This is a genomic window from uncultured Flavobacterium sp., from assembly GCF_963975005.1.
Classification (GTDB): domain Bacteria; phylum Bacteroidota; class Bacteroidia; order Flavobacteriales; family Flavobacteriaceae; genus Flavobacterium.
Genome location: NZ_CAXBFR010000009.1, coordinates 1 through 44,009, shown reverse-complemented (window position 1 = coordinate 44,009; position 44,009 = coordinate 1). Strand labels below are relative to the sequence as shown.

Annotated in this window: 47 protein-coding genes; 23 read left to right on the top strand and 24 right to left on the bottom strand. The window is 29.1% G+C overall.

Annotated features, from left to right (window positions below):
- Together AACZ53_RS02290 and AACZ53_RS02285 are read right to left on the bottom strand one after the other, a co-directional pair.
- Positions 1 to 981: PspC domain-containing protein (locus tag AACZ53_RS02290; protein ID WP_339834302.1), on the bottom strand; the 981-nt coding region annotated here is incomplete at its 3' end.
- A 10-nt stretch (positions 982 to 991) separates the two neighbouring features.
- A complete protein-coding gene (locus AACZ53_RS02285; protein WP_026718092.1) occupies positions 992 to 1,315 on the bottom strand; it encodes a PadR family transcriptional regulator in 324 nt (107 codons plus the stop codon).
- Between the two features lie 304 nt (positions 1,316 to 1,619).
- On the opposite strand from AACZ53_RS02285, the gene AACZ53_RS02280 reads away from it, so the two are divergent.
- Positions 1,620 to 2,078, top strand: coding sequence for a DUF4442 domain-containing protein (locus AACZ53_RS02280; RefSeq protein ID WP_339834300.1), 459 nt, complete (start codon positions 1,620 to 1,622; stop codon positions 2,076 to 2,078).
- A 193-nt stretch (positions 2,079 to 2,271) separates the two neighbouring features.
- Positions 2,272 to 3,177, top strand: a complete 906-nt coding sequence (locus AACZ53_RS02275) for a TIGR01777 family oxidoreductase (RefSeq protein WP_339834299.1) — start codon at positions 2,272 to 2,274, stop codon at positions 3,175 to 3,177.
- Positions 3,178 to 3,218: 41 nt separating this feature from the next.
- On the opposite strand, the gene AACZ53_RS02270 is transcribed toward AACZ53_RS02275, so the two are convergent.
- Positions 3,219 to 3,854 (bottom strand): YceI family protein, encoded by a 636-nt coding sequence (locus AACZ53_RS02270; RefSeq protein ID WP_339834297.1) that lies wholly within the window; start codon positions 3,852 to 3,854, stop codon positions 3,219 to 3,221.
- A 157-nt stretch (positions 3,855 to 4,011) separates the two neighbouring features.
- Here AACZ53_RS02270 and AACZ53_RS02265 point away from each other — a divergent pair, with 157 nt between their 5' ends.
- From AACZ53_RS02265 to AACZ53_RS02230, 8 genes are all read left to right on the top strand, one after another.
- On the top strand, positions 4,012 to 4,569 hold the full coding sequence (locus AACZ53_RS02265) for a nucleotide exchange factor GrpE (RefSeq protein WP_026718096.1): 558 nt from the start codon (positions 4,012 to 4,014) through the stop codon (positions 4,567 to 4,569).
- Between the two features lie 73 nt (positions 4,570 to 4,642).
- Complete coding sequence (gene dnaJ, locus AACZ53_RS02260) at positions 4,643 to 5,764, top strand: molecular chaperone DnaJ (RefSeq protein WP_339834293.1); 1,122 nt, start codon at positions 4,643 to 4,645, stop codon at positions 5,762 to 5,764.
- Between the two features lie 160 nt (positions 5,765 to 5,924).
- Entirely contained in the window at positions 5,925 to 6,845 is a 921-nt protein-coding gene (locus tag AACZ53_RS02255; RefSeq protein WP_339834292.1) for an ATP-binding cassette domain-containing protein, read from the top strand.
- 95 nt (positions 6,846 to 6,940) lie between these two features.
- The gene (locus AACZ53_RS02250; RefSeq protein WP_339834291.1) at positions 6,941 to 8,239 is read left to right on the top strand and encodes an ABC transporter permease; all 1,299 of its coding nucleotides are present in this window, start codon (positions 6,941 to 6,943) and stop codon (positions 8,237 to 8,239) included.
- A 3-nt stretch (positions 8,240 to 8,242) separates the two neighbouring features.
- The gene (locus AACZ53_RS02245; protein ID WP_339834290.1) at positions 8,243 to 9,067 is read left to right on the top strand and encodes a mechanosensitive ion channel domain-containing protein; all 825 of its coding nucleotides are present in this window, start codon (positions 8,243 to 8,245) and stop codon (positions 9,065 to 9,067) included.
- A 188-nt stretch (positions 9,068 to 9,255) separates the two neighbouring features.
- Positions 9,256 to 10,419, top strand: coding sequence for a sigma-54 dependent transcriptional regulator (locus tag AACZ53_RS02240; protein WP_339834288.1), 1,164 nt, complete (start codon positions 9,256 to 9,258; stop codon positions 10,417 to 10,419).
- A 71-nt stretch (positions 10,420 to 10,490) separates the two neighbouring features.
- Positions 10,491 to 11,105 carry a DEAD/DEAH box helicase gene (locus tag AACZ53_RS02235; RefSeq protein WP_339834287.1) on the top strand — a complete coding sequence of 205 codons (615 nt, stop codon included), beginning with the start codon at positions 10,491 to 10,493 and terminating at the stop codon, positions 11,103 to 11,105.
- Between the two features lie 54 nt (positions 11,106 to 11,159).
- Entirely contained in the window at positions 11,160 to 11,378 is a 219-nt protein-coding gene (locus AACZ53_RS02230; RefSeq protein WP_026718103.1) for a DUF2007 domain-containing protein, read from the top strand.
- Positions 11,379 to 11,434: 56 nt separating this feature from the next.
- Here the strand turns inward: AACZ53_RS02230 and AACZ53_RS02225 are convergent, their stop codons facing one another.
- Positions 11,435 to 12,049, bottom strand: coding sequence for a YceI family protein (locus tag AACZ53_RS02225; protein WP_339834283.1), 615 nt, complete (start codon positions 12,047 to 12,049; stop codon positions 11,435 to 11,437).
- Between the two features lie 166 nt (positions 12,050 to 12,215).
- Between AACZ53_RS02225 and AACZ53_RS02220 the strand changes: the two genes are divergently transcribed.
- The gene (locus AACZ53_RS02220) at positions 12,216 to 12,653 is read left to right on the top strand and encodes a hypothetical protein (protein WP_339834282.1); all 438 of its coding nucleotides are present in this window, start codon (positions 12,216 to 12,218) and stop codon (positions 12,651 to 12,653) included.
- Between the two features lie 80 nt (positions 12,654 to 12,733).
- On the opposite strand, the gene AACZ53_RS02215 is transcribed toward AACZ53_RS02220, so the two are convergent.
- The gene (locus AACZ53_RS02215; RefSeq protein ID WP_339834281.1) at positions 12,734 to 13,474 is read right to left on the bottom strand and encodes a hypothetical protein; all 741 of its coding nucleotides are present in this window, start codon (positions 13,472 to 13,474) and stop codon (positions 12,734 to 12,736) included.
- Positions 13,475 to 13,548: 74 nt separating this feature from the next.
- Entirely contained in the window at positions 13,549 to 14,781 is a 1,233-nt protein-coding gene (locus tag AACZ53_RS02210) for an MFS transporter (protein WP_339834280.1), read from the bottom strand.
- Between the two features lie 248 nt (positions 14,782 to 15,029).
- Between AACZ53_RS02210 and AACZ53_RS02205 the strand changes: the two genes are divergently transcribed.
- Positions 15,030 to 16,664 (top strand): ABC-F family ATP-binding cassette domain-containing protein, encoded by a 1,635-nt coding sequence (locus tag AACZ53_RS02205; RefSeq protein ID WP_339834277.1) that lies wholly within the window; start codon positions 15,030 to 15,032, stop codon positions 16,662 to 16,664.
- Positions 16,665 to 16,738: 74 nt separating this feature from the next.
- On the opposite strand, the gene AACZ53_RS02200 is transcribed toward AACZ53_RS02205, so the two are convergent.
- From AACZ53_RS02200 to AACZ53_RS02160, 9 genes are all read right to left on the bottom strand, one after another.
- Positions 16,739 to 17,203 (bottom strand): hypothetical protein, encoded by a 465-nt coding sequence (locus AACZ53_RS02200; protein WP_339834275.1) that lies wholly within the window; start codon positions 17,201 to 17,203, stop codon positions 16,739 to 16,741.
- Between the two features lie 21 nt (positions 17,204 to 17,224).
- Positions 17,225 to 17,692: a heme-binding domain-containing protein gene (locus tag AACZ53_RS02195; protein ID WP_339834274.1), complete on the bottom strand. Its 468-nt coding sequence runs from the start codon at positions 17,690 to 17,692 to the stop codon at positions 17,225 to 17,227.
- Between the two features lie 79 nt (positions 17,693 to 17,771).
- Positions 17,772 to 18,104 (bottom strand): hypothetical protein, encoded by a 333-nt coding sequence (locus AACZ53_RS02190; protein WP_339834273.1) that lies wholly within the window; start codon positions 18,102 to 18,104, stop codon positions 17,772 to 17,774.
- Between the two features lie 42 nt (positions 18,105 to 18,146).
- Entirely contained in the window at positions 18,147 to 18,971 is an 825-nt protein-coding gene (locus tag AACZ53_RS02185) for an RnfABCDGE type electron transport complex subunit D (RefSeq protein WP_339834271.1), read from the bottom strand.
- Between the two features lie 4 nt (positions 18,972 to 18,975).
- Positions 18,976 to 20,472, bottom strand: coding sequence for a DUF2330 domain-containing protein (locus AACZ53_RS02180; protein WP_339834269.1), 1,497 nt, complete (start codon positions 20,470 to 20,472; stop codon positions 18,976 to 18,978).
- Between the two features lie 19 nt (positions 20,473 to 20,491).
- On the bottom strand, positions 20,492 to 22,696 hold the full coding sequence (locus AACZ53_RS02175; protein ID WP_339834268.1) for a von Willebrand factor type A domain-containing protein: 2,205 nt from the start codon (positions 22,694 to 22,696) through the stop codon (positions 20,492 to 20,494).
- A 44-nt stretch (positions 22,697 to 22,740) separates the two neighbouring features.
- The gene (locus tag AACZ53_RS02170; RefSeq protein ID WP_339834266.1) at positions 22,741 to 23,709 is read right to left on the bottom strand and encodes a hypothetical protein; all 969 of its coding nucleotides are present in this window, start codon (positions 23,707 to 23,709) and stop codon (positions 22,741 to 22,743) included.
- A 1-nt stretch (position 23,710) separates the two neighbouring features.
- Positions 23,711 to 24,244 (bottom strand): sigma-70 family RNA polymerase sigma factor, encoded by a 534-nt coding sequence (locus AACZ53_RS02165; protein WP_339834263.1) that lies wholly within the window; start codon positions 24,242 to 24,244, stop codon positions 23,711 to 23,713.
- A gap of 67 nt (positions 24,245 to 24,311) precedes the next feature.
- Positions 24,312 to 25,130, bottom strand: coding sequence for a hypothetical protein (locus tag AACZ53_RS02160; RefSeq protein WP_339834261.1), 819 nt, complete (start codon positions 25,128 to 25,130; stop codon positions 24,312 to 24,314).
- A 61-nt stretch (positions 25,131 to 25,191) separates the two neighbouring features.
- Here AACZ53_RS02160 and AACZ53_RS02155 point away from each other — a divergent pair, with 61 nt between their 5' ends.
- From AACZ53_RS02155 to AACZ53_RS02140, 4 genes are all read left to right on the top strand, one after another.
- Positions 25,192 to 26,070: a PPK2 family polyphosphate kinase gene (locus AACZ53_RS02155; RefSeq protein WP_339834259.1), complete on the top strand. Its 879-nt coding sequence runs from the start codon at positions 25,192 to 25,194 to the stop codon at positions 26,068 to 26,070.
- 105 nt (positions 26,071 to 26,175) lie between these two features.
- Positions 26,176 to 27,552 carry an MATE family efflux transporter gene (locus AACZ53_RS02150; RefSeq protein WP_339834257.1) on the top strand — a complete coding sequence of 459 codons (1,377 nt, stop codon included), beginning with the start codon at positions 26,176 to 26,178 and terminating at the stop codon, positions 27,550 to 27,552.
- The gene (locus tag AACZ53_RS02145) at positions 27,549 to 28,454 is read left to right on the top strand and encodes a prohibitin family protein (RefSeq protein WP_339834255.1); all 906 of its coding nucleotides are present in this window, start codon (positions 27,549 to 27,551) and stop codon (positions 28,452 to 28,454) included. Before AACZ53_RS02150 ends, AACZ53_RS02145 begins: the two co-directional genes overlap by 4 nt.
- A 7-nt stretch (positions 28,455 to 28,461) precedes the next feature.
- Positions 28,462 to 28,689 carry a hypothetical protein gene (locus AACZ53_RS02140; RefSeq protein WP_026718117.1) on the top strand — a complete coding sequence of 76 codons (228 nt, stop codon included), beginning with the start codon at positions 28,462 to 28,464 and terminating at the stop codon, positions 28,687 to 28,689.
- Positions 28,690 to 28,902: 213 nt separating this feature from the next.
- Here AACZ53_RS02140 and AACZ53_RS02135 read toward each other — a convergent pair whose 3' ends face one another.
- The 5 genes from AACZ53_RS02135 to meaB all read right to left on the bottom strand — a co-directional run bounded on the left by AACZ53_RS02135 (position 28,903) and on the right by meaB (position 32,671).
- A complete protein-coding gene (locus tag AACZ53_RS02135) occupies positions 28,903 to 29,256 on the bottom strand; it encodes a LuxR C-terminal-related transcriptional regulator (RefSeq protein ID WP_339834249.1) in 354 nt (117 codons plus the stop codon).
- 25 nt (positions 29,257 to 29,281) lie between these two features.
- Positions 29,282 to 30,049, bottom strand: coding sequence for an ATP-binding protein (locus AACZ53_RS02130; RefSeq protein WP_339834246.1), 768 nt, complete (start codon positions 30,047 to 30,049; stop codon positions 29,282 to 29,284).
- Positions 30,016 to 30,687 carry a hypothetical protein gene (locus tag AACZ53_RS02125; protein WP_339834244.1) on the bottom strand — a complete coding sequence of 224 codons (672 nt, stop codon included), beginning with the start codon at positions 30,685 to 30,687 and terminating at the stop codon, positions 30,016 to 30,018. The genes AACZ53_RS02130 and AACZ53_RS02125 overlap by 34 nt, the downstream gene beginning before the upstream one ends.
- A 12-nt stretch (positions 30,688 to 30,699) precedes the next feature.
- Positions 30,700 to 31,329 (bottom strand): hypothetical protein, encoded by a 630-nt coding sequence (locus tag AACZ53_RS02120; RefSeq protein WP_339834242.1) that lies wholly within the window; start codon positions 31,327 to 31,329, stop codon positions 30,700 to 30,702.
- A gap of 229 nt (positions 31,330 to 31,558) precedes the next feature.
- On the bottom strand, positions 31,559 to 32,671 hold the full coding sequence (gene meaB / locus AACZ53_RS02115; RefSeq protein ID WP_339834240.1) for a methylmalonyl Co-A mutase-associated GTPase MeaB: 1,113 nt from the start codon (positions 32,669 to 32,671) through the stop codon (positions 31,559 to 31,561).
- A gap of 73 nt (positions 32,672 to 32,744) precedes the next feature.
- Between meaB and AACZ53_RS02110 the strand changes: the two genes are divergently transcribed.
- Positions 32,745 to 33,656 carry an AEC family transporter gene (locus AACZ53_RS02110; protein WP_339834238.1) on the top strand — a complete coding sequence of 304 codons (912 nt, stop codon included), beginning with the start codon at positions 32,745 to 32,747 and terminating at the stop codon, positions 33,654 to 33,656.
- A 10-nt stretch (positions 33,657 to 33,666) separates the two neighbouring features.
- Positions 33,667 to 35,073 (top strand): FAD-linked oxidase C-terminal domain-containing protein, encoded by a 1,407-nt coding sequence (locus tag AACZ53_RS02105; RefSeq protein WP_339834236.1) that lies wholly within the window; start codon positions 33,667 to 33,669, stop codon positions 35,071 to 35,073.
- 211 nt (positions 35,074 to 35,284) lie between these two features.
- Here the strand turns inward: AACZ53_RS02105 and AACZ53_RS02100 are convergent, their stop codons facing one another.
- From AACZ53_RS02100 to AACZ53_RS02085, 4 genes are all read right to left on the bottom strand, one after another.
- Complete coding sequence (locus tag AACZ53_RS02100; RefSeq protein WP_339834234.1) at positions 35,285 to 35,911, bottom strand: hypothetical protein; 627 nt, start codon at positions 35,909 to 35,911, stop codon at positions 35,285 to 35,287.
- Positions 35,912 to 36,013: 102 nt separating this feature from the next.
- Positions 36,014 to 37,072 (bottom strand): nucleoid-associated protein, encoded by a 1,059-nt coding sequence (locus AACZ53_RS02095; RefSeq protein ID WP_339834231.1) that lies wholly within the window; start codon positions 37,070 to 37,072, stop codon positions 36,014 to 36,016.
- A 118-nt stretch (positions 37,073 to 37,190) separates the two neighbouring features.
- The gene (locus AACZ53_RS02090) at positions 37,191 to 37,718 is read right to left on the bottom strand and encodes a hypothetical protein (protein ID WP_339834229.1); all 528 of its coding nucleotides are present in this window, start codon (positions 37,716 to 37,718) and stop codon (positions 37,191 to 37,193) included.
- A gap of 84 nt (positions 37,719 to 37,802) precedes the next feature.
- Positions 37,803 to 38,717, bottom strand: coding sequence for a glutaminase (locus tag AACZ53_RS02085; protein ID WP_339834227.1), 915 nt, complete (start codon positions 38,715 to 38,717; stop codon positions 37,803 to 37,805).
- A gap of 209 nt (positions 38,718 to 38,926) precedes the next feature.
- Between AACZ53_RS02085 and AACZ53_RS02080 the strand changes: the two genes are divergently transcribed.
- The 5 genes from AACZ53_RS02080 (at position 38,927) to AACZ53_RS02060 (ending at position 43,898) form a co-directional block, all read left to right on the top strand.
- The gene (locus AACZ53_RS02080; RefSeq protein WP_339834224.1) at positions 38,927 to 41,080 is read left to right on the top strand and encodes a carboxypeptidase-like regulatory domain-containing protein; all 2,154 of its coding nucleotides are present in this window, start codon (positions 38,927 to 38,929) and stop codon (positions 41,078 to 41,080) included.
- A gap of 175 nt (positions 41,081 to 41,255) precedes the next feature.
- A complete protein-coding gene (locus AACZ53_RS02075) occupies positions 41,256 to 41,876 on the top strand; it encodes a hypothetical protein (RefSeq protein ID WP_339834222.1) in 621 nt (206 codons plus the stop codon).
- Positions 41,877 to 41,888: 12 nt separating this feature from the next.
- Entirely contained in the window at positions 41,889 to 43,226 is a 1,338-nt protein-coding gene (locus tag AACZ53_RS02070; RefSeq protein ID WP_339834219.1) for a 2TM domain-containing protein, read from the top strand.
- A gap of 2 nt (positions 43,227 to 43,228) precedes the next feature.
- On the top strand, positions 43,229 to 43,528 hold the full coding sequence (locus AACZ53_RS02065) for a 2TM domain-containing protein (protein WP_339834216.1): 300 nt from the start codon (positions 43,229 to 43,231) through the stop codon (positions 43,526 to 43,528).
- 1 nt (position 43,529) lies between these two features.
- Positions 43,530 to 43,898, top strand: coding sequence for a 2TM domain-containing protein (locus tag AACZ53_RS02060; protein ID WP_339834214.1), 369 nt, complete (start codon positions 43,530 to 43,532; stop codon positions 43,896 to 43,898).
- The last annotated feature ends 111 nt before the right edge of the window (positions 43,899 to 44,009 follow it).

The following is a 44,009-nucleotide window of genomic DNA, read 5'->3' as shown; positions in this document are numbered from 1 at the left end:
ACTATATTTAGCATAATTTCCAATTGATTTTACATTGGTTACCAATAATTTCATTCCTAAAATAAAGAAGAAAAAGGTTGGAATAGCAGCAGCAAAAAAGGAAAATATATACAATATACACATTGGAAAATCAGTATAATTACTTGCTCTCAAATATTCATTCCAAGGCATGCTTACATGGTCAAGAGTAGTTGAGAAGAACATAAAAATGGTACCGATAAGTAATCCAATTAAAGAAATTGAAGTTACTAAGACGATAAAACCTCCCAACAATTTACCAATAATTTTAAAGATAGTAGTAAAAACATCTTCTATAGTAGAACCTACTTTTTGAGAACCATTCCTTGCATTATGCATCATTTTTTCAGTATCAATGTCGCTTATTTTTGAAGTAATATCGTCAATGCCTTCCTTTACTTTTTTCTCGATATTAGTAATATTAATAGGCATTCCACGCATTTCTAGTTTTTGGGTTGTTGTTCTAGCCTCTGGAATAATTATCCATAAAATTATATAGATAAAAAAGCCTGTTCCAAAGAATACTAATAAAATTGCCATAACAATTCTTAACCAAATTGGATCTACACCTATATATTGGCTTATTCCAGATAAAACGCCACCAATTATTGAGTTGTCTTTGTCTCTATATAGTTTTTTTGTACCACCGTTATTGGTGTAATTATAAGTAGAACTATTATATGAGTTGTTTATTGGTTCGTCGTCAATTTTATAATCTTCCGGTTGTCCCATAATAACAATCATGTCATCAACTTCTTTAGAACTAATTACTTGTTTTTCATTTTTAATTTTTTCTTGAAAAAGTTCAGCAATTCTACTTTCGATGTCTTTAATAATTTCATCTCTACCTTCTGGAGAAAGCGAACGTTTCACGGCATCTAAATAGCGGGTTAGCTTGCTGTAAGCATCTTCGTCTATATGGAAAAAGAACCCTCCTAAATTTATACTTATTGTCTTGTTCATGATCTTAATTTTAGTTTGTTATGGTGTTCACAGCATCGGATAATTCTTTCCATGTACTGCCTAATTCGTTTAAAAATTCTTTTCCTTCATCTGTTAACCCATAATATTTTCTTGGTGGTCCAGATGTTGATTCTTCCCAACGATAAAGTAATAATCCATCGTTTTTTAGTCTTGTTAATAAAGGGTAAACTGTGCCTTCAACGACTAATAGCTTGGCTTCTTTTAATGTTTCTAAGATTTCAGAGGTATATGCATCTTTTACTTTTAATACTGAAAGAATGCAAAATTCTAAAACACCTTTTCTCATTTGAGCCTTTGTGTTTTCAATGTTCATAATTCACTTTTGTTTTTTTTAAGTTACTATTCATTTTTTGATTTATTCTGAACTCGTTTCAGAATCTGTTGAATTTTTAACTGATTTATTTCAGTATTTCAGAACTTTCTGATCGATTTTGAGTCCAATATTATTGATGATTGAAACTAATAAATTCCTTAACCTATTATTTTCTTATACAAATATATGTCTATTAGATGGTATTATGTTACGCATAGTACTAATAATTAACATTTATTTAACATTTAATCGTTAGTATGCGTGCATTGTATTTTTTTGTACATTAGCGAAAAATATACAACTCATGAGTATTTCTCCATTCAAATTGAACTTATATATGTTTTATAAATTGCCATCAGCTTTTTGGTGTGGCGTTAGAGCAAAATCAATTTCTGACGAAGTTTGTCAATCAACAGTTAAACACAGATGGTTTAATCAAAACCCTTTTAATTCTATGTATTTTGCTGTTCAAGCAATGGCTGCAGAATTTACAACAGGTGTTTTAGTTATGTATCAAGTTAAAGAAAGTGGTAAAAATATTTCGATGTTAGTTGCAAATAACAAATCAACTTTTACCAAAAAAGCAAAAGGAAGAATTACATTTGAGTGCAATCAAGGTGCTTCAATTAAAGATATAATTCAAAAAGCCATAGAAACAAATGAAGGGCAAACCATTTGGTTAACTTCAATTGGTAGAGATGAAAAAGGAGATCAAGTATCAGAAATGCAATTTGAATGGAGTGTAAAGGTTAAATCTCAATAGTTAAATTCCAAATAGGATTTTCAATTGCAGTTCGGCTTTAGCCAATGGTTAATAATAAATTTAACAAATGACTTTAGCCAAAATATTAAAATTCTGAAAATGTAACAATCCAAAAAAAGAAACATCTGTTAAGAGTAGTTAAATACCTATTGATTTGATTATTTCTTCCGTAACTTTGAATAAAAAGAAAAAGATGAAAGTATTAATAACAGGTGCAACCGGAATGATAGGGCAAGAATTGGTGAAAGTTTTGCACGAAAACAATGTTAAAGTAAATTACCTATCAACCTCAAATGATAAATTAGTTACAAAAGAAAATTATAAGGGTTTTTATTGGAACCCAACAACGAATGAAATAGACATCAATGCTTTTGATGGAGTTTCAGTGATTTATCATTTAGCTGGAGCAACAGTTGCCAAAAGATGGACGTCTTCTTACAAAAAGGAAATTCTTGACAGTAGAACGATTCCCACAAGGTTGCTATTTTCGACTTTAGAAAAGAATCCTAATAAAGTTACTCAAATTATTTCTGCATCTGCAATAGGAATTTATCCTAATAGTTTAGGAGCTATTTATAATGAGGAGAATACTGGAGTCGATGATTCCTTTTTAGGAGAAGTAGTACAAAAATGGGAAAATGAAGTTGATGCTTTTAAAAAACTAACTATTTTAGTGACAAAAATTAGAATTGGAATTGTGCTTTCTAACAAGGGCGGAGCATTACCGCAAATGGTTACACCAATTAAATATGGAGTAGGAGCAGCTTTTGGTTCAGGAAAACAATATCAATCTTGGATACACGTTGAAGATTTAGTGAATATTTTTTATTATACTCAAGTTAGTGAATTAGATGGCATTTATAATGCTGTTGCACCACATCCAGTTACAAATTCATCTATGACTAAAGAAATTGCAAAAGTTTTAAAAAGACCTTTATGGTTGCCTAATATTCCAAAATTTGTAATGAAAATGATGTTGGGAGAAATGTATATTTTAGTTTTTTCAAGTCAAAGCGTGAGTGCCTTAAAGATTTTAAATCAAGGCTATCAGTTTAAATACGCTACACTAGAGAAAGCCTTAACTAATTTATTGAAATAAAAAAAAACACTCAATTTGAGTGCTTTTAGTTGAATTAATATTTATTTTTTTTCTTTCAAATCAAGTTGAAGTGAAATATCATCATCAATAAATTTATCACCTAAATCATCAAAAATAGATTTTGAACCATAATTAACACCCCAAAGTGTTCGGTTAATTTTAAATTCTGGCGAAGTCATTGTAACAACATCATCAACTTTAGTTAATGAAACTGGGAATTTTACTTTGTTGATTTTGTTTTTGATTGTTAAATTTCCTTCAAGCATGTCAATCCCATTTTCATTTGTAAAGTTTAAAACTTCAAAAGATGCTTCAGGATATTTTGCTACATTAAAAAAATGATCTTCAACATCATCTCTGTTGCCTTTTAAATGGCCTTCTAATTTAGCTTTATCTTCTCCTTCTAAATCGTTTACAGAGATAGTGTTCATGTTAATTACAAATTTTCCTTCAATAATTTTTCCATCATCAACACTAAATTCACCGAATTTAATTTTGATTGTTCCCGAATGTTTTCCTGTTTGTTTTGATCCAACCCAAGCAATCGAAGAAGTTGAGTCAACTTCAAACTTCCCTTTAATACTTTGGTCAATGGTAGTTGATACAACCGTTTCTTTTTCTTCTTTACAACTAATAAAGAATAATAGTCCTAATCCTAATAGTGTTAATTTTTTCATATACTTAATTTAGGTTTAAAATGTTAATTACTTCAAATATAATAAATTATTAATAAATATTAAAAATTTCAGTTTAAGTCTTAATATTTTGTTTTGTGACAATTTGACATTAAATAAGAAATGGCAATACATTTGCTATATTACAACAAAAGCAAAAATGTTTAAAAAAATATTCAAAAATATGAATCAAGAAAGTGCTGAAAACATTGAGAAAGATGAAGTAAACGCAGAAACTCTTTCAGAAAATCAAGAAGAACAACAGCCTGAGTTATCGATTGAAGAACAATTACAGGAAGATTTGGCAAAGGAAAAAGATAAATTTTTACGTCTTTTTGCCGAATATGACAATTTTAAAAAGCGTACAGCTAAAGAACGTATCGATTTATTCAAATCAGCTAACCAAGAAGTTTTACAGTCTATGTTACCTGTATTAGACGATTTTGATAGAGCTATGATTGAAATTACAAAATCTGAAGATGAAACTTTAATAAAAGGAGTAGAATTAATACACGAAAAATTAAAATCTACATTGGTTTCTAAAGGATTAGAAATCGTTGAATTAAAAGCGGGTGATGTCTTTGATGCAGATTTTGCAGAAGCAATTACACAAATACCTTCTCCTAATATGAAAGGTAAAATTGTAGATGTAATCGAAAAAGGATATAAGTTAGGAGATAAAATTATTCGTTTTCCTAAAGTAGTAATTGGTCAATAATAGTAATCCAAATCTATTCCAGATGTCAATTTTTATTGGAGTATGGAGTTTTTTATTGGAATTTATATAAAATATGAAAAAAGATTTTTACGAAATATTAGGTGTTAGCAAATCTGCAACTCCAGAAGAAATAAAAAAAGCTTACCGAAAAAAAGCAATTCAATACCATCCCGATAAGAATCCAGGTGATGCTCAAGCGGAAGAGAATTTTAAAACAGCTGCGGAAGCTTATGAAGTTCTTGGTGATGCTGACAAAAGAGCACGTTATGACAGAATGGGTCACGCTGCTTTTGATGGCGCTGGTGGATTTGGAGGAGGAAGTCAACATATGAACATGGATGACATCTTTAGCCAATTTGGAGATATCTTTGGAAGTGCCTTTGGAGGTGGTTTCGGTGGCGGATTTAATGGAGGTGGTCAACGTAGAGTAAAAGGAAGTAACCTTAGAATAAAAGTAAAATTAACACTTGAAGAAATAGCTAATGGTGTTGAGAAAAAAGTAAAAGTAAAGCGTAAAGTACAAGCTCCTGGTGCTACTTTTAGAACTTGTTCTACTTGTAATGGTCAAGGACAAGTTATGCGTGTTTCTAATACTATTTTAGGAAGAATGCAAACAGCTTCAACTTGTCCAACTTGTCAAGGTTCAGGACAAATTTTAGACAAAAAACCAGAAGGTGCTGATGCGTTTGGTATGTTGGTTGACGAAGATACTGTTTCAATCAAAATTCCAGCTGGAGTAGTAGATGGAATGCAATTAAAAGTTTCAGGAAAAGGAAATGAAGCACCAGGAGGTAATAGTATTCCGGGTGATTTAATTGTAGCCATTGAAGAAATTGAGCATGAATTTTTAAAACGTGAAGGTGAAAATCTTCATTATGACTTATACATAAGTTTTCCAGAAGCTGCTTTAGGAATTTCAAAAGAAATCGATACAGTTTCAGGAAAAGTTAGAATTAAATTAGATGAAGGAATTCAATCGGGTAAAATATTAAGATTAAAAGGAAAGGGAATTCCGAGTATTAATTCATATGGAAATGGAGATTTACTTGTTCATGTTAATGTTTGGACACCAAAAACATTAAACAAAGAACAAAAGAATTTCTTTGAAAATATGATATCAGACGAAAACTTTATTCCCAAACCTGAAAAATCAGATAAATCTTTTTTTGAAAAAGTTAAAGATATGTTTTCGTAATTAAATTTATTTAATTACATTTGAAAATCACTTTTTTAGGAAAGTGAATTTTTCTTTTTCATAGCAATTTTTCCCATCTTAAAGTTTATTCATTAAGGTGGGTTTTTTTTTTGTAACAAAAACTAAGTATTACTACTAATACAATAAATCTCTTTTTTAAATGAATTCTATCTTAGAAGTTAAAAATGTAAATAAGCAATTTGGTGATTATAAAGCACTAAATAATGTTAGTTTTACTATTCCAGAAGGAAGTATTTATGGTTTACTTGGCCCAAATGGAGCAGGAAAAACGACTTTAATTCGAATCATCAATCAAATTACTATGCCAGATTCTGGAGAGGTTTATTTGGATGGAAAAAAATTAAGACCTTCAGATATACAACATATTGGCTATATGCCAGAAGAACGTGGTTTATACAAAACCATGAAAGTAGGAGAACAGTGTTTATATTTAGCTCAGTTAAAAGGACTTTCTAAAGAAGATGCAAATAAACAACTCAAATATTGGTTCGAAAAATTAGAAATAGAAGGTTGGTGGAACAAAAAAATACAAGAGCTTTCAAAAGGAATGGCTCAAAAAATTCAGTTTGTTGTTACCGTACTTCATAAACCAAAATTATTAATATTAGACGAACCTTTTTCTGGATTCGATCCAGTAAACGCTAATTTAATAAAGGACGAAATTATTGAATTAAACAAACAAGGTACTTCTATCATCTTTTCAACACACAGGATGGAAAGTGTTGAAGAAATGTGTGATTACATTGCTTTAATTCATAAATCAAATAAACTTATTGAAGGTAAGTTAGTTGATGTTAAAAAAGAATTCAGAACCAATACTTTTGAAGTTGGAATAATTTCTCCAAACGTAGAAGGTTTAATGTATGATTTAACACAGAAATTCAAAGTAGGTCAAACAAATTTCAAATCGTTGAATGATGATATTAAATTAGATATTCAATTAGGAGAACATCATTCCAATGAGTTGTTGAGTATTTTAACCAAAAACGGTCAAGTAACTCATTTTTTAGAGAAAATTCCAAGTGTAAACGATATATTCATTCAAACTGTAAGTAAATAAGAAAGTTTGCAGTTTTCTGAATGCAGATTTTATATATAACAATCATTGCCGTTTGACTTTAGCCAAAGGTAAATAAAAAAAGCAACTATAAAATAATGAGCACATTATCCCTAATTATAAAAAGAGAATTTATTGCCAAAGTTCGAAACAAATCCTTTATAGTAATGACATTTTTAAGTCCATTATTATTTGTAGGAATTGGTGTTTTTGTTGGTTTTTTAGCTTCAATGGATAAAGATGAAGCCACACAAATTGCTATTCATGATGAAACTGGATTGTTCAAAAATGAATTCAAAAATGATAAAAACACGCATTATATTGATATTTCGTTTATGTCCTTTCAAACGGCAAAAGACACAGCGAGTAACAATTATGACGGTTTGTTATATATTCCAAAAGTAGATTCTATTCAGCAATTGGCTAAAAATGTAGAATTCATTTCAGAAGACAGCCCAAGTATAGATTTTATTACAGATGTTGAGCATATTGTAGATTCTACATTAACATCAGATAAATTAAAAATATTAGGTTTTGATGCCAAAAAAATTGAAGAAGCAACAGTGAATTCTGATTTAAAACTTTCAAAATTTTCTGGAGAAGAAACCGTAAAAGGAATTAATGAAATTAAACTAATTATTGGTGGAGCTTTTGGTTATCTGATCATGATGTTCATTGTTATTTACGGAAATTTTGTAATGCGAAGCGTAATTGAAGAAAAGACAAACCGAATTATAGAAATTATTATTTCATCAGTAAAACCATTTCAATTAATGATGGGAAAAATAATAGGTAACTCATTAGCTGGAATTCTTCAATTTGCAATTTGGGCTATAGTGGGTGGAATCTTGTTTTTTGTACTCTCTTATGTTTTAGGCATGCAAGTAGGAGCATCATCAACCGATGTGGCAGCAAATGCAGAAGTTTCTGGTTTTGCAGCGAAAATCCCCTTGTATATTAATGAATTAAAGAGTTTGCCAATTGCAACTTTATTAATCAGTTTTATAATTTATTTTATTGGAGGCTATTTTCTTTACAGTTCCTTTTATGCAGCTATTGGAGCTGCAGTTGATTCTGAAACTGATTCACAACAGTTTTTGTTGCCAATAATTTTGCCATTGATATTAGGTGTTTATATTGGATTTTTTACAGTTCTAAATGATCCACACGGAACAATTGCAACTGTGTTTTCTATATTTCCATTGACTTCACCAATTGTTATGTTAATGCGAATACCTTTTGGTGTGCCTTTGTGGCAATTGATACTTTCCATAGTTGTTTTGTTTGCAACCTTTATATTTGTTGTTTGGTTTGCTGCAAAAATATATAGAGTTGGGATACTTATGTATGGAAAAAAACCAACTTGGAAAGAATTATACAAATGGTTAAAATACTAGAATATGGAAGAATTAATGGATATATTAAACTATAAATTAATTGATACTAAAAATTTAGATTTCACCTTACTAAACTTTTTATTTTTAATCGGTACTTTGTTTTTTACAAGTATAATTCTAAGATTAATTAGAAAACTTGTAACTCGAAAATTACCAGAAGTAGATAAAAACAAGTTTATTAGTGTATTTCAATTTATAAAATATCTTGTTTATGTTTTTGCTATCATGTTTACACTAGATATTTCTGGGGTAGATATGAAAATATTTTTAACAGCTTCGGCAGCATTATTTGTAGGACTTGGATTTGCGCTTCAAACCTTTTTCTTAGATATTATTTCTGGCGTTTTGATGATTTTAGACCAATCTCTTCATGTTGGAGATATTATAGAAGTGGATGGAAAAGTAGGTGTTGTAAAAGAAATTCGTTTGAGAACAACTCGAATGGTTACCCGAAACGATAGAGTTATGGTTATTCCAAACAATAAATTCATGACCGATATTTTGTTCAACTGGACACAGAATACAACCACAAATAGAGAACAGGTAAAAGTTGGAGTAGCTTATGGGAGCGATGTAAATCTAGTAAAACAAGTTTTAGAAAACTGTGCAAAAAACACAGAAGGAGTTGTGGAAGAAGATAAAATCTTAGTGCTTTTTGAAGACTTTGCCGATTCATCGCTTAATTTTTCGCTATATTTTTATGTTAATGACGGAATGAAAAGTCCAAAAATTCAAAGTGATATTCGTTTCAAAATCGATGCAGCTTTTAGACAAAATAATATCGCAATTCCTTTTCCACAAAGAGATATTCATATTATAAATAAATAAAATTTTTAGAAACAGCAGGTTTGGGCTTTATCTAGTCATGTAATTCTTGCTGTCCATTCTATTTTTTTATCTCGTTTTAAAACGAGATAAAAAAGATGCCATTCCCATCAGGGTTAGATAGCCATTTGTCTTTATTTTTTACTAACTTTGCTCATAATTTTTTGTGAATAACATTTATCCTAAACTTGATGCCAAAAATACTAATTATTGAAGACGAAGCAACGATTCGCAGAGTGCTAACAAAAATTCTTTCAGAAGAAAACGATAGTTATATAGTAGAAGAAGCAGAAGATGGATTAAAAGGAATCGAAAAGATAAAAAATGAGGACTATGATTTGGTTTTGTGCGACATTAAAATGCCAAGAATGGATGGTGTTGAAGTCTTAGAAGCTGTAAAAAAAATCAAGCCTGAAATTCCAATGGTTATGATTTCAGGTCACGGAGATTTAGAAACAGCTGTAAATACAATGCGTTTAGGCGCTTTTGATTACATTTCAAAACCACCAGATTTAAACAGATTGTTAAATACAGTTCGTAACGCTTTAGATAAAAAACAACTAGTAGTTGAAAATAAAAACTTAAAGAAAAAAGTCAGTAAGAACTATCAAATGATAGGTAATAGCGACGAAATTAATCATATTAGAACTATGATTGATAAAGTTGCTCCAACAGACGCAAGAGTCTTAATTACAGGGCCGAACGGAACAGGAAAAGAATTAGTAGCTCATCAATTACACGAAAAAAGTGATCGTTCAGCAGCAGCTATTATCGAAGTAAATTGTGCAGCAATTCCAAGTGAATTAATAGAAAGTGAATTATTTGGTCATGTAAAAGGAGCTTTTACATCAGCTGTAAAAGACAGAGCAGGAAAATTTGAAGCTGCTCACAAAGGAACCATTTTTTTAGATGAAATTGGCGATATGAGTTTGCCGGCTCAAGCAAAAGTCCTAAGAGCCTTACAAGAGAATTTAATACAAAGAGTAGGAGCAGATAAAGATATTAAAGTAGATGTTAGAGTTATTGCTGCTACTAATAAAGATTTGAAAAAAGAAATAGCAGAAGGTCGCTTCAGAGAAGATTTATACCATCGTTTAGCTGTAATCTTAATTAATGTTCCATCATTAAACGAAAGAAGAAACGATATTCCGGAATTAATTGAACATTTTACTAATAAAATAGCAGAAGAACAAGGTAATTTGGTTAAAAGTTTTTCAAAACAAGCTATCAAACTATTACAAGAATACGATTGGACTGGAAATATTCGTGAACTTCGTAATGTAGTAGAAAGGTTGATAATTTTAGGAGGAGCAGAGATTTCTGAAAATGATGTAAAAATGTTCGCAAGTAAATAATTTTGAGTAATTAGTAAAAAGTGATTAGTAACCAGCTAATTACTATTTGCCAATCACGAATCACTAAAATAATGAAATTAAAAAAAATAAATCAAGGACTTCAGAACGGATTAATTCGAAACGGATTAACAGAAGCCAATGAATTACAACAAGAAACATTTTCTACTATAAAAAGTGGAGCAGATGTAGTTATCCAATCTAAAAAAGGTTCAGGAAAAACGACTACTATTGTTTTAAATGTAATTCAAAAATTAAATGAGCCTAAAGAACAATCTCCTAGAGCTTTAGTTTTTGTTGATGACAAGCCTCAAGTTTTAGAAATGGTAGAATTGTTCAAACAATTAGGAAAAGATAATGAAGTAAGAGTTTATGGAGTTCATGATAAAACGGATTTAGACGAAGACAAAAATCAAATTTCAGACGGAATTGACGTATTAGTCGGAACAGCAAATAAATTAAATTTCATGTTTTCTTCAGCAGGTTTCAATGTAAATCGCTTAAAAGTAATGATAGTTGACGATGCAGATAATTTGTTTAGAAATAGAATGGATTCTCCTATATTAAGAATGTCTGATAGTATGCCAAGAATTCAAAAAATATTCTTTTGTAATCAAATAACAGAAAGAGTAGAAGCTTTAGCAGAAAGAATAATGATTGAACCTATGTTCATAGAATTTGACGAATAATTTTTGTATATTTATTGTACTATTTGAACAAACGATTACTTAATATAAAATAAAATGGCACTAGTAAAAATATTTTCAGGAAGCGAAATCATTGCAATGGCTTTGGACGCAAAATTACAAGAAAAAGAAATTACCACTTTAGTTAAAAATAATTTGCAATCAGCAAGAGTAGCTGGTTTTGGTAATACCGATTTAGCAGTTGAAATTTTCATCAATGAAGCAGACAGAGAAAAAGCTGATCCTATCATCGATGACTTTAAAATGAATTTATAATACATAAAAAAACCACTTTTCTAAATGAAAAGTGGTTTTTTTATTAGAATAATAAATTATTGAAACAAAACTTCTCCCATAATATCTACGGTTTCCCAAGTTTTACTTACTCCATCAGGACCTTTGTGTAAGTCATAACAAACTTTATTGATTGCAGCTAAAGCTTTTTCACCACCGAAATCATTCAAATTTAAAGTAGTTTTCATACTTAATAAATTGTTTTCAAAAGTGTATTCTAATGGAATTTGCTTAGTAACATCATTCATAGAAAGCGTCATAAACAATTGATTATCTCTAAAGTTTAAAATTCCAGATAATAATTCAGTGTTTTTTAAAGTTCCAAAAAAGAATGTTTTTAATTTAGAATCTCTATCAGGATTATTTGTAAACAAACTGCTTACTGGTATAGAAAACGCAACACCTTCTAATACTTGTTCTGGAGAATTACCTGTTTTTACATCTTTCAATTCAATTTGAGTAAAACTTCCACCAACTGCAACTTTGTCTGTTGTTTTAAAAGCAGTCCATTTTACTTTTGTAGAATCATTTACAATAGTCAAACCTTTAACTTCTTCTTTAGTTTCGGTTGGAGTTTCTGTTTTTTCTTCTTTTTTACAACTTGTAAAAGTCACAAAAGCTAATCCTAAGATTAATACACTTAATTTTTTCATTTTATGTTGAATTTTTGTTCTGAAATTAGTTTCAGAATACATTATTATTAGTTTATTTATTCAAAGGTAACAAGATTATTAAATTGAATCTAAAGACAAGTGTTAATTATTGATTAAAAATAAAAATTATATTGTATATTTATAAGTTGATATAAACTATGCTTATATGAAAAAATTAATTACTTCAATTTTGTGTGTCTTATTTTTAGTGTCTTGCTCAAAAGATAATGATGGTATTCAATCAAATACTAGTGCAGAATCTAATACTAGTGCTTTAATTTCATTAATAGGAAATTGGAAGGCTATTGAACAAAGAGAACTTGTACTGTCTTCAGATATTGATAATTGGGGAAATTGGTTTCCAGTGTATTCTTGGTCAAATTTAATTATTTTAAATGAAACTGATTGCAGAACAGAATCCTCAATTTCAAATTTAACAGGTACATACATTTACGATGAATTAAATCAAAAATTAACTTTAAATATACCAGAAGCAGATTTTCCAACTAGGGTTTGCAATATAATTTCACTTAATGAAACTAATTTAATTTTACAATCAGCATATTTAGATTCTTATTTTCAAGTTAAATATGTAAAAGAGTAAATAAAATAGAAAGTTTATTTAAAGAAAAATAAAAAAGGCAACCAGAATTTGATTGCCTTTTATTTTGAAATTATTTGAAATTATAATTTTGCTTCAGATTTTTTTACAATTTTTTCAATTCTTTTATCTAAATCACCCATTAATTCAGTTAATGCACTTTCACACATTGGTAAAATCTTTTCTGGTTTCATAACAGGTATACCTTTAACCATTACACCTGTTTTTTTAGAATTTTCACCCTCTCTAAAAGCAAATACTTTTTCTCCTTTTTTGTTATATAAGGCAATCCTAGTAGTTGCTCTCATTTTTATTGACATTGTTTTACCAATACCAAATCCTTTTTGAAAGCTAAAGTCAATATATACAAACATTACACCGTCTGCATCATTTTCAAACATTTTCGCAACAGCTACTTCATTTGATTTTCCTAAAATACCTTCATAAAGATATTTGTAACCAGGAAACATTAAATAATCTAAAGCGTCATAAGTAGTATTACCTGAACCTTCATTATATGCTTGATAAGCTTTATTTTCAGTAACTACATTTTCGGGTAATAATTCAAAAGGAAAACTTTTAGAATATTCATTAAAGAAATTTGTATGATATGTTTCTAAGAGTGGTGCTAAATTAAAGTTTGGATCATTTCTTAAATCTAATAATTCTTTTATCATTTCTCCAGCTGGAATTTCTAAAGCAGAATAATCGACCATTTTATTTGCATAAAAAGTTACAACGGCTACTTTCTTTTTTTGAGCTGTAATAGTTTGAGCTATAGAAAATAGCATTACAACACAAATAATTGATTTTAATAATTTCATTTTTTGTTTTTTTATTTGGCTGTAAATGTAGACTTTTTTTTAAATAAAAAAACATGATGGTAAAAATATAAAAATCACGTTTTATTGATAAAAAGTTTTTTTCTAAAAGTTACAATAGAAATAAATATTCCAAAAATTCCAATGGTTGCAAAAGAATATCTAAGACTAGTAATTTGAGCTATGTAACCAATTATTGGAGGACCAATTAAGAAACCTAAAAAGCTAATGCTAGAAATAATAGTCAAGGCTTTTTCAGTTGCAACAGTAGTAAGTTTTCCAGCTCTATTAAATACAATCGGGACTACGTTTGAAACTCCAAAACCAACCAACATAAATGCAATTGTACAAGGAATTAGATATGGGAAAATAACAGCGACATACAATCCAAAAGTGATTGTTATTCCACTAGCGATGATTATTTTTTGGGAGCCATATTTTTGTACTAGCACATCGCTCAAAAATCTTCCTGAAGCCATAGTAATCATAAAACAAGTATATCCCAAAGCTACTAAGGTCGCAGGAGCTTTTACAATTTCTTTAAAGTAAACACCACTCCAATCAAACATAATTCCTTCACTTGCCATACAGCAGAAACTAATTATTCCTAACCAAATTAAAATTCTATCTGGAAATTGAAAAACAGATTTTTTTACTTTTTCTTTCACTTTTACAATCTTGGTTTGAACCAAATATTTTGAATTCCATAGAACTAAAATCCCTACAAATACAAAAGCAATAATAAAATGAATTAATGGTGAAAGGCCTAAATATATCATTAACAAAGAAACTAAAGCTCCAAAAAAACCAGCCAAACTCCAAGAACCGTGAAAGAATCCCATAACAGGTCTTTCATATAATTGTTGGGTTACAACTCCTTGTGTGTTACTTGCAATGTTGCAAAAATTACCAAAAATACCAAATAAAAATAAGCCTAAAGCCAAATGCCAACTTGTAGTTGCCAATCCTAAAAAAGTTAAGAATAACGCATAAATTAGTGTACCATATATTGTAATAGTACGACTTCCATAACGAGAAACTACTTTACTTGAAAATGGCATAGCAACTAATTGGCCAATCGGTAAAAAGAATAAAATCGTTCCTAAATCAGCTTCGCTAAGATGTAAAGTGTTTTTTAAATCTGGAATTCGACTAGCCCAAGTAGCAAAACAGAACCCTTTTCCAAAGAAAAATAAAGCCATAGCCATTTTAATTCGAAACAAATAATCACTCTTTAATTTTTTAAAAGATTTTTTGATTTTTGCTTTTGGTAAAATTTTTGAAAGGAAACTATAGTCAATTAATGGCATAGATAGGTTTTTGGAAATGCAAAATTAGGATATTTATTAATTACAAATTAGTAATAAACTTCAAATCTGTAAACAATTATTTATTTCTCAATAATTTAAGAATCAAATTATAAACCTGCTTTTTTAAAGCATTATTTTTAGTTTTTTACAACTTGCCGAATACGTTATTTAAGCTATATTTGCACCTTCAAAATTTCAGCGTTTTTTAGTCTTATAACTTCTAAATTCTGACTTCTAATTTTTTTAAAATGATTACAGTAAACGACGTAGCAGTAGAATTTGGTGGAACAGTACTTTTTAGTGATGTAACTTTTGCCATAAATGAAACAGATAAAATTGCCTTAATGGGTAAAAATGGAGCAGGGAAATCTACATTATTAAAGATTGTTGCTGGTCAAGACAAACCATCGCGTGGAAATATTTCGGCTCCAAAAGAAGCTGTTATAGCTTATTTGCCACAACATTTATTGTCAAATGACGATTGCACCGTTATGGAAGAAACTTCAAAAGCATTTGCAGATGTTTTGGATATGAAGAAAGAAATTGACGAAATTAATGAGCAATTAACGATTCGTACAGATTATGAAAGTGATGCGTACATGAAATTAATCGAGAGAGTTTCTGAACTTTCAGAGAAATTTTATGCCATTGATGAAGTGAATTATGAAGCTGAAGTAGAAAAAGTTTTAAAAGGTTTAGGTTTTGAACGTGAAGACTTTAGTCGTTTAACATCTGAATTTTCTGGTGGTTGGAGAATGCGAATTGAATTGGCAAAAATCTTATTAAAGAATCCTGATTTAATTTTATTAGATGAACCAACAAATCACTTGGATATGGATAGTATTCAGTGGTTAGAAGACTTTTTAATCAATCAAGCGAAAGCTGTAATGGTAATTTCTCATGATAGAGCGTTTGTAGATAACATAACAAACAGAACGATTGAAGTTACGATGGGAAGAATTTATGACTACAAAGCCAAATATTCTCATTATTTAGAATTAAGAAAAGACAGACGAGTTCATCAACAAAAAGCGTATGATGAACAACAAAAATTCATAGCTGATAATCAAGCGTTTATTGATCGTTTTAGAGGAACTTTCTCCAAAACAGAATCGGTTCAATCGCGAGTTAAGATGTTGGAAAAAATTGTTCCAATTGAAGTGGACGAAGTTGATAATTCAGCTTTGAAATTGAAATTTCCACCTTCAGTTCGTTCAGGACAATATCCAGTTGTGGTTAAGGATTTGCATAAAAGTTATGGTGAGCATGTGATTTTCAAAGATGCTAATATCGTTATTGAAAGAGGTGAGAAGGTAGCTTTCGTAGGAAAAAATGGTGAAGGAAAGTCAACAATGATCAAAGCCATTATGAAAGAAATCGAAATTAATTCGGGTAGTGTTGAAATTGGTCACAATGCTCAAATTGGTTACTTCGCTCAAAATCAAGCATCCTTATTAGACGAAAGTGCTACCATTTTTGAGGTTATTGATAGAATTGCTGTTGGTGATGTTCGTACACAAATTAAAAACATATTAGGAGCTTTCATGTTTCAAGGAGATGATATTCACAAAAAAGTCAAAGTGCTTTCTGGTGGAGAAAAAACACGTTTAGCAATGATTAAATTATTGTTGGAACCTGTTAATTTATTGATTCTGGATGAACCTTCAAATCACTTAGACATGAAAACTAAAGACATTATTAAAGATGCTTTACGAGATTTTGATGGAACATTAATCTTAGTTTCTCACGATAGAGATTTCTTAGATGGTTTAGCTACAAAAGTTTTTGAATTTGGTAACAAACGTGTAAAGGAACATTTCGAAGACTTAAAAGGATTCTTAGAGCACAAGAAAATGGATTCTTTGAAGGAAATTGAGAAGTAGTGATCAGTTTTTAGTTGGCAGTTGTCATGCTGAACTTTATTCATCATCTTAAATCATAATTTGATAAAATTATGTTATAAAACGTTTTTTATTTTTCTGTACAATCTTTTATTACATTTTATTATAATTACACCACATACACCACCAGAACCGAAATACATTACATTTTCTGGATTTTCTAAAATTTTCATTGATTTTATATTATTTAGATTTATTTTTCTCATAACCTTAAGTAATTTAGGGCTTTGAAGTAAATCTATGTCAAAGTATTCATCTTTAAAATTTATTACGAATAAGACTTTACAAATACGCTTTTCAGGATTTCTAGGATTGTCTAATATGATACTTTTTTTATAATTGTAATAAAGAGTGTCAGAATAAATTTTATTTTTTATTTCGCTAATTCTTTCGGAATCTGACTCTAAAGCTCTGTATTTATTTAACCATATTTCACTTTCAATTTGTTTAGGATAAGGTTTTTTGCTTTGCTGACTAAAAACACTCAAAGAAATTAATAAAAATGTAATAATTATTTTCACGTCTAGTTTTTTAATGTTTTATCACTCTTTGATTGTAACTCCACTATTTATCTTCTTCTGAATCTCTTTAAAATAACTCACAAGTTCAGTTTGTTGTGTTTCCGATAAAACAGCTTCTTTATGAATGATTGTATAACTTGAAAGAGGCATTTCTCCTTTTTCAATTAATTCATAACATTCTTCCAATTTGTGCGCTTGTTTTTTTGGGGTGTAAGTTCCAAATTCAGAAAAATTCAGGTGTTCTTTTCCTTCTTCAATATGGTCTTTTAAATACCAACCAATAGGCTGAATATTGGAATACCAAGGATAAACACTTTTATTGGAATGGCAATCATAGCAAGCTGCTTTCATAATTGAAGCAATTTCTGTCGGAGGATTATGGATAGTCAAAAAATCTTGATTGATATCCGTTTCAGGATTTGTTTTATCAATTTGGAAAAACTGTAAGACAACTAAAACAACTAAAAGAGCAATAAGAATTTTTTTCATGACTTTGACTTTATATATTGAATTAAAAGTACAACTTTTTTAACCAAATTTAGAATCAAATTTCAATTTTAAATGCATCTTAAGATTTCTTCCATCTTTCATAACCCAAAATTCCTTTTCGAATTTCTTTTTGCCAATTGATACCAAATTCTTTATTTAGTTGGTCAAACACTTGTGCATTTAGATTCTCATATTTCTCTATGTTGGAAGGAGCTAAACAACCAAAATCATGGAATTGAATGCTATATTTTTTAGCAAAAGCTATATCTTCTTTAGTAATTATAGAAGCAAATCCACCAATTACATAAATAATTGGAGTTTCTGTTGTTCTTAAATCGACTTTAATTACTTCTTGAGCAGATGCATTTATCCCTATAAAAAGTATAAGAAAGGTGTAAATTATATTTTTCATAATTATTTATTTTAAACTGAATACTTAAAAACAGACATTTTTTTACCAACTATATTTTTTGTTTTTCCAAATTTTATCAAATACAATAGTTAAAGGTGAAATGAATATCAAAACCCAAACTGGTGCTGCGTAAAAATGATTAAAAGTCGTTAAATAGAAAGCAATTATAGCTAAAATTAAAGCAAATACAATTCTTCCTTTTTTGTTATTTGGTGTTGTCATTGGATCCGTTATCATAAAAAAAGTGAATAACATTAAAGTTCCGTTGGTCATTTGATGAGTCCAAAAATCTATGGGCCAACCCAAATATAAGATGTTTCTAATGAATAACAAACCTCCAAAAGTTGCTATAAAAGTTAAGGCAATATCAATTCGTGCTACTTTTTTAATTACCAAAAAACCAAGTGAACCGATGATAAATAAATAGATAATATTACTTCCCCATTGTCCTGGAGAAATCCATGCATGATGTGTTAATAAAATAGTTCCAACAACACCAATATTAGCTGGATTGAAAACGTGCTTTCCGTTGTATTTGATTAAAAATTTAGATCCTATCGATATAAAAGTAGCCAATAAAACCCATTCCAAAGCATCAACTTTTAGCAATAAAGATAATCCTAAAGAAGTAATCAAGGCACTTTTCCATAACGCATAATTTTTAGTAGTAAAGTGCATAAACAACAATTGAAAGAATAAAGAAGAAGTTATAGTTAATCCAATTTGAAATAAATATTCTTTTGGAAAATCGTTGGCAAACAAAACTAGAACCAAGAAGCTTCCCAAAAATAAAATTTGAAAATATCGAGCATCACTAAGTAATGATAATTTATTATTTCTAGGAAGTTCTATGGCTTTAGTATTCATAATTTTAGAATAAGAAGTTTTTTACAACAGCTAGTTTTGGTAAAAGTGTTTTTCTCTTGTAAATTAAGAAAGAGAGCAATGCAAAACCTGTTAGTAATAACAAACTTGGAAGTGTTTTATTAGGTTTGTTTCCTTTTGAAAAGAAAAATAATCCTCCTTTTTTAGTTTCACTTTTAGCTGTTTTATAGCCTAATTTTGATCTGATTTCGTTGGTGTAATCATCATACGAATCTGTATCCCAATTGGTTAAATTAGCTAAGGTTTCTAACTCATTTTCTCTACGGTTTAAAACGTCATTGTAATATCTTCTTCCTTCTGAACAAGCTTTCATATCAACATTTACACTATGTTGCATGATATATCTACCTTGAAAAGACTGTTGATCCATAGTTTCTTGAAATTGTAAATCCATTGGAAAATTAGCTCTGTCATAACGCACATGTAAACGTGTAAAGAATAAATTGCCTTCATAATCGCTACCTTGATAACCTTGTGGTGTTCTATAATTAGCAAAGAAAACTCCTGCATCTTTCAATTCAGCATAACTTGGTGGAGTAGTGGAACAAGGATCACATTTTTGATAATTATAGGAACTTATATTCCAAGCATATTCAGTAAAAACTGCATTTTTTCCATACTTTTTATATTGTTTTGAAAACATATCTTGATAAAATTCTTGAAATTTTGGACGCATAAAAGTTGGAATGTTCTTATCCGTTGGTATTTTTACGGTTCTGTAATTGGTACTTTCTACTCTTCCGTTTTTGGTAAAAGCATAGATGATTAAGTCTTGGGCTCCATTTGCATTTGCCATTCCTAAACGAATAGGTAACATGAATTTTTCGCTTTCAAATGAAATTTGAATTGGACTCAACTCTTTTCGACCTAATTTTTTCATTTCTGCTAAATTGACTTTCACTACAAAAAAATTCATTTTCGATTTGATATATGGTTCCAAAACTTCTTCCGCTTTAGCTGGAATTTTATAATTATTTTGAATTAACCAAGTTTTTAAACCTGAAGATTCTTTAGCTGATAAGATTAAAATATCATATTCCCCAACCGTGTATTTTGCTTCAATAATTACACCTAATTCTTTTTCTTTTTTACGTTCAGCTACACTTGAATTAAATGCTACACTTTTTGTAACAACCATTTCATCATACATAATTCTTGGCTCACAGGGATGTTCATCATAATATTCTACTAATCTTGGTTCTGAATATTTATTTAGCTTGTTAAAAATGTCTTTTTTTACAACTTTAATGTCATTTTCTTTTAACACTGTTGGAACTGGAATTACTATGGCAAAATCTTTCACATCACCTTTGAAGTCACTGTTCATCGTTATGGTATTTTTATTTCCATCACGTACTAAAATTACTTCAGAGGCTTGATTGAAAATTTTGGCATCACCAGTGGAAACATAAAACCCACAGAACGATTGTAGTAATGGTAGCATTGTGAATACTATCAAAATAAGGATTACTTTCTTTTTCATAATTTTATCTTTTTTAAATTTAATTTATAGTATTTGTTGCTTCAACTAAGCGAATGAATTCAGCTTTATAACCTTCAGAATCAATTGATTTTCCTTGAAGTGCTAAGGTTTTAATATCTTTTGAAGCTTTGTTGTTTATCAATTTTGAATCTCTCAATTTTAATCCAAACCAAGCAACTGCAGCACTAAATTTGAAGTCTTCAGTTGCATTTTGCAATGAATTATTTGTGTTTTTAATAACTTCAACCATTTCAATACTCTTTTTGCCATCTAGTTTTTTATAGCGAAATTTTACTGTTGCTAATTCATCTGAATAATTGGTTGCAGCCTTACTTATTTCAGAATATTTTAATTCAGGAATTTCATTTGTAAAGGAACTTTCAATTCCTGTTGGGATAATTTCATATAAAGCAGTCACTGTATGTCCACTTCCTAATTCTCCTGCATCAATAGCATCATTTTTAAAATCTTCTGTCCGTAATTTTCTGTTTTCGTAACCAATTAAACGATAATTTTGAACGTGTTTTGGGTTGAATTCAATTTGTATTTTAACATCTTTTGCAATGGCATACATACTTCCTTTGAATTCCTTTCCAAGAAAACGATTTGCTTCTTGAATGTTGTCTATATAAGCATAGTTTCCGTTTCCTTTGTCAGCTAAAATTTCCATTTTACTGTCTTTGTAATTTCCCATTCCGTAGCCTAAACAAGTCAAGAATACTCCAGTTTCACGTTTTTCTTCAATTAAAGTTTCCATGTCTTTGTTAGAAGTTGATCCTACATTAAAATCTCCATCAGTGGCTAAAATGACTCTATTATTTCCGCCTTTTATAAAGTTTTCGGCTGCAATTTTATAGGCTAATTCTATTCCAGCTCCTCCAGCAGTACTTCCACCAGCATTTAAGTTATCAAGAGATTTGATTATAACTTCTTTTTCATTTCCAGTAGTAGTTGGTAAAACTAATCCAGCTGCACCTGCATAAACGACAATGGCTACTTTATCATTTTCTCTTAATTGATTTACCAATACTTTCATAGATTCTTTTAAAAGAGGTAATTTATTTTGATCGCTCATTGATCCTGAAACATCAATTAAAAAAACAAAATTTGAATTTGGTAAATTATCGCTAGTAATTTCTTGTCCTTGTAAACCTATTTTAATCAATTTGTGTTTTTCATTCCAAGGACAATCGTTATATTCTGTGTGAATTGCAAATGGATGGTTATCGGTTGGTTTTGAATAATTATATTTGAAAAAATTAACCATTTCTTCAACTCTTACAGCATCTTTTGGAACAACTTGTCCTTGATTAATAAATCTTCTAATATTTGTATAAGACGCATTATCAACATCTATAGAAAAAGTTGAAAGAGGTTCATTAGCAGGATTTGAAAATGGATTTTCAACAAATAATTCATAATCTTCATTCTCAGGTTCAATTAATGGAATTGGTTGGTTGTTCTTTTTAATTTGATCTAGTAATTTTTTCTTTTCTTTTTTTGACAAACCGTTTTTTGTAACCACCATAATTACTCCATTAACACCATTTTCACCATATAATGCAGCACCTTGAGCACCTTTAATTACGTTCATTACCTCAATTTCTTTAGGATCCATATTTTGTAATGTTTCGACTGTCGAAATTTTATTATCAATAACAACAAGAGCCTCATTAGTTCCCGTAATTGAGCGATTACCTCTTAAAACAATTGAGTTATTTTGATTTACACCATTATTTGTTGTGGTTATTTTAAGACCTTGTACTTTCCCAGAAAGTGACTTTATAGTCTTAGGGTTTGCTCTTTGGTTTATTTCATAACTCTTAACACTTTGATATGATGAAGTAGTTGCATCAGCTTTTCTAGCTTTACCAACAATTCCAGTAAGTACAACTTCCTCACCAACATATCCATTTTCAAGAACTACATCAATGACTTTTTGTTTTCCGACTTTTACAGTTTTTTTCTTTTTTCCTGTGAAAGTAAATTCTATCTCATCTTGTTCACTTGCTTCAATAGAGTATTCTCCATTAAAATCGGTTGTTGTTCCTCTTGGTGTACCTTTAACAACTACAGATGCACCAGGTAGTGTTCCTAATTCATCACTTACAGTTCCAGTAATAACAATGTAGTTTTCATGATTTTTTTCATGATTTATAGTTTTAAAATTTAGGAAAAGTATAAGCATAGCAATCCCTGATGAAATATGTATTAGATTTTTCATAATATAATGTATTAGTTAAAAAATTGGTTTTTCTTTTTTTGAATTTAGTTTTTAATGGTAATAATGACTACACCATTGTTTCCTTTTTTACCATAAATTGGTTTGGCTTCTTCGGGTAAATAAACTTTTATAGAATCTATTTTTTGAGCATTTAAAGGAGCATATTTACTTGTGGGACTTTCTCCAAATAAGGATTCTTCTGAAAACTCTTCTCCATTGATAATATAGATTGGATTTTTTAACTCAACCATTTCATCCATTTCGCTTAAACTTAAATCTTCTCTTTTTTTAGATGATAATTCTCCGTTAATTAGAACTAAATCATCGCTTTTTGTTTGAGGTTTTACAACTTTTTCTTCAATTTCGGATTTTTTAGATTTCACTACGTCGTATTTAAAGTTTGAACTTCTAGCAGCATATATTGTTCTGTTGCTTAAAAAATCATTGCTTTTTGAACTTGCACTATTTAAGTATCCTTTTTCAATAGCTTCTTTTTGAGACATAATTTGAATATCATCAGAAATCTCTTCAGCGGCAAAGGATGTTTTGGCTGCTACTGAACTTTTTGTTTCTTTTTTAACAATTGCAGGAACATTATCATAACTTTCAAAAACAATTGCTTTAGGTTTGTTGGTGTTTGTTTGAACATTGTTTGAATTCGCAAAAGTTTCTACTTCTGGTAAAGGCTTATTGCTTTCTGTTTTTTTAACCTCTATTTTGGTTTCAATATTCTCTTGAATTTGTTCAGTTGTAGATTCTATATTTAGTTTTGGTTCAATTGGTTTGGTCAATTCTTTTTGAGTAGTAAATAATTGAATTCCAACTGTAAAAAATAATAAGAAAGAAGCAGCGATGGCTAATTTTTTCCAAACTTCACTTTTCTTCTTGATTATTTTGGTGTCGAGTTTTTCTTCTACACGATTCCACACTTTATCCATTCCTGGAAAAGATGTTTCTTCTGCTTTGTTAGAAGCGTTTTTTATTTTTTGATATATTTTTTCTTCTTGATTCATTTTATTTTGCTTTTTGATAGTAAAAAGTATTCACTAATTCTTTCAATTTTGTTTTAGCAACGTTTAATTGTGATTTGGATGTTCCTTCTGATATTTTGAGTTGTTCGGCAATTTCTTTATGCGAAAAACCTTCAATTACAAAAAGATTAAAAATGGTTCGACAACCTTCTGGAATTTTCTCAACCAACTTCAATAAATCTTCTTCTTCTAAATCAGTTACTTCATCTGTAAAAGGTTGCGATTGTATGTTTGTATCTTCCAAATAAAGATTGAAATTCAAATTCTTTTTTAATTGCAACAAACATTGATTGACTGCAATTTTTCGTGCCCAACCTTCAAAAGCCTTATTTTCTTTGAGTTGTTCTATTTTAGTAAAGATAATATAGAAAGCATCGGCCAATACTTCTTCAATATCTTCTTCTTTTTTTAGATAGCGTTTGCAAGTATAATACAATTTAGTTGCCATCTGTTCGTATAGTAAACGTTGGGCTTCTCGTTGATTTTTTTTGCAGGCTATGATTATTTTTTCATCCATCATAAAAGGTTCCTTTCTTATAAGAGTGTAAAAAGTTGTAAAAGGTTGGAAAGTGATTAAAAATATTTTATTTTTTTATTTTCAATTTATATATTTTTGATTCTAAAACATCAGTATCATTGTCTTCACATAATAAAAATTCTAAATTACTTTCTGTATTTTTATAAAGGGTGATTCCTTCAAATTTATTTTTATTTGAAATTAAACTTGTTTCTACAATTGAAAAATCATTTAATTTCATTTTACCAAGAAACGTTCCTAATATTTCTCCATCGTCATAAGTTGAGATTGTGTCTTCTACAGAAGCTAAAAAATATATTGTTTCATCTACTAAAATTGCATCGGTGAAAGAAGCTTCAGTTTTGTTTAGTTTTTGTAATTGTACTTTATGGAATTTGATTTCTGAATTATCACTTTTTATTTCAAAAATACCATTTATGCTACTTTCACCATTTCCTCTTTGAAATAGTAAAACTTTATTTTTAGAATAAATAAATCCTTCAATATTTAGATTTTCTCTTGTAATACCTGATATTTTCATTAAAGAATCATAAGGTTTTGTGAAATCACTAACTTTTATTTCTTTTGATTTTAAAGAATAACTAATGATTTTTTTACGATTTTCAGTTGAACCTGATCCCAAAATAGAAATTCTACTTCTTTCCAAAGTCATTGATTCAAAATCAGGTTTATCTTTTTTAGGAATATTTTCAGATGGATTTTCTACTAAAGCTATTTTGTTTAATTTATTTTCATTCATACTATATTCATACAAAAAGGAACTATTGTCAGAAACTAAATAAAGCAAATCATCATGGTATAAAAGTCCAGAGGCTGAACCAATTCCTATAATTTGAAAAAATAGTTGTAATTGAAATTTTTCCATACTTTTACAAAACGAGTTAAATTACTGTCACAAATATAATTGTAAAAAACAGCAAAAGCATATGAAATTCTTAAAATCTGAAGACTTTAAAGTATCTAAAACCATAAAATTGAGCGAAATTCCAACATTTATAAATGTAGAAACTTCTGAAAAGAAGAAGGAAAAACAGTTGCAAAAAATTCGTGAGAAATTAAGTAAAGTACAAGACAAAATGTATGCTCATAATAAATATAGCGTTTTAATTTGTCTACAAGGAATGGATACGGCCGGAAAGGATAGTTTAATTCGTGAGGTTTTTAAAGAATTTAATGCACGTGGAGTAGTAGTTAATAGTTTCAAAACACCTTCTTCGAACGAATTGGAACACGATTATTTATGGAGACATTATATTGCTTTACCTGAAAAGGGAAAATTTTCTGTATTTAATAGAACTCATTATGAAAATGTTTTGATTACCAAAGTCCATCCTAACTATATCATGAACGAAAATATTCCTGGAATTGAAAATGTAGAAGATATTTCAGAAGAATTTTGGGAAAATCGTTTTGAAAGTATTAATGCTTTTGAAAAACATATTGCTACAAATGGAATTATCATTATGAAGTTCTTTTTACATTTGAGTAAAGAAGAGCAACGTCAGCGTTTATTAAGAAGATTAGAAAAAGAGAAACACAATTGGAAATTTTCTCCAGGAGACTTAAAAGAACGTTTATTATGGGATGAATATCAAAATTGTTATGAAGAGATTTTGTATAAAACTTCTAAGGAACATGCTCCATGGTTTATAATTCCAGCTGACAACAAGGAAACGGCACGTTATCTAGTTGCTAAAACCATGCTGGATGAATTAAATAAATACGAGTTTCATTATCCTGAATTAGAGCAAGAAGTTAAAGATAATATTAAAATGTATCACAATAAGTTGAGTTCTGAAAAATAAGGTAGCAGATTAACACTAATTGAATATATAAATCAATCCAATTACCAATAGACAGAAACCCATTACCTCAAAAAAAATTCTATCTTTGCCGCTTTAAAAACGCAAATGAATTTATCTACTTATACCAAAGAATTTTCTTATAATTTAAGGTTAGCTTATCCTATTATTCTTGGAATGTTAGGGCATACTGTTGTTGGTATTGTAGATAATATCATGGTTGGAAAAATTGGTCCAGATGAATTGGCTGCGGTTTCATTAGGAAACAGTTTTGTTTTCATAGCCATGTCACTTGGAATTGGATTTTCAACTGCCATAACCCCTTTGGTTGCAGAAGCAGATGGAAAACATAATATTGAAGATGGAAGAAGTGCTTTTCATCACGGTTTGTATTTGTGTACGATTTTAGGATTTGCGTTATTTACTTTGATTTTCTTTTCAAAACCACTAATTTCATTCATGGGGCAACCAGAACATGTTGTGGAATTAGCTAAACCTTATTTAGATATTGTAGCATTTTCACTAGTTCCTTTAATCATTTTTCAAGCTTACAAGCAGTTTGCTGATGGAATGAGTGAAACTAAATATTCAATGTGGGCAACCATATTGGCTAATGTAGTCAATGTTCTTCTGAATTACATATTGATTTATGGTGTTTGGGTTTTTCCAAAATTAGGAATTCTTGGAGCAGCTATTGGAACTATTGTGTCACGTTTTGTTATGTTAGGTTACATGCACTACGTAATGCATAAAAAAGAAAAATTCCATCCCTTTTTTAAAGGCTTTGATTTAAAGAAAATTAAAAGAGAAGTCAATATGAAAATAATCAGATTGGGAACACCTTCAGCCTTACAAATGTTTTTTGAAATAGGTTTGTTTACTGGAGCCATTTTACTTTCTGGTTATTTAGGAACGACAAGTCAAGCGGCTAATCAAATTGCATTGAGTTTGGCTTCATTTACTTTTATGTTTGCCATGGGATTAAGTGTAGCTGCCATGATTCGAGTTGGAAATCAAAAAGGATTAAACGATTATAAGAAGTTGCAAATTGTAGCTATGTCTATGTTTTTATTAGCAATACTTTTATCTGTATTTTTTGCCTTATTGTTTATTTTGTTTCATAAATCTTTACCAGTTTTGTTTGTTGATATGAATAGTTTAACAGATTTAGCAAAAAACAAAGAAGTAGTAGCTATCGCTGGGCAATTATTATTAGTAGCAGCAGTTTTTCAAATTTCTGATGGTATACAAGTAGTTGTTTTAGGAGCATTACGTGGTTTGCAAGATGTTAAGATTCCAATGTATATGACTTTTATTTCTTATTGGGTAATTGGGTTTCCAATCTCAATATATTTAGGAATTTATACAGATTTAAAAGCAACAGGAATCTGGATAGGACTTTTGGCAGGATTAACGTCAGCAGCAATATTTTTGTATCTTCGCTTTAATTATTTAATAAAAATTTTAATAAATAAACAATTATGATTATAGCATCAGTATTCGGAATGATTTTAATAGCAATGGGTTTCGCATTAAAATCACAAAATGAACTTTTTTCTAAAATAGCTAATCCACTTAAATATGTAGGTTTATTAATAGTAGTATTGGGGATAACATCTTCTTTGTTCGTTCAGATTCAAGCAGGTAAAGTAGGTGTAAAATCATTATTTGGAGAAGTTAAGCCTGCTATATTAGAAAGTGGTTTACATATAGTAAATCCATTATATGATGTGACTCCTTTTGATATCCAGACACAAAATTATACAATGTCAGCTTCAAATGAAGAAGGTGCAAAAGTAGGTGATGATGCCATTAGAGTTTTATCTGCAGACGGATTAGAAGTAATTATAGATTTAACAGTTTTATATAGAGTTTTACCAGCTGATGCACCAGTTATTTATAAAAAATTAGGTGTAAACTATTCAGATAAAATTGTACGACCTGTTACACGAACACGAATAAGAGACAACGCTGTTTTTTATGATGCTGTTGCTTTGTATTCTACAAAAAGAGAAGAATTTCAAACGCGAATTTATAGCTCTATTGAAAAAGATTTTAAAAGTAGAGGATTAATTTTAGAACAACTTTTAATTCGAAATATAGATTTACCGGCTTCAGTAAAAACCACAATCGAATCTAAAATTAATGCAGAACAAGAAGCGCAAAAAATGATATTCGTATTGCAAAAAGAAAAGCAAGAAGCAGACCGTAAAAGACTAGAAGCACAAGGTATTGCAGATTACCAAAGAATTATTTCTTCTGGATTAACAGACAAACAATTGCAGTACGAATCTATTAAAGCTCAATTAGAAATAGCAAAATCACAAAATGCCAAAGTGATATTAATGAATGGCAAAAACACACCAATAATACTTTCAGATAAATAAAATTAAAATGGAAAGACCAAAATTTATATTAGGAGACAATACTGATTTTCCAGATGATATCTTTATTGTGCATTTAGATTACCCACGTTTTTTAATTAATTTAAAGGATGATGAAGTTGAGTTTTTAGAGGATATTGAAGAAGAAGACGAACGCGAATTAGAATCAGAAATGGAACATTTGATTACCCTTGCAGGAGAATTTTACGATAAAGAAATGGAAAATTACGAAGAGTAAATAAAAATATATACTTAAGCAGAATAAATTCTTTAAATAATCTTAAAAACATTGACCCTGCAATCTTTGTAAATTAAAGAAGGAATAAAGATTTTTTTATTCTGCAAAAAGTATATTATTTTATCGACAGCAATTAATAAAACTTATATTGCCTAGATGTTAAATTAATATAATTTTTTTGTGAATTTTAAAAGTGTTAAAATATCTTATACTTTAAGGAACATAAATTTTATGTTTAATTGCGTAAAGTACTAAACCTATTCTGTTTTTTACATTAAGTTTTACAAATAGATTATCTCTGTAACCATCTATTGTTTTTGGACTTAAATTCATTTTGTCAGCTACCTCTTTATAAGTTAATTCGGTACAAATCAGCTTTAAAAATTCAATTTCATTTTCTTTTAAAGTTGCTTCTTCCTGGTTTTTTCCGGTAACAGAATTCATAAGTGCATCTGTTACAATATTTGAATGATAAATTCCAGTTTCAATTATTCTTAATAAGGCTATTTCTAACGTATGTTTGTCTACATCTTTTAGTAAATATCCTTTTGCACCAGCACGAACCATTTTTAGAATCGTATTTTCATCTTCCTCAACTGTTAAGGCTAAAACGGTGAGTAATTGTTAATTGTGTTCCTTTATTTTCTTCTGATTCTATTGAAATTTCAGCATTAATCAAAGCGCCTCTTTTCTTCATATTATTTAAGCCAATTCCACTTGTTGAATTTTGAGAAGCATTAAAGCCAATTCCGTTATCTTTTACTATAATTACTAATTCATAATCAGTAAATCTCATCATCACATTTAATATAGAAGCTCTTGAATGCTTAATAGTATTTGAGAAAAACTCCTGAAGAATTCTAAAAATAATGATTTCTGTTTTTGCATCTAAATCTAGATATTCACCTTCAATAACTAAATCTGATTTTATATAATTTAAACGATTAAATCTGTCAATTTCTAATTGAACAGCTTGATTTAGTTTAATATTTGCGATAAAATCTGGGTTAATTACTTTAGATAATGCTCTAACTTCATTTAAAATTACAGTTAAATTATCATTTACATCTTTAATATTTTCAGGATTGTCTGAAACACTTTGAAGTTGAATTTTAGCTAAAGTCAATAATTGACCAATATTATCATGAAGTTCCCAGCTTATATTTCTTAAAGTTTGTTCGCGTATTTCAACTTGAGATTCACCAATTTCTTTTTCAAATTGTTGTTGTGATTCTACTTGTTTGGTTAATAGTACGTTTTTCTTTTTTTGAAAAATTATAAACAGAAAAACCATTATGACACATACGCTAAATAAAACTATAATGGCTAAAAATAATCCCGCTGTCCCTTGCTGCTCCATATAAAACCTGAAATTATTATTAAATTATAGATAAATACTAGTAAAAAATTTACAGCATAAATATAAGGAATTGTGGGTGAAGTTTTATAATAATTTCTAATTACATTAAAAGGAATGTTTGGTAATAAAAACAAGAGTAATCCAATACTTATCCAAAAGACCATCATTTTATTAATATGTATTATTTTATCAGAGTTTAAAATTTCATATAAATAGATTAAAATTGAAGTAATTATAACTGCACCTCCTGTTATATAAGTGTTTGAAAAATAATCTCTAAAAAAATCATCAATAAATAATAAGTTTATTAAGTAACTTGCATAATAACAAGCTAACAGGATTGAAATTGTTTTTTTACTTTTTAAACTTTTTACAGCATTTTTGAATAATAAAATATAAAAAGTAAAGGAAATAATTTGAAAAATATTATAAAAAAACACATTAAAAATTGATATATTTTGGCTATAGTATTTTGCAGTAAAGTCATTTAATACAATATACCAAAGCAGAAATAAAAAGTATTTTAAATACGTATCTTTATACTTATAATAACACAAAGACCCTGCAATCGCTGTGACTATTTGAAAATAAGTAAAAAATTTTTTTAAATCTGCTATAGGTATATTCTTAATTTCCATTAATTTTTTAATTTATTCACCAGGTGGAGGTGTTAATTGCATGTCATTTAGTATTAAACTTGTCTTTGGGGTTTCATTTGATTTTGGAATACCCATACGAGAATCTTTTTTACACAAAAGACCTTCAATCACTTTATAATTTCCAATTAATCTATTTTCTCCAGTAGGTTCAATATAAAAAGGAACATTTCTTAAATTTGGATATTCTCTTCCCCATTCATTTGGCTCAACTTTTATTGTTGGTGCAAAAAAGAAGGTTTCTCTTTTTCTGTATTTTTGCGTTTTACTCCCATTTTTAAGTGTGTCTGGATATGCAGCAAAATAAACTCTTATGCCAGATATTTTTTTCTTATTTAATTGCTCAACTTCATCCAAAAAGGCAATGTATTTTTTTAATGAATCTAACTCTATAAATGCAAATAATGTTGGATCATACTCATTTTCTGGGGTAGAATTATTTTCTCTAATTAAACTACCAATAGAATCTTGGTATGTATTCTTCATTTCAACAGCTTGTTCAACTGTAATGATTTGAGAAATTTCGTTTATTAAATTCTCTTCTTCACTCTTAGGATTACATGCGTATAATAAAAAAAGCATTGAAAAAAAAAGTATTGTTGTACAGGTTCTTATTTTCATCATAGTAATTTATTGTTTTACAAAGTTAATTTAATGGTTTTTATGTAGTTCAGGAAAAACACCTTTTTTTACAGGGTGTTTATTTTATAATTTAAAGGTTTTTTTCCTGATTTTTTTTGTTTTCAAACTTTCATATTTGTAGTATATATATTTAAGTAAATAATATATAGTTTGTTAAGTTTGTTTTTGGATAGAAAACCTCGATGATATATTTCATTGGGGTTTTTTGCTTTTATAAAACAAAATACTTCTCCAACAAACGCTTAGCCGCTGCAAAAGGAGAGACCTCATTGTTTTGAACGGCTTTTTTATTTTCTTCTAATAGTTTTATGATTTCTGGATGATTGTAGAAGTTACTTTTTAATTGTTCGTTAATAGTTTCCATCATCCAAAATTGATTTTGACTTTGTCTTTTCTTTTCAAAAAAATGATTTTCCTTTACTAAATTAAAATACTCAGAAATTATTTTCCAAACATTGTCAATACCGATTTTTTCAAAAGAACTACAAGTCGTTACTTTTGGAATCCAACCGCTACTTTTAGCTGGAAATAAATGCAATGCTCTGTTGAATTCAGCTTTAGCTAATTTTGCTTTTGAAATATTATCGCCATCAGCTTTGTTGATTACAATTGTATCAGCCATCTCCATGATTCCACGCTTAATTCCTTGTAATTCATCACCAGCACCAGCAATCTTAAGGAGTAAAAAGAAATCAACCATGCTATGCACAGCGGTTTCGCTTTGCCCAACACCAACTGTTTCTATAATTACTGTATCAAAACCACAAGCTTCACATAAAATAATGCTTTCACGAGTTTTTCTAGCTACACCACCTAGACTATCTCCAGATGCACTTGGACGAATAAAAGCATTTTCATCTTTCACTAATTCTTCCATTCGGGTTTTGTCACCCAAAATACTCCCATGACTTATAGAACTACTTGGGTCAACAGCCAAAACGGCTACTTTTTTACCAATGGAAGTCAAATAAGTTCCAAAAGCTTCAATAAAGGTGCTTTTTCCAACACCAGGAACACCTGTAATTCCAATTCTAACGGATTTATTTGCATAAGGCAAACAACCATTAATTACTTCATTTGCGCGTTCTAAATGTTCTGGATTTGTACTTTCGACCAAAGTAATGGCTCTGCTTAAAGCAATTTTGTCACCGTTTTTAATGGCTTCAATTAATTCAGTAGCAGAAGGTATAATTTTTCGTTTTAATTGAATTCTTTTAGCCACAGCATTGCTTAACGAATCAGGTTGACTGATGCCGTTAACTTCTGATAAGGCTGATTTTTTAGGTTGTTCTTCCAAAAATTGTCTCTTTCTGTAAATGTACAATTTTTTTGAAAAAAAAGGACTTTCCATTTAATAATCAAATAATGCTTTTAACTTTGTACTTCATAAAAATCTAATGGATAATATTCTTCTAATTTTCATCTGCTTACTAATAGGTATTTCCTTTCAATATGCTAGATCTTTACCTAAGAACATGCATGTTGTTTTAAATCAGTTTGTTATTTATGTTTCCTTACCTGGATTAGCCTTGTATTATATTCCAAAAATTGAAATATCTACAGCTTTATTATATCCATTAGGAGTTGCTTGGTTAGGTTTTGGTCTTTCTTTTTTATTTTTTTATACGTTAGGTAAATATTTAGGTTGGTCTAAAAAACTGACAGGTTGTTTAATTTTAACTGCAGGATTAGGAAATACATCGTTTGTTGGGTTTCCAGTTATTGAGGCTTTGTATGGCTCTAAAGGAATTGAAACGGCAATTGTAATAGATCAGCCAGGAACATTTGTAGTCATGGCAACTTTTGGAATTATTGTTGCGACACTATTTTCGAGAGAAAAATTAAGCGCAAATGCAATTGTTAAGAAAATTTTATTTTTTCCTCCTTTTATCGCTTTTGCTATTGCCGTTTTATTGAATGTTTTTAATGTAGATTTCCCTGTAGATTTCCAATCAGTTTTTCAAAGAATTGGAAGCACAGTTACACCTATTGCATTGATTGCTGTTGGTTTACAGCTAAAAATAGAAAGAAATAGTAAACATTGGGGTTTTCTTACTTTAGGATTGTTGTTTAAATTAATGATTACACCACTTTTTTTCTTTATTTTGTATAAAAAAATATTTGGTGCTTCAGGATTGATGATTGATGTTTCAATAGTAGAATCTGCAATGGCTCCAATGATTACGGGAGCAATTTTGGCTTCAACTTATGGATTAAAACCAAAACTAAGTAGTATGATGGTTGGAATTGGAATTCCGTTATCCTTTGTTACTTTAGCTTTTTGGTATTGGATTTTATTAAATTTTTAAACGAAAAAAAATGGAATTAAAGAAAAATATATACGATTTATTAAAAAATATTGTTGGCGAATCATACATCTTTACGGATGAAGAAACCAGAAAGCATTATGGTCATGATGAAACAGAAGATTATGTTTTTCCACCAAGTGTCGTTTTAAAACCAGCTAATGCTTTTGAAATTTCTGAAATTCTAAAAGTAGCTAATGAATTTTATATTCCTGTAACACCAATTGGAGCAAGAACTGGATTGAGTGGTGGAGCTTTATGTGTTCAAAAAGGAATTGGTCTTTCTATGGAACGTTTAAATAGAATCATTGAAATTGATGAGAGAAATCTTCAAGTCACAGTTGAACCAGCAGTAATTACTCAAGTTTTGCGTGAAGCTGTTTTAGAAAAAAACCTATCCTATCCAGTAGACCCAAGTAGTCAAGGAAGTTGTTGGATTGGTGGAAATGTAGCCGAAAACGCAGGTGGAGCAAGAGCTTTAAAATATGGTGTGACCAAAGATTACGTTCTTAATTTAGAAGTCGTTTTACCTAATGGTGAAATCATTTGGACAGGAGCAAACACATTAAAAAACTCAACAGGATACAATTTAACGCAATTAATGGTTGGAAGCGAAGGAACTTTAGGTGTAATAACCAAAATCGTTTTAAAACTGATTCCAGCCAATAAGCACAATGTGTTGTTGTTAGTTCCTTTTTATAAAGCAGAGCAAGCATGTGAGGCAGTTTCAGCCATTTTTAGAGCAGGAATTGTCCCAAGTGCTTTGGAGTTTATGGAACGTGATGCTTTAGAATGGACAATGAAATATATTGATGGAGTGAGTGTTCAAATTAATGATGATATTCAGGCACACTTATTAATTGAAGTGGATGGAAATTATCCTGAAATTCTAATACAAGAAGCCGAAAAAATTCTAGAAGTTGTAGAGCAGTATGAAATTGATGAGGTTTTATTTGCAGATTCAGAAGAACAAAAGAATGCTTTATGGAAAATGAGAAGAGCTGTTGGAGAAGCTGTTAAATCAAATTCAATTTATAAAGAAGAAGATACTGTTGTTCCAAGATATGAATTACCAGCTTTATTAAACGGAATAAAAGCAATAGGCATGAAATACGGTTTTAAATCGGTTTGTTATGGTCATGCTGGTGATGGAAATTTACATGTAAACATTATAAAAGGAGATTTATCTGATGATAAATGGAATAAAGAAATCCCAAAAGGAATCAGAGAAATTTTCGAATTAACAGTTGCCTTAAAAGGAACACTTTCAGGAGAACACGGAATTGGTTATGTACAAAAGAATTATATGGATATAGCGTTTTCAAAAACGCATTTAGAACTTATGGAAAGTATTAAACGTGTTTTTGATGCTAATCATATTTTAAATCCAGGGAAAATTTTTCCTGATGAAGAAGTTTAAATAAGATGAATTTTTTAGAATTTATTTTAGCAGTTATCTTAATTTACCTTGGGATTCAACTAATTAATTATTATCAAAAATCAAAAAAATAAAATAAAATAGGAGGTTTGTCTTTTAAACTTCAAACTACTGGAATTGGTCTTGTTATGATAGGAGTATATCTAATAATTAGACTCTTTATCTATTTAGTGGAATTAATAAAAAGGTGATTTTAAATCATAGTATTCAAATATTCTCTCAAAACTTGAAGTTCTTTATCTTCTTCCTCAATAGTAACTGAGTAGTCTTTAATAATAGAATGGGTTAATTTTTCAGCATCAGAAATTTTAGTATTTCTTGAGCTGATTTTTTTAGTTAATCGTGCTATGTATAATGAAACAACTCCAAGAATTAATCCTAAAATTGCCATAAATTGAAATTTGTTCTTAGCATTACTTTTAATAGAATCGCCAATAGATTTATCTAAATTTTGAATTAATAGAGTAGATTTAGATTTATTGGAATTAGAAGCAATTTCGTTTATTTTAACCTGTAAAGCTGAACCTGTTTCTAAGGCAAAGTTGTCTTTGTAATCCTGAATGATTTCATTTTTCACAGCTTCATCTTTGACAATTATTTGAGGAAAAAAGAAAAACAACACAGAACCTAAAATAAGAATAATTCCTAATGTAAGTGTAATAAAACGTTTTGTAGATAAATAAGCACTTCCAAACCAACGACCAATTTTAGAGCTTGATAAATCTTCATCTAAAGTAGTTAAAAGTTTCATACGGTCTTTTAATACAATTTGACGATTCGATTTTTCTTCAATGAATTTCTGTAGTTCTATTTTTGTCATGATTTCTGTTGGATTTACTTCAAATATAAAAAAAATCCCCAACCACTTATTCGTAATTGAGGATTTTTATTTTATTGAACATTATTTATTAAAAACTAAATACTAGCTTTTTTGTTCTTTATTAAAGTAAACTAAGTAATAATACATTTGTTTTTCTTCGTCCCAACCTTTTTCAACAAATTTTTGAGCTGAATCAGAATTTACGAAATCTAACTTAATTTGAACATTTGTATCTAAATGAATGGTGTTTTTTAATTTCTTACGAACATCGGTCACAGCAGCATTTGCAATAGGAAAATCAGTTACATCTTCTATACTATATTTTTCACCTTTATCTACTTTGTAATTTTTAAATTCTGGAATAAATTCTGGGTTTTCCATTACTTCATTTAAGAAAGCTGTTTCTTCAAAAGCATCGTTTTTGGCAAAGTGATTGATGGCTCTATTCATGAATAAAACCTCTTGTTGTTTGTCTTCTGCTGGCAAAACTACATCTTTAGCAAAATCTTGACAGAATTTTAAATATTTCTTAGTCATGAAGTTTTCATCCTGAAAAGCATCAACAGATAAGAAATGTTCTAACCAATAACGAGCATCATATCTGTTGCTATCAATGGTTAATATTTTATAACCTTCTTCTTTTTTGTAATTGAAAATCAAACAACCTTTATCTAATTTATTTAAATTGATTCCTTGTTGTAAAATCATTTCCAAACTGCTTCCGTTTTCTTCAAATTGTAAAAAATCGGTTTGGATTTCACTTTTGAAAACTCCAATAGCATCCACAACATTGTTGTCAATTGATACATTTGAAAGGTAAGCTACATAAACTTCACCATTCTTAATATGTGGATGATTTGATTGCTCAAATAAGTGAGAAGTTATTTTTTTTGAAATGTTATGTACTTCACTTGGATTGCTGAAGATCTCAGTAGCTAAGTTGAACATGTCATTATATTCTAAATCTACATCATGTGCAAACTGAAAGTAATTTTCTTCTTTTTCACGAAAAGGTTTAAAGAAATATTCTTTCAATAAAGGCATAATCTCATCGTTTAATCGGTATGGATTTTCAGATAAAAAAATAGCTTCGTTACGGCTTTTATTTCCAACTCTATGAATGGAAAGATTGTCTATATGGGCGTTGAAAAGGTTTATCATTTTGTTGTTTAGAAAATAGATGAAAGAAGAAAGAGAAAAGACCACTTTCTTAAATCTATTTTGTTTTTAAATTAGTTATTTCTTTGTTCTTGCTTCTTGTTTCTTTCTTCTCAAAAGACTAATTCCAATTTTCTTCGAAACCAAAATCTTCAAAGCTATCATCACCTTCGAACATGTCTAAATCATTTTCGTCGTAATCCTCTTCCTCTAAACCACCTTCAGCTTCAAATAATTTGTCATCAGCTTCTAAAGGCACTTCACCTTGTGAAAATAATAAAGCTGGATAAATTAATCCTTCTTGTTTTTCATCTTCAATTACGGCTAATTCCACGTAGAAAGTCCACATGTTTAAGAAATCATAAACATAAATAATTTTTGTATGATGTTTGTCTATATTATCTTCAAGGATAAACTCATTCATAGGTCTAACATCATCAGAATCATCACCTGTGTCAAATAAAGGAATTTCAAATTCTTGATTCCATTCATCATCACACATATAAAAGGAAGCCATTTCGGTTCCATCAAAGCCAAAAGCGTTAACAATTGCGTTGTGTAAATCTTCTAAAGTGTTTGTTTTTTCTATTGCAATATCTCTAAAAATATCCTCTTTAGTATCTAATATAGCTCTAAATTTATAAATCATTTGTTTGAAATTTTATGAACTGCAAAAGTAAGTAATATTTAAGAAACTACTTTTGTCAAATATACATTTGTTGATAAGATTTTTTTAAAATATAGAAGCTTCTGTAATAGTAGTTAATCGTTCTAAAGTTTCTAATCCATAAACCGAATTTCCTTTCTTATTTAATTTTGGACTCCAAACGGCAACGGTATAATTGTTTGGAAACACGGCAGTAACGCCACCGCCACCGCCACTTTTTCCTGGTAAGCCTACTTTAAAAGTAAATTCACCAGCTTGATCATAAAAGCCACACATTTGCATTAAGGCATTCATTCTTTTGCATTGACTTGAAGTAAGTAAACGCTCGTTATTATATGGATTTATCCCATTATTTGAAAAGACTTGAAAGCTTTTGGCTAGTTCTTCACAACTCATGGCTAAGGCACATTGATGATAATAAAAATCTAAAACATCTTCTGGGTTATTTTTAATATTTCCATAAGATTTAATGTAATTTACTAATGCAGCATTTCTAAAACCAGTTTCTTTTTCAGAATTTACAACCTCTAAATTATAATTTATTGACTTTGAATTCGCCAATGTTCTTACAAAATCTAAAAAATATGTTTTTGGATCTTCAAAATGTTCTAACATTAAATCAGCAATAACTAAAGCTCCTGCGTTTATAAAAGGATTTCTTGGAATTCCGTTTTCATATTCTAATTGAACTAACGAATTAAACGCGTTTCCAGAAGGTTCAAAATTGACTCTTTTCCATAAATCATTGCCTATTTTGGAAAAAATTAATGCAGTTGTAAAAACTTTTGTGATACTTTGAATAGAAAATTTTTCAGTTGCATTTCCTACATTATAAATGTTTTGTTTATTGTCAATTAATGAAATTCCGAATTTAGAAGCATCAACTTTGGCTAATTCAGGAATGTATTCAGCAATAGAACCCTTGTTTTCTAGTAGCTTAACTTCGTTATATATTGAGTTTAATATTTGTTGGTAATCCATGAGTAATGTTTTTGTAAATGTACTAATTCGATGTCAAAAATCAATTTCAATGTCAAAAATCAATTTCAATTAAAAAAATATTTTTCATAACCCATAACCTCAAAAAAAACACAATTCATCCTAAAAAATCAACAGTTCAGAATATGTTAATTTTAATTGGTTTGATTTTACTACAATTTTGCTTCATCAAACTAACTAATATTAAAAAGATGAAAACTATTTTAACTTTATTAATCACATTTATAACTCTTTTAAGTTACTCTCAAACCACTTTGAAGGGAAAAGTCATTGATGAGCAAAAGAATCCAATTATAGCAGCTAATGTGTTTTTAGAAGGAACTTATGATGGAACAATTACAGATGAAAACGGAGAATTTTCATTTAAAACTACTTCCTCTGGAAATCAAATTTTACAAATCAGTTTTATTTCTTTTGAAACTCTCATAGTGAAAATTGAAGTTGAGAACTATCAACCTAAAATATTCAACTTAAAGGACGATTTGAATACGTTAGACGCCGTTGTAGTTTCAGCAGGAACATTTAAAGCTGGTGATAACAGTAAGGTTACAGCTTTAAAGCCTTTAGATATTGTCACAACAGCTGGTTCTGTAGGAAATATAATAGGAGCCTTAGAAACCTTACCAGGAACACAAACTGTTGGAGAAAGTGGTCGTTTGTTTGTTCGTGGTGGAGAATCAAATGAAACACAAACTTATGTAGATGGAATTAGAGTAGCACAACCTTATGGTGCAACAGCAAATAATGTGCCAACACGAGGACGATTTTCTCCGTTTTTGTTTGATGGAATTACATTTTCAACGGGTGGTTATAGTGCTGAATATGGTGATGCCCTTTCAAGTGTACTTTTACTAAACACTATTGATGAACCTTTACAAGATCAAACTGATATTTCAATAATGACTGTTGGTGCTGGTTTGGGAAAAACAAAGAAATGGGAAAATAGTTCGATAACTTTTAACACGAGTTACATAAATTTAGCTCCTTATCAAGCAATTATTCCTCAAAATTTAGATTGGAATAAACCTGTTGAAGTATTTTCGGGTGAAAGTATTTTTAGAACTAAAATTAAAAAAGGATTACTAAAAGTTTACACTGCTTTTGATAAAACTAATTTCGATATCAATCAAAAAGACATCAATTTTGAAGATAAAATTCGAGTTGATATGACAAATAGTAACTTCTATTTAAATTCTTCTTTTGTTGGTTATGTTGCTGAAAACACAAAGTTACAAACAGGATTAAGTTATGGTTACAGTCAAAATAAAATCAATATTGCTAACGATAAAGTTGATAATAACGAGAGAAGTTTACATTATAAATTGAAGTTTACTCAGTTTTTGACCAATAGAATAAAATTAAATTTTGGAGGAGATTATTTTCATACCAATTTTGATGAATTTTTTAAAGGAAATGAAGCCAATTGTTTTCTTTCCGGATATGATAATAATTTAGGGGCTTTGTTTGCCGAAACCGAAATCTTCTTTTCTAAAAAACTAGCTATGAATGTTGGATTAAGAGGTTCAAATGCTTCTATTGTAAAGAAATTTGTGGTTGAACCAAGAATTTCAATGGCTTATAAAATTGCTGAAAACAACCAATTTTCTTTAGCTTATGGAACTTTTAACCAAACACCAAATCAAAGTTATTTGAAATATACTTCTAATTTGAATTACGAAAACACATCACATTATATTCTGAATTATATGTACAATAAAGAAGGTAAAATGTTCAGAGCTGAAGCTTATTATAAAGATTATAATGATTTGGTTAAGTACAATACTTCATCTGCTCAATTTGATAGTGATTTTAATAATAACGGTTATGGTTTTGCTAAAGGAATCGATTTGTTTTGGAGAGATAATAAATCCATTAAAAATTTAGAGTATTGGATTTCGTATTCGTTTATTGATTCAAAAAGAGATTATAAAAATTATGAAACTAACGTAACCCCAAGTTTTATTGCAAAACATAATTTTTCATTAGTCACAAAATATTGGGTTGAAAAGTTAAAATCACAAATTAGTGGAACATATTCATACAATTCAGGAAGACCTTATGATAATCCAAATAGTTCAGAATTCATGAATGAGCAAACGAAGTCTTACAATAATTTAAGTTTTAGCTGGGCTTATCTTTTATCACAACAAAAAATACTATTCCTTTCAGTTTCAAATGCCATAGGAACAAATACTATTTTTGGATACAATTATGCTAATTCACCTGATTTAAATGGACAATTCCAACGTCAAGCCATTACACAACCAGCTAGTAGATTCATTTTTGTAGGTTTCTTTTGGACCATTAGTGATAATAAAAAGACTAATAATTTGGATAATTTATAAAGAAGTAACTAGTGAATAGTTATTAGTAGTTAGTCAATTCAAATAACACTAATCACTTAAAACAACAATTCATCCTCAATATTCAACAGTTCGGTAATTCCAATTTTAAAATCATAACATTCTGATGCAACTTTGTACTATCAAAAAAGAAATACTAACTTTAAATTTTAATATCATGACAAAAATTATCACATTTATCGCAATTTTAGTTTGTGGATTAGTTTCAGCACAAACAAATTATGAAACCGGAATGGCAAAAGCAATGAAACTTTGGTCAGAAGGGAAAAACACAGAAGCTTCAGCAACATTTGAACGCATTGCTTCAGCAGAATCAAAAGAATGGTTGCCAAACTATTATGTAGCACTTATTAATGCTTTAGCCTCTTTTCAAACACAAGACAAAGAAGAACTTAAATCATTGTTAAATAAAGCTCAAAATGCTTTAGATATTGAATTTAAGAAAGATAGTCAAAATGCTGAATTGTTAGTGGTTCAAGGATTAATCTACTCAGGTTGGATTGTTTCTGACCCAATGACAAACGGAATGAAGTATTCAGGAATGGCAAATGGAGTTTATGCTAAAGCAGAAAAATTAGCACCAGAAAACCCAAGAGTAATGTTTTTGAAAGCCGAATTTGAAATGGGTTCAGCAAAATATTTTGGTCAAGATACAACGCCAATGTGCGAACAAATTGCAAAATCAATACCTTTGTTTGAAAATTTTCAACCAGAAACACCATTTCATCCAAATTGGGGTTTAGATAGAGCTAAAGAAGTTTCAGCGGATTGTAATTAAAAAGTAAAAAAAATGAATAAGTATATTAAAGAATTTCCAAGAGCTACATATATTTCATTAACTGTTTTTATTGCATTAATGCTGTTAAGAATAGTTTCAGGAGGAACTATTAGTTTTAATGAAAATTTAGTATGGAATTTTCTTCTAACCATGCTTTATGGATATTCTTTATATTATGCCAACTCATTTGTTTTTATGTATTTAGATGGGGTTTTTAAGAAAAACAGATTTGATAAAAGAAGGATTTTAATTGGATTTGTACTTTCGTTTTTCATTTCAATTTTTACTATTTTTTTAATGCGTATTGTGGAAGATGTTTTGATTGAAAAAATTCCTTTCCAAGAGTTTTTAATGCGTGAGAAAGCTTCTAATTATATTGTATCAATTATAATTACATTGATAGTTACTTTAGGAATTCATGCTTTTTATTTCTATAAAGCTTTTCAAGAAAATAGAGTAAAAGAACAAAAAATCATTGCCGGAACAGCTTCAGCTAAGTTCGAAAGTCTAAAAAACCAGATTGATCCTCATTTTTTATTCAATAGTTTAAATGTTTTGAGTTCATTAATTGAAGAAAATCCGGAAAATGCTCAAAAGTTCACCACTTCATTATCTAAAATTTATAGATATGTTTTGGAACAAAAAGATAAAGAATTAGTTACAGTTGCCGAAGAATTAGCTTTCGCAAAAACCTATATGAACTTATTAAAAATGCGTTTTGAAGACAGTATTTCTTACGAAGTTCCAGAAGATTTTAATGACGAAGATGCTAAAGTAGTTCCATTATCCTTACAATTATTGTTAGAAAACACAATCAAACATAATATTGTAAGTGAGAAAAAACCATTACACATCAAAATAAGTATAAAGAATAACGAATTAATAGTAGAAAACAACAAACAAATAAAAGAAGTTTTACAAGATAGAAGAGGCGTTGGACTTCAAAATATTGTAAGTCGATACGCAATTTTAACTAAGAGAAATGTTCTAGTAGAAGATACTAATGAATATTTCAGAATAAAGCTTCCAATATTAACAAAACAAATAGCAGTCATGGATGCAACATATAACTACAACGAACAAACAGCTTACGATAGAGCTAAAGATAGAGTAGAAAAGTTAAAAGGTTTTTACGGTAATTTAATTTCTTATTGCTGTGTTATTCCAATTCTTATCATAATTAATTTAAGCACATCAAGTTTTCAATGGTTTTGGTTTCCAATGTTAGGTTGGGGATTGGGTCTAACCTTTCATGCTTTTGAAACTTTCGGATATGGAAAATCTTGGGAAGAGAAAAAAATTCAAGAAATATTGCAAAAAGAAAATAAAGAAGAATCAAAATGGAACTAATTATGGAAACAAACAATGATTTTCAAAGCTATCAAAATGCTAAAAAACAAGTACAAGAATTAAAAGGATTTTATAGTCATTTATTAAGTTATGTTATAGTAATGATTGTAATGATTTACATCAATCTTAAATATACACCAGAAGTATTATGGTTTATTTGGACATTGTTAGGTTGGGGAATTGGTGTGTTTTTTCATGCCATGAGGGTTTTTAATTTTTTTCCTTTTTTTAATAAAGAATGGGAAAAGAGAAAGATGAAACAATTTATGGAAGAAGAAAAGTCTAATAAAAAATTTCAATAAGATGAGTATAGGAGATAGAATACAAAGAAGAATGGATAGAAAAGATTTTAAGAATTATATTCCAACAAGTCCAGAAGACGCTAAATATTATGAAGCTTTAAAAAGAGTAAAACGGATCAAAGGATTTTATACTCATGCTTTAGTTTATCTTGTAATAAATTTAATGTTTGTTATAATTAATTATCAAAATTTAGGAGAAGGAGAAAGTTATTTTCAATGGCATAATTTTATAACAGCTTTCTTTTGGGGAATTGGTTTATTAGCTCATGGGTTATCCGTTTTTTTACCTGGAATGATTTTAGGAAATAACTGGGAAGAGCGAAAAATTAAGGAATATATGGAAGAAGAAAAAAAACGAAATTGGGAATAACTTTTAAGTAGCTAAGTGACTAAGTCGCTTAGTACCTTAGTTACTTTACAACTCTAAAAAAAAATGAATATAATTATAATAGAAGACGAAAAACCAGCAGCAAGATTATTG

Coding starts and splice junctions, on each gene's coding strand:
- AACZ53_RS02090 (WP_339834229.1), bottom strand. CDS start 37,718: ATGATTTATAAATTTAGAGCTATATTAGATACTAAAGAGGATATTTTT.
- dnaJ (WP_339834293.1), top strand. CDS start 4,643: ATGAAAAAAGATTTTTACGAAATATTAGGTGTTAGCAAATCTGCAACT.
- AACZ53_RS02120 (WP_339834242.1), bottom strand. CDS start 31,329: ATGATGAAAATAAGAACCTGTACAACAATACTTTTTTTTTCAATGCTT.
- AACZ53_RS02275 (WP_339834299.1), top strand. CDS start 2,272: ATGAAAGTATTAATAACAGGTGCAACCGGAATGATAGGGCAAGAATTG.
- AACZ53_RS02235 (WP_339834287.1), top strand. CDS start 10,491: ATGAAATTAAAAAAAATAAATCAAGGACTTCAGAACGGATTAATTCGA.
- AACZ53_RS02240 (WP_339834288.1), top strand. CDS start 9,256: ATGCCAAAAATACTAATTATTGAAGACGAAGCAACGATTCGCAGAGTG.
- AACZ53_RS02205 (WP_339834277.1), top strand. CDS start 15,030: ATGATTACAGTAAACGACGTAGCAGTAGAATTTGGTGGAACAGTACTT.
- AACZ53_RS02175 (WP_339834268.1), bottom strand. CDS start 22,696: ATGAAAAATCTAATACATATTTCATCAGGGATTGCTATGCTTATACTT.
- AACZ53_RS02080 (WP_339834224.1), top strand. CDS start 38,927: ATGAAAACTATTTTAACTTTATTAATCACATTTATAACTCTTTTAAGT.
- AACZ53_RS02185 (WP_339834271.1), bottom strand. CDS start 18,971: ATGAATACTAAAGCCATAGAACTTCCTAGAAATAATAAATTATCATTA.
- AACZ53_RS02225 (WP_339834283.1), bottom strand. CDS start 12,049: ATGAAAAAATTAAGTGTATTAATCTTAGGATTAGCTTTTGTGACTTTT.
- AACZ53_RS02105 (WP_339834236.1), top strand. CDS start 33,667: ATGGAATTAAAGAAAAATATATACGATTTATTAAAAAATATTGTTGGC.
- AACZ53_RS02210 (WP_339834280.1), bottom strand. CDS start 14,781: ATGCCATTAATTGACTATAGTTTCCTTTCAAAAATTTTACCAAAAGCA.
- AACZ53_RS02245 (WP_339834290.1), top strand. CDS start 8,243: ATGGAAGAATTAATGGATATATTAAACTATAAATTAATTGATACTAAA.
- AACZ53_RS02220 (WP_339834282.1), top strand. CDS start 12,216: ATGAAAAAATTAATTACTTCAATTTTGTGTGTCTTATTTTTAGTGTCT.
- AACZ53_RS02135 (WP_339834249.1), bottom strand. CDS start 29,256: ATGGTTCGTGCTGGTGCAAAAGGATATTTACTAAAAGATGTAGACAAA.
- AACZ53_RS02250 (WP_339834291.1), top strand. CDS start 6,941: ATGAGCACATTATCCCTAATTATAAAAAGAGAATTTATTGCCAAAGTT.
- AACZ53_RS02085 (WP_339834227.1), bottom strand. CDS start 38,717: ATGGATTACCAACAAATATTAAACTCAATATATAACGAAGTTAAGCTA.
- AACZ53_RS02065 (WP_339834216.1), top strand. CDS start 43,229: ATGGAAACAAACAATGATTTTCAAAGCTATCAAAATGCTAAAAAACAA.
- AACZ53_RS02110 (WP_339834238.1), top strand. CDS start 32,745: ATGGATAATATTCTTCTAATTTTCATCTGCTTACTAATAGGTATTTCC.
- AACZ53_RS02270 (WP_339834297.1), bottom strand. CDS start 3,854: ATGAAAAAATTAACACTATTAGGATTAGGACTATTATTCTTTATTAGT.
- AACZ53_RS02150 (WP_339834257.1), top strand. CDS start 26,176: ATGAATTTATCTACTTATACCAAAGAATTTTCTTATAATTTAAGGTTA.
- AACZ53_RS02130 (WP_339834246.1), bottom strand. CDS start 30,049: ATGGAGCAGCAAGGGACAGCGGGATTATTTTTAGCCATTATAGTTTTA.
- AACZ53_RS02255 (WP_339834292.1), top strand. CDS start 5,925: ATGAATTCTATCTTAGAAGTTAAAAATGTAAATAAGCAATTTGGTGAT.
- AACZ53_RS02075 (WP_339834222.1), top strand. CDS start 41,256: ATGACAAAAATTATCACATTTATCGCAATTTTAGTTTGTGGATTAGTT.
- AACZ53_RS02215 (WP_339834281.1), bottom strand. CDS start 13,474: ATGAAATTATTAAAATCAATTATTTGTGTTGTAATGCTATTTTCTATA.
- AACZ53_RS02100 (WP_339834234.1), bottom strand. CDS start 35,911: ATGACAAAAATAGAACTACAGAAATTCATTGAAGAAAAATCGAATCGT.
- AACZ53_RS02125 (WP_339834244.1), bottom strand. CDS start 30,687: ATGGAAATTAAGAATATACCTATAGCAGATTTAAAAAAATTTTTTACT.
- AACZ53_RS02145 (WP_339834255.1), top strand. CDS start 27,549: ATGATTATAGCATCAGTATTCGGAATGATTTTAATAGCAATGGGTTTC.
- AACZ53_RS02140 (WP_026718117.1), top strand. CDS start 28,462: ATGGAAAGACCAAAATTTATATTAGGAGACAATACTGATTTTCCAGAT.
- AACZ53_RS02230 (WP_026718103.1), top strand. CDS start 11,160: ATGGCACTAGTAAAAATATTTTCAGGAAGCGAAATCATTGCAATGGCT.
- AACZ53_RS02190 (WP_339834273.1), bottom strand. CDS start 18,104: ATGAAAAATATAATTTACACCTTTCTTATACTTTTTATAGGGATAAAT.
- AACZ53_RS02265 (WP_026718096.1), top strand. CDS start 4,012: ATGTTTAAAAAAATATTCAAAAATATGAATCAAGAAAGTGCTGAAAAC.
- AACZ53_RS02180 (WP_339834269.1), bottom strand. CDS start 20,472: ATGAAAAAGAAAGTAATCCTTATTTTGATAGTATTCACAATGCTACCA.
- AACZ53_RS02165 (WP_339834263.1), bottom strand. CDS start 24,244: ATGGATGAAAAAATAATCATAGCCTGCAAAAAAAATCAACGAGAAGCC.
- AACZ53_RS02195 (WP_339834274.1), bottom strand. CDS start 17,692: ATGAAAAAAATTCTTATTGCTCTTTTAGTTGTTTTAGTTGTCTTACAG.
- AACZ53_RS02285 (WP_026718092.1), bottom strand. CDS start 1,315: ATGAACATTGAAAACACAAAGGCTCAAATGAGAAAAGGTGTTTTAGAA.
- AACZ53_RS02155 (WP_339834259.1), top strand. CDS start 25,192: ATGAAATTCTTAAAATCTGAAGACTTTAAAGTATCTAAAACCATAAAA.
- AACZ53_RS02160 (WP_339834261.1), bottom strand. CDS start 25,130: ATGGAAAAATTTCAATTACAACTATTTTTTCAAATTATAGGAATTGGT.
- AACZ53_RS02170 (WP_339834266.1), bottom strand. CDS start 23,709: ATGAATCAAGAAGAAAAAATATATCAAAAAATAAAAAACGCTTCTAAC.
- AACZ53_RS02060 (WP_339834214.1), top strand. CDS start 43,530: ATGAGTATAGGAGATAGAATACAAAGAAGAATGGATAGAAAAGATTTT.
- AACZ53_RS02070 (WP_339834219.1), top strand. CDS start 41,889: ATGAATAAGTATATTAAAGAATTTCCAAGAGCTACATATATTTCATTA.
- AACZ53_RS02280 (WP_339834300.1), top strand. CDS start 1,620: ATGAGTATTTCTCCATTCAAATTGAACTTATATATGTTTTATAAATTG.
- AACZ53_RS02095 (WP_339834231.1), bottom strand. CDS start 37,072: ATGATAAACCTTTTCAACGCCCATATAGACAATCTTTCCATTCATAGA.